46 protein-coding genes and 1 pseudogene (1 of these 47 only partly in view) are annotated in these 57671 nt (G+C 27.7%); 30 read left to right on the top strand and 17 right to left on the bottom strand.

Annotated features, from left to right (window positions below; all coding sequences use genetic code 11):
• From pstC to hisC, 7 genes and pseudogenes are all read left to right on the top strand, one after another.
• A protein-coding gene (pstC, locus tag KQ44_RS10585) for a phosphate ABC transporter permease subunit PstC (RefSeq protein WP_096737371.1) crosses the window boundary here: on the top strand, window positions 1–453 show its final stretch. It extends 459 nt beyond the left edge of the window; the window shows 453 of its 912 coding nt (coding positions 460–912); the start codon falls outside the window, past its left edge; the stop codon is at window positions 451–453.
• A complete protein-coding gene (locus KQ44_RS10580) occupies window positions 450–1289 on the top strand; it encodes an ABC transporter permease subunit (RefSeq protein WP_096737370.1) in 840 nt (279 codons plus the stop codon). The genes pstC and KQ44_RS10580 overlap by 4 nt, the downstream gene beginning before the upstream one ends.
• Window positions 1286–2035, top strand: coding sequence for a phosphate ABC transporter ATP-binding protein (locus tag KQ44_RS10575; RefSeq protein WP_096737369.1), 750 nt, complete (start codon window positions 1286–1288; stop codon window positions 2033–2035). Before KQ44_RS10580 ends, KQ44_RS10575 begins: the two co-directional genes overlap by 4 nt.
• 203 nt (window positions 2036–2238) lie before the next feature.
• On the top strand, window positions 2239–2790 hold the full coding sequence (locus KQ44_RS10570; RefSeq protein WP_096737368.1) for a hypothetical protein: 552 nt from the start codon (window positions 2239–2241) through the stop codon (window positions 2788–2790).
• A 260-nt stretch (window positions 2791–3050) separates the two neighbouring features.
• A complete protein-coding gene (gene flgK, locus KQ44_RS10565) occupies window positions 3051–4964 on the top strand; it encodes a flagellar hook-associated protein FlgK (RefSeq protein ID WP_096737367.1) in 1914 nt (637 codons plus the stop codon).
• Window positions 4965–5214: 250 nt separating this feature from the next.
• A complete protein-coding gene (locus KQ44_RS10560) occupies window positions 5215–8049 on the top strand; it encodes a methyl-accepting chemotaxis protein (protein ID WP_096737366.1) in 2835 nt (944 codons plus the stop codon).
• 161 nt (window positions 8050–8210) lie between these two features.
• Window positions 8211–9274, top strand: a pseudogene (hisC, locus tag KQ44_RS15610) (histidinol-phosphate transaminase).
• On the opposite strand, the gene KQ44_RS10550 reads toward hisC, so the two are convergent.
• On the bottom strand, window positions 9271–10536 hold the full coding sequence (locus tag KQ44_RS10550) for a pitrilysin family protein (protein ID WP_096737365.1): 1266 nt from the start codon (window positions 10534–10536) through the stop codon (window positions 9271–9273). The pseudogene hisC and the gene KQ44_RS10550 overlap by 4 nt on opposite strands.
• Window positions 10537–10639: 103 nt before the next feature.
• Complete coding sequence (locus KQ44_RS10545) at window positions 10640–13138, bottom strand: DUF5682 family protein (protein WP_096737364.1); 2499 nt, start codon at window positions 13136–13138, stop codon at window positions 10640–10642.
• A 459-nt stretch (window positions 13139–13597) separates the two neighbouring features.
• Here KQ44_RS10545 and KQ44_RS10540 point away from each other — a divergent pair, with 459 nt between their 5' ends.
• From KQ44_RS10540 to KQ44_RS10515, 6 genes are all read left to right on the top strand, one after another.
• Complete coding sequence (locus KQ44_RS10540; protein ID WP_096737363.1) at window positions 13598–14275, top strand: hypothetical protein; 678 nt, start codon at window positions 13598–13600, stop codon at window positions 14273–14275.
• Window positions 14276–14295: 20 nt separating this feature from the next.
• On the top strand, window positions 14296–14721 hold the full coding sequence (locus tag KQ44_RS10535) for a hypothetical protein (RefSeq protein ID WP_096737362.1): 426 nt from the start codon (window positions 14296–14298) through the stop codon (window positions 14719–14721).
• 393 nt (window positions 14722–15114) lie between these two features.
• Entirely contained in the window at window positions 15115–15738 is a 624-nt protein-coding gene (hisH, locus tag KQ44_RS10530) for an imidazole glycerol phosphate synthase subunit HisH (RefSeq protein WP_096737361.1), read from the top strand.
• Between the two features lie 618 nt (window positions 15739–16356).
• A complete protein-coding gene (locus tag KQ44_RS10525; RefSeq protein ID WP_096737360.1) occupies window positions 16357–17361 on the top strand; it encodes an ankyrin repeat domain-containing protein in 1005 nt (334 codons plus the stop codon).
• Window positions 17362–17891: 530 nt separating this feature from the next.
• Complete coding sequence (locus KQ44_RS10520; RefSeq protein ID WP_096737359.1) at window positions 17892–19133, top strand: ankyrin repeat domain-containing protein; 1242 nt, start codon at window positions 17892–17894, stop codon at window positions 19131–19133.
• A gap of 277 nt (window positions 19134–19410) precedes the next feature.
• Entirely contained in the window at window positions 19411–20376 is a 966-nt protein-coding gene (locus KQ44_RS10515) for a D-alanine--D-alanine ligase (protein WP_096737358.1), read from the top strand.
• A gap of 18 nt (window positions 20377–20394) precedes the next feature.
• On the opposite strand, the gene KQ44_RS10510 is transcribed toward KQ44_RS10515, so the two are convergent.
• Complete coding sequence (locus tag KQ44_RS10510) at window positions 20395–22005, bottom strand: hypothetical protein (RefSeq protein WP_096737357.1); 1611 nt, start codon at window positions 22003–22005, stop codon at window positions 20395–20397.
• Between the two features lie 746 nt (window positions 22006–22751).
• On the opposite strand from KQ44_RS10510, the gene KQ44_RS10505 reads away from it, so the two are divergent.
• From KQ44_RS10505 to KQ44_RS10495, 3 genes are all read left to right on the top strand, one after another.
• Complete coding sequence (locus KQ44_RS10505; protein ID WP_096737356.1) at window positions 22752–25028, top strand: heavy metal translocating P-type ATPase; 2277 nt, start codon at window positions 22752–22754, stop codon at window positions 25026–25028.
• A gap of 528 nt (window positions 25029–25556) precedes the next feature.
• Window positions 25557–26231 carry a DUF4405 domain-containing protein gene (locus KQ44_RS10500; protein WP_096737355.1) on the top strand — a complete coding sequence of 225 codons (675 nt, stop codon included), beginning with the start codon at window positions 25557–25559 and terminating at the stop codon, window positions 26229–26231.
• 293 nt (window positions 26232–26524) lie between these two features.
• Window positions 26525–27967, top strand: coding sequence for a nucleoside-diphosphate sugar epimerase/dehydratase (locus tag KQ44_RS10495; protein WP_096737354.1), 1443 nt, complete (start codon window positions 26525–26527; stop codon window positions 27965–27967).
• A gap of 203 nt (window positions 27968–28170) precedes the next feature.
• On the opposite strand, the gene KQ44_RS10490 is transcribed toward KQ44_RS10495, so the two are convergent.
• Together KQ44_RS10490 and KQ44_RS10485 are read right to left on the bottom strand one after the other, a co-directional pair.
• Window positions 28171–29343 carry a peptidase M30, hyicolysin gene (locus KQ44_RS10490; protein ID WP_096737353.1) on the bottom strand — a complete coding sequence of 391 codons (1173 nt, stop codon included), beginning with the start codon at window positions 29341–29343 and terminating at the stop codon, window positions 28171–28173.
• A 133-nt stretch (window positions 29344–29476) separates the two neighbouring features.
• Window positions 29477–29872: a DUF4234 domain-containing protein gene (locus KQ44_RS10485; protein WP_096737352.1), complete on the bottom strand. Its 396-nt coding sequence runs from the start codon at window positions 29870–29872 to the stop codon at window positions 29477–29479.
• Window positions 29873–30704: 832 nt separating this feature from the next.
• Between KQ44_RS10485 and KQ44_RS10480 the strand changes: the two genes are divergently transcribed.
• From KQ44_RS10480 to KQ44_RS10465, 4 genes are all read left to right on the top strand, one after another.
• Complete coding sequence (locus KQ44_RS10480; RefSeq protein ID WP_096737351.1) at window positions 30705–31376, top strand: hemolysin III family protein; 672 nt, start codon at window positions 30705–30707, stop codon at window positions 31374–31376.
• Between the two features lie 53 nt (window positions 31377–31429).
• Window positions 31430–33091, top strand: coding sequence for an AMP-binding protein (locus KQ44_RS10475; RefSeq protein WP_096737350.1), 1662 nt, complete (start codon window positions 31430–31432; stop codon window positions 33089–33091).
• Between the two features lie 468 nt (window positions 33092–33559).
• Complete coding sequence (locus KQ44_RS10470; protein WP_096737349.1) at window positions 33560–34945, top strand: MATE family efflux transporter; 1386 nt, start codon at window positions 33560–33562, stop codon at window positions 34943–34945.
• 343 nt (window positions 34946–35288) lie between these two features.
• Window positions 35289–36914, top strand: a complete 1626-nt coding sequence (locus KQ44_RS10465) for a carboxylesterase family protein (protein ID WP_096737348.1) — start codon at window positions 35289–35291, stop codon at window positions 36912–36914.
• A 407-nt stretch (window positions 36915–37321) separates the two neighbouring features.
• Here the strand turns inward: KQ44_RS10465 and KQ44_RS10460 are convergent, their stop codons facing one another.
• From KQ44_RS10460 to KQ44_RS10425, 9 genes are all read right to left on the bottom strand, one after another.
• A complete protein-coding gene (locus tag KQ44_RS10460) occupies window positions 37322–38131 on the bottom strand; it encodes a MetQ/NlpA family ABC transporter substrate-binding protein (protein ID WP_096737347.1) in 810 nt (269 codons plus the stop codon).
• 167 nt (window positions 38132–38298) lie between these two features.
• Window positions 38299–39099 (bottom strand): MetQ/NlpA family ABC transporter substrate-binding protein, encoded by an 801-nt coding sequence (locus KQ44_RS10455; protein WP_096737346.1) that lies wholly within the window; start codon window positions 39097–39099, stop codon window positions 38299–38301.
• 102 nt (window positions 39100–39201) lie between these two features.
• Window positions 39202–39486 carry a MetQ/NlpA family ABC transporter substrate-binding protein gene (locus KQ44_RS15450; RefSeq protein WP_276307058.1) on the bottom strand — a complete coding sequence of 95 codons (285 nt, stop codon included), beginning with the start codon at window positions 39484–39486 and terminating at the stop codon, window positions 39202–39204.
• Between the two features lie 14 nt (window positions 39487–39500).
• Window positions 39501–39998 (bottom strand): MetQ/NlpA family ABC transporter substrate-binding protein, encoded by a 498-nt coding sequence (locus KQ44_RS15445; RefSeq protein ID WP_276307041.1) that lies wholly within the window; start codon window positions 39996–39998, stop codon window positions 39501–39503.
• Window positions 39999–40053: 55 nt separating this feature from the next.
• Entirely contained in the window at window positions 40054–40827 is a 774-nt protein-coding gene (locus KQ44_RS10445; RefSeq protein WP_240516597.1) for a MetQ/NlpA family ABC transporter substrate-binding protein, read from the bottom strand.
• 8 nt (window positions 40828–40835) lie between these two features.
• On the bottom strand, window positions 40836–41633 hold the full coding sequence (locus tag KQ44_RS10440; RefSeq protein WP_096737345.1) for a MetQ/NlpA family ABC transporter substrate-binding protein: 798 nt from the start codon (window positions 41631–41633) through the stop codon (window positions 40836–40838).
• 58 nt (window positions 41634–41691) lie between these two features.
• Window positions 41692–42660 carry an L-lactate dehydrogenase gene (locus KQ44_RS10435; RefSeq protein WP_096737344.1) on the bottom strand — a complete coding sequence of 323 codons (969 nt, stop codon included), beginning with the start codon at window positions 42658–42660 and terminating at the stop codon, window positions 41692–41694.
• A gap of 55 nt (window positions 42661–42715) precedes the next feature.
• A complete protein-coding gene (locus KQ44_RS10430; protein ID WP_096737343.1) occupies window positions 42716–43396 on the bottom strand; it encodes a methionine ABC transporter permease in 681 nt (226 codons plus the stop codon).
• Entirely contained in the window at window positions 43377–44429 is a 1053-nt protein-coding gene (locus KQ44_RS10425; protein WP_096737342.1) for an ATP-binding cassette domain-containing protein, read from the bottom strand. The genes KQ44_RS10430 and KQ44_RS10425 overlap by 20 nt, the downstream gene beginning before the upstream one ends.
• Window positions 44430–44713: 284 nt before the next feature.
• On the opposite strand from KQ44_RS10425, the gene KQ44_RS10420 reads away from it, so the two are divergent.
• The 7 genes from KQ44_RS10420 (at window position 44714) to KQ44_RS10395 (ending at window position 50765) form a co-directional block, all read left to right on the top strand.
• The gene (locus KQ44_RS10420) at window positions 44714–46294 is read left to right on the top strand and encodes an aryl-sulfate sulfotransferase (RefSeq protein WP_096737341.1); all 1581 of its coding nucleotides are present in this window, start codon (window positions 44714–44716) and stop codon (window positions 46292–46294) included.
• A 391-nt stretch (window positions 46295–46685) separates the two neighbouring features.
• On the top strand, window positions 46686–47765 hold the full coding sequence (locus tag KQ44_RS10415; protein ID WP_096737340.1) for a hypothetical protein: 1080 nt from the start codon (window positions 46686–46688) through the stop codon (window positions 47763–47765).
• Window positions 47755–48018: an EscU/YscU/HrcU family type III secretion system export apparatus switch protein gene (locus tag KQ44_RS10410; protein ID WP_096737339.1), complete on the top strand. Its 264-nt coding sequence runs from the start codon at window positions 47755–47757 to the stop codon at window positions 48016–48018. Before KQ44_RS10415 ends, KQ44_RS10410 begins: the two co-directional genes overlap by 11 nt.
• A gap of 4 nt (window positions 48019–48022) precedes the next feature.
• Window positions 48023–49258, top strand: a complete 1236-nt coding sequence (locus tag KQ44_RS10405; protein WP_096737338.1) for an HD domain-containing phosphohydrolase — start codon at window positions 48023–48025, stop codon at window positions 49256–49258.
• An 11-nt stretch (window positions 49259–49269) separates the two neighbouring features.
• The gene (locus tag KQ44_RS10400; RefSeq protein ID WP_096737337.1) at window positions 49270–49635 is read left to right on the top strand and encodes a YraN family protein; all 366 of its coding nucleotides are present in this window, start codon (window positions 49270–49272) and stop codon (window positions 49633–49635) included.
• Between the two features lie 9 nt (window positions 49636–49644).
• Window positions 49645–49773, top strand: coding sequence for a hypothetical protein (locus KQ44_RS15440; protein ID WP_013113728.1), 129 nt, complete (start codon window positions 49645–49647; stop codon window positions 49771–49773).
• Between the two features lie 26 nt (window positions 49774–49799).
• Window positions 49800–50765: a KpsF/GutQ family sugar-phosphate isomerase gene (locus KQ44_RS10395; RefSeq protein ID WP_096737336.1), complete on the top strand. Its 966-nt coding sequence runs from the start codon at window positions 49800–49802 to the stop codon at window positions 50763–50765.
• Between the two features lie 575 nt (window positions 50766–51340).
• Here KQ44_RS10395 and KQ44_RS10390 read toward each other — a convergent pair.
• Window positions 51341–52117: a hypothetical protein gene (locus tag KQ44_RS10390; protein ID WP_240516595.1), complete on the bottom strand. Its 777-nt coding sequence runs from the start codon at window positions 52115–52117 to the stop codon at window positions 51341–51343.
• Window positions 52118–52385: 268 nt separating this feature from the next.
• On the opposite strand from KQ44_RS10390, the gene KQ44_RS10385 reads away from it, so the two are divergent.
• The 3 genes from KQ44_RS10385 to KQ44_RS10375 all read left to right on the top strand — a co-directional run bounded on the left by KQ44_RS10385 (window position 52386) and on the right by KQ44_RS10375 (window position 54723).
• Entirely contained in the window at window positions 52386–52955 is a 570-nt protein-coding gene (locus tag KQ44_RS10385; RefSeq protein WP_096737335.1) for a hypothetical protein, read from the top strand.
• A gap of 418 nt (window positions 52956–53373) precedes the next feature.
• Entirely contained in the window at window positions 53374–53862 is a 489-nt protein-coding gene (locus KQ44_RS10380; protein ID WP_096737334.1) for a hypothetical protein, read from the top strand.
• Window positions 53863–53964: 102 nt separating this feature from the next.
• Window positions 53965–54723: a hypothetical protein gene (locus tag KQ44_RS10375; protein ID WP_240516594.1), complete on the top strand. Its 759-nt coding sequence runs from the start codon at window positions 53965–53967 to the stop codon at window positions 54721–54723.
• Between the two features lie 241 nt (window positions 54724–54964).
• Here KQ44_RS10375 and KQ44_RS10370 read toward each other — a convergent pair whose 3' ends face one another.
• Window positions 54965–57136 (bottom strand): U32 family peptidase, encoded by a 2172-nt coding sequence (locus KQ44_RS10370; RefSeq protein WP_205676564.1) that lies wholly within the window; start codon window positions 57134–57136, stop codon window positions 54965–54967.
• A 56-nt stretch (window positions 57137–57192) separates the two neighbouring features.
• On the bottom strand, window positions 57193–57671 hold a 479-nt coding region (locus KQ44_RS10365), incomplete at its 5' end, for a DUF3226 domain-containing protein (RefSeq protein WP_096737333.1).

Here is a 57671-nt window from a genome sequence, read left to right as displayed (position 1 = left end):
GGAGAATCTGTTTTGGCTGCTAGTATACTGCTTTCTTTTATGATACTTCCTTTTATAATTTCAACTGTTACAGAAAGTATGATTGTATTAAAAAAATCATATAATAATGTTTCTATTTCACTTGGTGTAGATAAATGGTATATGGTATTAAAGCTCATTCTTCCAAATTCAAAAAATGCTATTTTAGTTGGATTTATACTTGCTGTGTCAAGAGCTTTAGGAGAAACTATGGCTGTTATGATGGTCATAGGTAATTCTTTGGTTTTTCCAAGACTATTAGGAAAGGCTGAAACTATAGCTTCCTTAATTGCATTAGAAATAGGAATGGCAGAAGTTAAAAGTATGCATTATAGTGCTTTATTTGCAAGCGGTGCTGTACTTATGATAACATTATCTATCATAAATATATTTGTACATTTTTTGAAAAAATATTTACTTAAATTGGAATTATGAAAACTTTAATAAAGATATGGGCTGTAATAAGTTTTGCTGTAATTATATTTGCGGCCATATTTATATTTATTTTTATATTATACAAAGGAAGAAATGCTCTAAGTTTGGACTTTTTGCTAGGTAAGCCTGAAGGAATTATCTTAGGTAAAGAGGGCGGTATATTTCCAGCTATAGTAGGAAGTTTATATACCTGCTTAATATCTTCTATTATATCATCAGTATTTGCAGTATCATCGGCTATATATTTAGTATTTTATAATAAAAACAAGTATATTAATTCATGTTTTGATATAGTTTTTCAATGTATAGCTGGAATACCATCTGTTGTTTTGGGATTATTCGGATATGCGATGCTGGTATTATATTTGGGGCTTGGGAAATCTATATTATCAATGTCGATAACTCAGTCTATTATGATTCTGCCATTTATAGCAATAAGAATGAAAAAGATATTAAAAGAATTAGACAAAGATATAATAAATAGCTCTTATGCTTTGGGAATAAGTAAATCGTACACTATTATACATATAGTATCAAAAGAGATAGGAGTAAAGGCTTTATCCGTAATAATGCTTGCAAATGCTTTTGCAATAGGGGCAGCTGCTCCTTTGATGTTTACTGGTGCTGTTATAAATGCCCCTACTGCTTCTTCAATATTCAAACCTTCTATGGTGCTGCCTTATCATTTGTATATACTTCTTACTCAGGGAATATCACAGCAAAATGCTTATGCAGCTGCTTTTGTACTTCTTTCTATAGTTTTATTATTAAACTTTTTTGCTGTATTTTTAAGATTTTTAAGAATTATGATATTAAAAAATAGGTATAAAATATGAATAATGCTATTTTAAAACTAGAAAATATATACGTATATTACGGAGAAAAAAATATACTCAATAATATAAATATAGATTTTGAAAAAAATAAAATCACTTCTATAATAGGTCCAAGCGGATGCGGTAAAAGTACTCTTTTAAAAACTATAAATAAAATAATACTGGAAGAAGATAATGCCATTATAAAAGGCAATATTTATTTTGACAATAAAAATACTAATGATATACCAATAGAAATATTAAGAAAAAATATAGGAATGGTATTTCAAACGCCTACTCCTTTTCCTATGACAATTTATAAAAATATTAGTTATGCTTTGAAATATTACGGATTTAATAAAAAAGATATATCAGAAAAAATAACTTCTATTTTAAAAATGACTAATCTTTATGATGAAGTAAAAGATAAATTAAATACTTCAGCTTTAAAATTAAGCGGCGGACAAAAACAAAGACTTTGTATAGCAAGAAGTTTGAGTATAGAACCTAATATACTTCTTCTTGATGAGCCTTGTTCTTCTTTGGATATTATAAACTCTAACAAAATAGAAGATACATTATTAAGTCTTAAAGATAAATATACAATTATAATAGTTACTCATAATATAGCACAGGCTAGAAGAATATCGGATAATTCAGTATTTATGTATGAAGGTAAGGTTTTGGAAAGCGGTAAAATTGATGATATTTTTAATAATAATGAAAACAATATAATAAAAAACTATATAAAACTTATGGAGAGTTAATATAGAATAGACTTATTTCAAAAGTACTTGAAAAAATTATACGTAAATTTAATAATTTATAAACTATAAAAATAACATTTTACATGATATATAAATTATTAAATTTAGACTGGAATACAGCCTTGTTTCAAAATCATTTGACAAGTTATATATTATATTGTATATTAAAAAAGTTTTTTATTAAAAAAAATTAGGAGGTAAAAATGAAAAAACTTTTAATTATTTTTTCTTTTATTTTTATAGCAGCATGCGGCAGAAATGAAGCAGGGCAAGTTTCAGTACCCGGAGTTGATAAAAATAGTAAAGAAGCTGCTGAGTTTTTGGAGGCAGTTAAAGGAAAAGCTATTGTACCTTTAAGATCTTCAAGAGGATTTCCTGTCGGGTATTTTAAAGATAATGGAGATATAGCAAGCCGTTATCATCATCCTACTCTACAAGGTGATTTAATTTTTATAGGTATGTCCAATAACTATGCTATATATTCAAGAAAAAGACAGGAGACTGAAAATGAATATGCAGATGCATATACAGCTATAACTTTATCTGAAGATAAAACGCTTATTAGAATCTATCTTGAATCATTTGATTATTCCTCTGAAATTTCTAAGTGGAGAAGAGAAGGTGCTAATTGGGACAATTATCCTAAAATGGAGATATCAGATTTAGGATTTGAAGATAGAGAATATACTAAAGATGATTATCTATATAAGATTACAGATGATGAATATGACAAGAATGATTTTGTAAATAAATAAAATTAATTTCTAAAGCGGGCGGAAACTATATGTTTTTGCCCGCATATTTTTTATATAATTCGAATATTATAAACTATCATAATTTAAATCATAAATCTTTATTATGTATTTATATATTCAGTTCTAAAGCCTTTATTTTTATTTGATTATGTTACCTTTTGCTACAAGAATAATAAAAAAAATGTAATAAATTTTTTTATAAATACGATAATTCTAGTAATTAGTGATAAGTAAATTATTTTTATTTAAGGAGCATAATAATGTCAACAAGCTCATTTTTCGGTATAGAATTAGGTAAAAGATCACTTCAAAACTTCAAAACAGCATTAGAAGTTACAGGTCATAATATAAATAATGTTGCTACAAAAGGATACAGCAGACAGAGAGTTGTAATGCGTACTTTTGACAAGCCTTTAGAAGCTCCTAGTCTTAATAGAGCAGAGCGTGCTGGTCAAATAGGTCAGGGTGCCGAAATTACTACAGTAGAGAGAATAAGAGATCAGTTTATAGATTCAAAAATAATGATGGAACTAGGTACAGACGGATACTGGAAAACAAAGTCTGATTATTTAAAGCAGTTAGAGGCTATATATAATGAACCTGGTAATGCCAATTTAAGAAGCGATTTAGATGCTTTCTGGGATTCTTGGCAGGAAATGGCTGCTAATCCTGCAGAAAGAGGCACGAGAATGGTTTTAGTAGAAAGGGCCGATAGGGTTAATAATTCTATTAATCAGATGTTCAATCAAATGAATAATATGCGTAACAATTTGAACAATCTTGTTGAAAGTAAAATTAATAGAATAAATGATATATCTAATTCCATTAAAGATTTGAACGTTGAGATAGTTAAACAGCAGGCACTAGGACAAAGCCCTAATGATTTACTTGACAGAAGAGATTTACTTATAGATGAACTTTCTTCTATTGCTAATGTTGATATAAAATCTATGGATCCTGATGAAACTATTGTTTATATAGGAGGCAGAGCTTTAATTCAGGGAAATGTTGTAAGCGAATTGAGTGCTGAAAAAAATGTTAATAATGAAGGAATGTATGATATATATTGGAAGAAAGATCATGTTCAGGTGCAGTTTGAAGGCGGAGAATTAAAGGCTCTATTAGAATTAAGAGATGTTGATACAGTAGATGCTATTAATGATATAGATACATTTGCTATGAATTTGGCTGACAGTGTAAACGAAGTTCACAGAAGCGGTTTCGGACTTAATCAGGAAACAGGTATTGATTTCTTTACTATGACAAAAGCTACTCCTTCAGTGATAGGTAATTTTGATACCAATAATGACGGACAGGAAGATTCTACTATAATGTTTAAAGTAAGCGGTATAAATTCTATAGACCCTACAGACAGTATAGGAAGCAGCGGAACTTTAATATTCGGCAATAAATCAAGAGAAGGTGCGGATGTTGCCATAGATTATACTGCACAAATGAAAGTAGGCGATTTAATAGATAAAATTAACTCAAGCGAGGCTAATGTATCTGCTTATTTAGATGATAATAACAGACTTGTACTTAAAGCCAGAGCTTTTGATGATTACATGAGGCCTTCATATTTCATTAAACATATAGAAGATTCAGGTGATTTCTTGGTTGGTATAACAGGAGTATTAAATCAGTCTGGAGCTAATGGGGCATATAATTGGCAGGCTACAGATCAGGTAAACCAATTAGCAGGTGATTTCAGAAACTTTACTACTACTCCTTACAGACATCCAGCTTCAGCTATTGCCGTTAATGATATTATAAGAAATGATGTAAACTACATTGCAGCTTCTAAAGGTATAGATACTACAGGAAATGGCTTTAATGATAAATGGAATGGTTTGGGAGACGGAGCTAATGCATTGGCTATTGCTAATTTGAAAAATAAAGAGATAATGGTTGAAAGTAAATCCACATTTAATGATTTTTATACTGGAAGTATTGCTAGAATTGCCTCAAGAACAGAGACAGCTAATGCCGAAACAGAAAAACAAACTGTTGTTATGGAATATCTTGAAAGATTAAGACAGTCAGTATCAGGTGTTAACTTAGATGAAGAGGTTGCTCAAATGGCTATGTATCAGCATGGTTATAATGCTTCAGCTAGAGTAGTTAGTATTATGGATCAGCTTCTTGATGTTGTTATAAATAGAATGGGTGTGTAAGTAATATATAAAATTATTAAAGGCGGTGTCTTGATAAGATAGCCGCCTTTTTTATTTGCCATAAAATAAAGTACAACGTACAAATTTTTAAATCTGTTTATAAGCAAAAATAATAAATATTATAGAAAAATTAATATACTTTTTTTATAATATTGCTTTACAGTTATTTGTTTTAAATATATATTATAGTAATAATTCTTTAAAAGATATAATGCTAATTCCGATATTAATTGCACAGGAGCATTTTGCAATGGGTATAAAGATTCGTATAATTTTGATAATAGTTGGAGTTATGGCCTTAGTAGCATTGAGCACCAACTTTTTAAGTAATACTTTAAATACAGAAACTTTTTCTGCTATTACAGAAAGAAGTCTAGAGAATAGATTTAGATTAATAGAAAAAGAATTTGAATATAATATAATGTCAGCAAGAGAAGAAGCGTCTAAAATTGCTGCTACTCTTTCTATAGGATATGATAATATAAAAGATTATGATTTAATAGAAAGAGATAGTTATTTTCAGAATTTTTTATCAGATTCAGTAAATGAATCTCAGCTTTATTTTAACAGGATAATTAGTATTTTGTTTCACCCTGCAGTTATAGGCAATGGAAATGATCCTTTTACTATTTATAGATATTCTACTGTTGATAACAGATTTTCAAAAATAGATATTACAAATGAAATTATGTGGAATAATCTTACCAATGTTTATAATTCTCAAGGCAAAGGATTATTATATAGACATGTATTAAACCCTTATATGATGAAAGAAAGTACAGGAGTTGGCATAACATTAAATATGGCTTCTACTATATCAGATTTAGAAAATGATAGAGTTATTGGTTTGGCAAATGTCGGAGTGTTATTTAATTATTCAACACAAAATATTAAGGATATATTAGATATAGAAGGTGCTGATTTGATTGTCATAGATAAGAAAAATTCCAGTATTGTTAATTCTAAAAATAATGATTTGATTAATGCTCGTGTAGATATACTATACCCTGCTTATTATGAAATATTTAATTCCAATTTGGCTTCAGGAGATGTTATAATAGATGATATAGAATTTGAGGGTAAACCTTATAAATCATATATTACTAGTATAGCTGGACTTTTGAATATAGTAATGTTAATACCTAATTCATATTATACCTTGCAGATTAAAGATATGAATAATTCTATATTCTATACTATTATTATAGCATTCTTAATGGCAATAGTAGCTATAATATTTTTTATTAAAGTATTGTTTAGCTCTATTACTAAAATATCAGATGCTATAGGTAATTCTGTAGATAATAAAGATTTAACAGTAAATATTCCTAAAATATCAGGCGGAGATGAAATAGGAGAGATGACAAAATGGGTTGTTCTTTTAAATAGCTCTCTTCAATCGGTGCTTTCTAGTGTAAAAAAGACTATTTTAACTTCTAAAAAGCAAAGTGATACCTTGTCTGAAAAAATTAGTGATAACTTATCAATAATATATGGTATTAATAATAACATAGAAACCATTAAAAATAATGTTAATGATGAATTAAATCAGGTAGAAATTGTAGAAACCAGTAACCAAAATATGCAGGAATATATATCTGCTAATACAAATAATATTGACTCAATAGAAAAAGATACTAGAGAACTTCAAAGTAAAATTATTGAAGAAGGCGAAAATATAGAACAAATAGCTGCTGCGGTAGAAGAGATGAGTAAAACTATAGAAAGTATAGACAATATTATTTCCAAAGCTACAAATAAAGCTAAAGATTTGTCTGCTGCTTCTATAAAAAGTAAAGAGAAGATGCAGGCTACATCTATGGCTACAGGGGATTTAAGAAATGCTTTAGGATTTATTTCTAATTTCGTAAGTTCTATTAGAAATATAGCCCATCAAACTAACCTTTTGGCTATGAATGCTGCAATTGAGGCAGCTCATGCAGGTAAATATAGTTCTGGTTTTGCTGTTGTAGCTGAAGAGATACGTAAGCTGTCAGAAGTTTCAAATGAACAGGCTGATAATGCTAATAAAGTACTTCAAAATATAGAAGATAAAATAATAATAACTACTAATGATTTAACAGAATCTACAGAGCAGTTTGATGTTCTTACTAGAGATGTACAGGAAGTTACTGAGATAATGGGTACAGTTCATACATCTTCTGTTGAACAGTTAAAAGCTATTAATGAAATAGTAACTTCTATTACTAAAATATCCGAATCCAGTGAACATATTAAAACACAGTATATTGATATGGCAGATAAATTAAGTACGATAAAAACTAATCTTGAAGCACTTAATAATATTTCTCTTGCTACTTCAAAAACTATGAATAAATTAAAAAATATATCTGATTCTATTCATGGCAGTGTTGAAAGTATTTCTGAAAGTTCTAATAATCTTTCTGCTTCTGCAAACACAATGAATAAATTTGCCTCTGATAATAACAGACTTCTATCAGAACTTGAAGGGGAAATATCTAAATATAAAATTAAAGATATTAAATCTAAAAAAGATACTACTACTCAAAGAGTTAGAGGTATTACTCTGATAATATTAAAAGAATTTGTTAAAACAAAATTCGGAGAAGAAGGATATCAAAAATGGGTAACTGCTATGGAGCCTTCATCTTCTCTAATATTTAAAAATGATATATCAAGCAAAGAATGGTATCCGTATATGACTTCTTTCCATAAGCCTTATAAATTGGTATGCGATCTCTTCTATTCTGGAGCTAATACTGGTATTAAAGATATTTCAGAATATCACTTTAATCAGATTATCCCTAAACATATAAGACCTTTATTATTTTTTATACCTAAACATATAGCTTTAACATATGCTGCTGAACGTATATTCCCTGACTTGTTTGACCCTGCACAGATAGAGATTATTAAAGCTAGAAGAAAACTTCTTGTAGTACATCTTACTAATTTTAATGATGACCCTGAAGTTATTGAACTTGCTGTACTTTCTTGGGCTACACTTTTACTTGAATCTATTACTCATATAAGATCTTCTATGGAGATAACTAAATCCATTAAAGATGGTGAGATTTATACTGAGTTTGTACTTAAATGGTAATTAAAAATTTTATCATATAAAAATATAATAAAAGGACAGAAAGAATTTCTGTCCTTTTTTATTAAAAAAATTTAATACTAAAAAAAATAATAATAAAATATTATTGTTATAAATAGAATATTGTATATAATAATACTGTAATGAATAAAAGGATTTAATTTATGAATAAATTTTTAAGCAGCAAAGCTAATTCGATAGAACCTTATACTCCGGGAGAGCAGCCTAGAGACAAAAAATATATAAAATTAAATACGAATGAATCTCCATACCCTCCTTCTCCTTTTGTTAAAGAAGCTATATCTGGAAGTAATTTTGATGATTTAAGACTTTATCCAGACCCTAAAGTCTATGAATTAAAAAAAGAGATAGCAAAGAGATATAATATAAAAGAAGATAATATATTTATAGGAAACGGCTCAGATGAAATACTTGCTTTTTCATTTATGGCTTTCTTTGATAGAGGAGATAAAATTTATTATCCTAATATCACATACAGTTTCTATTCTGTATATTCAAGTCTTTTTGATTTGAAAGAAAAAAAATACCGCTTAAAGATGATTTTACTATAGATATTAATGATTATAAAAATTTGGATTCTGGAATATTTATAGCCAATCCTAATGCTCCTACTGGAATATATTTAACACTTCCTCAAATAGAAGAGATTGTAAAAAGTAATAAAGATAATATCGTAATAATAGATGAGGCTTATATTGATTTTGCTTCTGATGAGAGTGCAGCATCATTAATAGATAAATACGATAATCTGCTTGTAGTGCAGACTTTTTCAAAATCAAGATGTTTGGCAGGCATGCGTTTGGGCTTTGCTTTCGGAAATGAAAATCTTATTCAGGGACTTAAAAATATAAAGTATTCTTTTAATTCGTATACCATCAACAGGCTTTCAATATTGGCAGGTATAGAAGCTATAAAAGATGAAAAGTATTTTAAAGATACCGTTTCAAAAATTATTAAAACAAGAGAAAATACAAAAAAAGAGCTTAAACTTTTGGGCTTTAATGTACTTGATTCAAAATCAAACTTTTTATTTGTATCGCATAAAAATGTATTTGCTGAGGATATTTATTTGAAATTAAAAGACAATGGAATATTAGTAAGATATTTTAAATCTGACATTATTAACAATTATATAAGAGTAACAATAGGTACTGATGAAGAGATGAGTACATTTATAGAAAATATAAAACAAATAGTATCAAATTAATTGAGTTTTAATTTTTTACTTAATGTATCGCTTATATCTTTAGTTCCTTTAGCTCCTACAGCAGTTAGAAAGAATTTTTTATTTGAAAGTTTTTCATCTATAACTTCATTAACTATTTTTAAGTTAACTTTATCTATCATACTGTAGAGTTCTTTAAATGAAACATATTTAGATAAATATATTTCATGTCTTGTATTTTTATTCATAATAAACTCGGCATTAAGTTTGCTAAACGCCATAGAGCTTTTATAACTTTCTTTAGCTTCCTCAAGCTCTTCTTCCGATATTCTTTCACTTATAAGTTTTTCTATTTCATAATATATGCTTTCTATAGTTTCCTCATATCTATCTAAACTGGTAGAGCCATGTATCTCAAAAGTTCCGCCGTTTATAAAACTTGAATTATAGCTGTATATATTGTAGCAAAGACCTTTATTTTCTCTTATAGCCTGAAATAGCCTAGAATAAGAACTTCCGCCGAATATATCATTAACTATATTCATGGCATATCTTTCTTTATTATCTACAGCACTATATGAAGGAGTTATAAGTGAAAAATATACCTGATGAAGTTCCTGCTTTTCTTTTGTAATAGTTTTATAGTAAAAAGGAAGCTCCTCATTTTCAGTTTTATTTCGTTTTTGAAGTTTTATTTTTGAAAGTCTATCTACAACGTAATCAATATCAAAATTACCAGCCACAGAAACAATCAAATTATTAGAATGAAAATGATTTTTAAAGTATGAATATATTTTATCTCTGTTTATTTTTTTTATATTATTGATACTTCCTCCTATAGGAAAACTCATAGAAGTACCTTTATAGGCGGCTGCAAAAAATTGATTAGCAGATATTTCCTCTGGAGTATCATTAGACATTTTTAATTCTTCTATCACTACTTTTTTTTCTCTGTTAATATCATCTTCTTTGAATGCAGAATTAAGTATAACATTTTCTAAAGTATCAACTGCTCTGCTGAAGTATTTAGATATTATATTGATGTAAAATGAAGTGAGATGTCTGGAAGTAAATGCATTAAATATACCGCCCACCCCTTCTATACCTCGTATAATATCTTTAGAAGTCATAGTGTCAGTACCTTTAAAAAGCATATGTTCTATAAAGTGAGTATATCCGTTTTCATCTTTTTTTTCATTGGCACTGCCTGTTAAAAAGGTGAAGCCTATTGACACAGTATCTAGTATAGGCATTTTTTCAAGTACAACTCTAATTCCATTTTCAAGTGTTAATCTTTTTACCATATTTTTTCCATAAATATTTTTTATACGTTGTTATTATAACTAATTTTATAATTTTCGGTAGTTCGTTTATAAAATAAAATATTGTTTATTATTTTATTTTTTATTATAAAGTCTCTTTTAATAAATTATAAACTTTATTATCTATATCAATGGCTTTTTGTATCTCTGATATATCTATATTAATATCAATTAACACTTCTTCTTTTTTTACTCCATACATGACAGCAATAATATCTGAAAGCCGTTCTATTTCTGTTGGGCTTAAATTGGTAAATGCATACCTAAAATTAGGCAGTATTTCAATGAACTTTTCTTCATCTATATTTTTTATAGTGTTGTCTATACTCTTTATAATACTATCATTGATAAATAAAATATCTCTTGCAGCAAGTAATATACCATTTAAAAAATAGGCAGATGTTTCGCTTTCGCAATATTCTAAAAAATTAGATACTATATTTGAAAACTCATATGCTTCAAGTCTTCCAGATTTATATTTTACAGCCAAACATACTGCATATATATGTGAGCTTCCGAATGTATTATCAAGCATAGAATCTATTTTATCATTAAATAAATCTATATCACACCAATTAGTATTTTCTAAAATAAATGAATATAGATTCTTTATATAAAGAGAGCATTTTAAAGCCTCTTCTTCATTTAGTTTTTTTATTTCGTCCATATTAGAAACAGCAAGTACAAATACCTGTTTTGCCAAATCTTCTATTATTGGTATTATATCATAGTTATCAAATAATAATTCTCTCTCCTTTGATATATTATCATTAATGGCTTCTATGTTTGCTAAGTATGACAAATTATTTAAACATTCGCATAGATTTATGAAATTATTATCTCTTAGTATAGCCCCTTCTATTTTCTGATAATTGTCTGTAAAGAAATTGTATATTCCCATAACATCGGCTTCTATTAAAAGTTTTGACACTTCTTTAGCATCTATATTAGAATCAAGTCTTTCGGTTATTAAATTTGAAGCTAATTCTTCTATTGTAACACCATATACTGATTTGTCTATTAAAGAAGATTCAACTATAGTTTTATATTCATATTTCCAAATTTCTCGTGCTAAGTTCTTATTAACTTTATTAACATAGTCTGGACCTCTTATCAATTTGCAGAAACCTACATCTAAAAACTGCATCTTATGAAAGAATTTACTTTTTTCAAAATGTTTTTTATCTTTTACAATATCAAGAGTTGATTCTATCTCTTCAGTTTTATCTATTTTTATTTTATATTCTCTGCATTTATTTCTAAAATCTATTATAACAGGAGGAACTATACTTTTTGAAGATACCTGTCCATTAGATATTCCAGAAAGAAGTTTCATCATTAAATCAAGATTGCTTGTATTTTCTAAAGATATATCTCCTTTTACAAATGCACTTTTAGCAGCGTCTATAAGTTCGTATACCCCTGCTGATACTTTGCCTCTTAATTTGGCTAGATTAACCGCCATATAATAAGCATTGATACAGTCTGGTATAGTTACATTATGATTGTATCTGTCTATATTGGCTGCTTTTATTATGAATGATATTACAACATTTAAATATATATCGCCTATATTATTATTACTGCTATAATTTTCAAGTTCTTTATATACAAAATTATAAAATGCAGGAAACTCTATACCTGCTCTGTAGCCTCTTCTGGAATCGGCATCTTCAAATGAATATGGTATTAAATAGCTTGCTGTGTTTGAAACTATATATTTATTTAAGTGTTTATATTCTTTATCCAGATTTTTATTATTTTTTTCATCTTCTTTTAATTTATCAATTATACCTTTTGTGTGAAAACTTCCAGTAACTACCAAAACTTTTTTATATTTACCCAATGCCTCTTTAACATTTTTAGCCATTACATATTCTCTGTTTCTAGTTTCAAAGTCTTCATCTTCTATAAGACGCATATAATATCCCAAAGCATAAACACTTCTTATAAAGGCTCTGCTTTCTTTGTATATACCATTTATTTCGAAGTCTCTCTCCCAAAGCTCTGCAAAACTTCTAAGCCCTGCCTTTTTTGTAAGTTCTACTGTATATGCATTAACATTAAATCTATTATCATCATTATCATAAACGGATATTAATTTCTTTCTTTTTATATCAGTATCAATTTCTCCATCATCTAAATCTTTTGAATCTTCATTTTCTAAATTAGGATTTTCTTCTGAATTTTCAATCATAAAAGCGTAAGGCATATCTATAAAGCTGCAGTGTATATTATTTTTTAAAGCCTCTCTTATAGCGGTAAACTCTGGAGAATAGTCCAAAAAAGGATAATAACATCTGTACTTTTGATTGTCTTTATCAATATAGCTTGAATAAATACAAAATGGTGCTTTAGTATCTTCTTCAATCATATACTTCATCAGATCATTACAATCACTTGGTCCCTCTATAAGTACCGCATCTGGTTTAAAACTTTCAAAAATCCTTTTTAAATGATATGAGCATGCTGGAGAATGGTGTCTTATAGGAAAGAATATTATATTATCTTTTATACTTTCTTCAAAATATTCATCAAAATTGTTATTATCTATTTCACTATTTTTTGTATTTGTTTTTTTCATTATTGATAATCCTCAAACAATGAAAAATATTTTACTATAAAAACAGTATAATGCAATAATTAATATTAGCCTTTTTTTAAAACTATTTTAATATAATTGTTAATATTGATTTAAATTATAGCTTGGCTCATTGCATGATATTTTACAGATGTAGGAAGTCTTGTTAATTAGTTAACCTCTTCAGAATTAAAAAGGTTTTATTGGTTACTTTACTATTTTTAACTATATTTTAACATATAAATTTTTAGTAATTATATTTAAAAAAAATTAATAAAATCAAATAATTCAAGTATAATTTAAAAAATTGATTATGTAAAATGTATTTTACTATAATATATAATATTTAGCACTGTAAAAATATAGTTTGCGGTCATATTATTTGATTATTAATCAAATAATGTTGACAAAAATATATTTAATGATAAATTATAATCTAGTAAAATAAAAAAGGAGCTTAAAATGAAAAAAATATTTATTATTTGTCTGTCTGTAATAAGTATTATCACTGTCAGCTGTAATAATGGATCATCAACAACTAATCCTGTAATTTCTGATCTTGCTCAATTTGCAGGAAATTACATAAGTCAAAATATAGAAGGGAACTATAATACTGTAACAATTAATAGTGATAGTTCTCTAACTATAGTATATGATAATGGAGATGGATTGGGAGTTAGAACTCTTAATATATCGCCTGTAGATATAACAGAGAATTCTGCCGATATTTATAATTTTCATTATATTAATCCCGATACACTTGAAAATAGATTAATAACTATGATATTTGATGGAAATTTTCTTCATTTGAATGCATGGTCAACTGCAACCAAAGCAATTTTATGCAAGGAAGGATATATTAATACAGACAGCGGAATATCTGCCTATGTTGGTAAGTATGTAAACGGAAATAATAGTATAGAAGTTACCGCTGAAGGAGGTCTTATATATACATTTGATAATGCTGTTAGTACAATACAGCCTGCATTTGTAACACTTAATACTCAGAAATCAAATACTGAAATTGACACGTATGATATTTTAGGTGATTATAATTTTATATCTTTTGATAAAGTAGGAAAAACTCAATTATACTTTGTAAGCCAAACAGGACTTGGCACAATATTTAATAAACAATAAATTAATTTATGGAGAGTAAAATGAACAAATATAAGAAAATTATGATTTTAATTACTGCTTCTTTTCTTTTATTAAGCTGCAGTAACAATTCAACTAATCCAAGCGGAGGTAATAAACTAACAATTTCTCAAAGAATTGGAAAATATGAAGCTATTGCTACAATGAATAATAGTTATGATATTAGAGTAGAATTTGAATTGGATAATCAAGGAAATCTTATTAGTTTAATATTTTCTAATGGTCTTCAATACATTCCTGAAGGCAGTAAAATTAATATTTCTTCTCCTAATTTTACAGGACTTGAATTTTCTTTTATTGCTAGTAGAGGTTCTACATTTATGATACATTTTAATAGTTATACAGATGTATTGGCAGGAGGTATATTATATTTATCTTCAGGAACAAGCGAAGAGATGTTAGAGCTGCCTTTCAAAAAGATATCATAATGCAAATGTATAAATAGCTATAATAAATAAACGGTGCAAATCATAAAAAGTTTGTACCGTTTTTATTATAATAATTATTTTCTTATATGTGTTATCTATATATTGAAACAATTTTTCATTATTATTCAGTTTTAAATTCTTCACTTTTTATAATAAATCTTCGGTTTATAAAGTACCTCATATTCATATCTGCGAAAATTATATGTACTTCATGACTTCTTTGAAATACTATATATTATAGTAAATTCGATAACTTATTTATATAATTTAGTCTATTTCTTACCAACAATTTTTTGATTATTTTGTAATCTGAAAAAGAATAAAAAATTGACAAACTTAAAAATTTTCAGTATAATAAAAAATATTTTTAAAAATTAGGATAATATTTATATTATGGTAGCTATAATAGATTATGGAGTAGGTAATTTATTTTCACTTATGTCATCTCTTAATTATACAGATATAGATAATAAACTTACAGATGATGAAAATATAATAAAAAATGCGGATGCAATTATACTTCCAGGAGTAGGAGCTTTTAGAGATGCAATAGATAAACTTGAGAAAAAGAATGGCGGAATATTAAAGCATACCATAATGGAAGAGGCTAAAAAAGGAAAATTAATTTTAGGCATATGTTTAGGTATGCAGATGTTTTTTGATAAAAGTTATGAATATGGCGAATATAATGGTCTTAGTCTTATTAATGGAAGTATTTGTCCTATAGATAAAGATTTGAAAAATAAAGATTTGAAAGTACCTCATATGGGCTGGAATAATCTTAATATAAAAAAAGATGATAAAATATTTAAATATATTAATAATATGGAGTATGTATATTTTGTGCATTCATATTACGGCAAATACTGTGATGATAGTATAATAGCTGACAGCGAATATGATGTGAGAATACCCGCTGTTGTAAAAAATGACAATGTTTACGGCATACAGTTTCACCCAGAGAAAAGCGGAAATACTGGTCTTAATATATTGAGAGGTTTTAAAGATTTGATATAATATATTTGTATAATTGAATCTCTGATAAGAAATTATATAATTAAAAAATAAATATCTGAATTAAAAGTTTTTCTTATAATTTTTCTATCATTTATAAAAAACTTATTCGTTAATAATTTCCTGCCATTCTAACGAATGTCAGGAACTCACAAGTTTTTTATTTCTTCTATACTCAAACCTGTTACTTTGTTTATAATATTAATATCTATGTTTTATTTTTTATATTTTGCCAATGAATTTTTTTCTTGTCCCATACCTTTTTTAATTCCTTTTTCTATTTCTATCTTTAAAATATAAAATTCTAGCTATTGTGTTTTTTACTAGATATGTCCCTGCTACCGAAAGAAGTAGCGTTAGGTATTGTGCAGGAAGCGAAAAAGCTGCATTTTATACTAAATTTAATAATCTATTCTAAATATAAAACATAATTAGTACGATTTAATAATAATTTCAACACTTGCAATTTAGCGAAGCGTATCCGAGCTTGTCGAGGATATAAGGTTATTTTGGCGAATCCCGCAGAGCGAATGCAGGAAAAAGAACAACAAAAAATTGACAAACTTAAAAATTTTCAGTATTATATATTAATAAAAAATATGCTATTAGGATATATTCTTTATGAAATATTTATTAATTTTTTTACTTTCTATAATTATATTTTCTTGCAATACCAAAGAATCAAACAATAATAACACAGATAAAGCAACTATAAATTTAGATGATAGTACAGATAATAATATAAATAAAACAAGAGAATTAAAAACTACAGATAATGAAGAAAATAATTCATCAATAAATACAAATGAAACAGAAGAATCAGCATATTATTCATACACAGATAAAGAAATTATATCTTTTATAGAATCAGGAGATTTAGAAACAATCAAAAAATTAATTGAATCAAAAAGTTTAGATGTTGATTATAATTTAGAAATAGATGAATATTCCAAGTCAACACCTTTAATAGAGGCTATAAAATATAAACAAACTAATATTATAAATTATTTATTAGAAAATAATGCAGATGTTAATTTAACTTTAGGGTATTCTAGTCCATTAACAGAAGCTATGTATGATGAAGAACTTGTTTATAAACTTATAGATTTAGGAGCAGATGTAAATTTAGCTGCAGAACTTTCAGGATTTACTCCTCTTATGGCTAGTCTTCATAATATTACTATAGCAGAGCTTTTAATTGAAAAAGGTGCTGACATTGAAGCAAAAGATAATGACGGCATTAATGCTTTAGTTTATGCCTCAACTTATAATAATGAAGAGATGGTAAAATTTTTACTTGAGAAAGGAGCTGACGCCAATACAGTATGCGAAATAGAAAATGAACATACTGACATATCGTCTACTCCTTTAATGAATGCAGCTTATAGAGGGAATACTAATATAATAAATATGTTATTAGAAAATGGTGCTGATATTAATTATACCACTGATTATGGAATGACTGCTTTGATGATGGCTGCTAGTTTTAATCAATTTGAAGCTGCAAAAATACTTTTAGAAAATAATGCAGATACTTCTATAACTAATGGATATGGGGAGACTGCACTTGATCTAGCAAAAGAAGAAGATTATAAGGATATAGTTGAGCTTCTAGAACAATATTAAAAATATAATTAATATTTTATAAATAAAACATTAAATATTAGACTTGTTTCAAAACTAATTTTATTTATTAATTGTGCATCACCCGTACTTTTTTGCTGTACTCAGCGGCGTTGAAAGACTTTTGAAACAAGTATATTGTTTTACATACTAGATTAGTTTGTATTAAGGCATACAATTTTTTAAATTTAAAATATTTGCGGGGCTTTACCACCATACTGTGTGCCAGTTCTTTTGTAACGCTATCCGCCTCGCTATGCGTGCCACTCCTGCGAAGAGAAGCAGGCACAGCAGGCTATATTTCAGACCAAATTAATAATCTATTCTATAATATAAAACATAATTAGTACGATTTAATAATAATTTCAACACTTGCAATTTAGCGAAGCGTATCCGAGCTTGTCGAGGATATAAGGTTATTTTGCTTAAGCCCGCAGAGCGAAGGCAGGAAAAAGAACAACAAAAAATTGACAAACTTAAAAATTTTCAGTATTATATATTCATAAAAAATATGCTATTAGGATATATTCTTTATGAAATATTTATTAATTTTTTTACTTTCTATAATTATATTTTCTTGCAATACCAAAGAATCAAACAATAATAACACAGATAAAGCAACTATAAATTTAGATGATAGTACAGATAATAATATAAATAAAACAAAAGAATTAAAAACTACAGATAATGAAGAAAATAATTCATCAATAAATACAAATGAAACAGAAGAATCAGCATATTATTCATACACAGATAAAGAAATTATATCTTTTATAGAATCAGGAGATTTAGAAACAATCAAAAAATTAATCGAATCAAAAAGTTTAGATGTTAATTATAACTTAGGGGATAAATATTCTAAGTCAACCCCTTTAATACAAGCTATAAAATATAAGCAAACTGATATCATAAATTATTTATTAGAAAATAATGCGGATATTAATTTAAAAGAAGAACTTACAGGCTTTACTCCTCTTATGGCTAGCTTTCATAATATTGCTATAGCAGAGCTTTTAATTGAAAAAGGTGCTGACATTGAAGCAAGGAATGTTGACGGAATTAATGCTTTAGTTTATGCGGTTTCTTTAAATGATGAAGAGATGGTAAAATTTTTACTTGAAAATGGAGCTGACGCCAATACAGTATGCGAAATAGAAAATGAACATATTGATGATATATCGCCTACTCCTTTAATGAATGCTGTTTATAACGGAAACACTAATATAATAAATATGTTATTGGAAAATGGTGCTGATATTAATTATACCACTGATGAAATGACTCCTTTAATTTATGCTGCTTATAAAGGAAACACTAATATAATAAATACGTTATTAGAAAATGGTGTTGATATTAATTATACCAATTATTATGGAATGACTGCTTTAATGTATGCAGCAAGGTTTAATCAATTTGAAGCAGCAAAAATACTTTTAGAAAATAATGCTGATATTTCTATAACTGATGAAGATGGTGATACTGCTTTAATGCATGCTGCTAATAACGGAAACACTAATATAATAAATGTGTTATTAGAAAATGGTGCTGATATTAATTATACCAATGATTATGGAATGACTGCTTTAATGTATGCAGCAAATTCAATGTATGCAGCACATTCTAATCAATTTGAAGCAGTAAAAATACTTTTAGAAAATAATGCTGATACTTCTATAACTGATGAAGATGGTAGGACTGCACTTGATATGGCAAAATCAAAAGATAATAAGAAATATAATAATGATATAGTTAAGCTTCTTGAAGAATATAATTAATACTTTTTAATATATACCTAAACAAATATATTTTGTCAATTCTAGTTTTTTAAATTTTATTATTTGTGATGGCACACAGACGTGCCGCTCTGCGTACTTCGTAACACCCCAGTTCTTTTGCGACCGAAGGAAGTACTGCGAGAAAAAGAACAACATAAAAATTGACAAAATTAAAAATTTTCAGTATAGACTAAAATTTATTTATTTTTATCTAAAAAATTGAATTATAAAATTACAGAATTATACGATAAATCTATAAAACTAATGGATAAATAATATGATAAATGAAAAATTAAGAAAAGATATATTAAACAGATTTAAAAGTAAAAAGATAGCAATACTTCATGGCGGACAAAATGAAGAGAGAGAAGTTTCTTTAAGAAGCGGTAAGAATGTTTATAAAGCTTTAACGAGTTTTGAAGAGCTTAAAGATAATTGCATACTTATAGATGTTCAGGACACTTATGATTTAGTAAAAACTCTTAAAGAAAATAATATAGAATACTGCTATAATATACTACATGGTACTTCTGGAGAGGACGGAACTATACAGGGACTTTTGGAAAGCCTTAATATAAAATATACAGGCGAAAATATTTTGGTTAGTGCCGTTTGTATGAATAAAGTCTATACAAAAAGAATATGGAAATCTTCAAATGTATCTACTGCTGATTTTGTACTTCTTAAAGATGTAAAAGATGTCAATAACACTTCTGCTGGAGGATTAAACTTTCCTATTATAATAAAGCCTATATCAAGTGGTTCTAGTGTAGGAGTATCTTTAATAAAAACTAAAGAAGAGTTTGATAATACTTTAAAAAAAATAGAGGATATTAATAATTATTTTTTAGAACCTTATATAAAAGGTAAAGAAATAACTGTAGGTTTGGTAAAAGAAGAAGATGATATTTATGTGTTTCCTATACTTGGTATTAATTCAAAAAATGAAATATACGATTATGATGCTAAATACACACCTGGTAAAACAGAATTAGAAGTTCCTGCGAAAATTTCAAAAGAGATTGAAAATAAAGTTATAGAAACATGCAAGAGAGCATATACAGTTTTAGGCTGCGGCGGTCTTTCAAGAATAGATGCTATTATTGTTAATGATGAAGTTTATTTGATGGAGGTTAATACTCAAAGCGGTATGACTGATACTTCTGATATACCTGCTATGGCAAAAAGCTGCGGTATTGAATTTGAGGATATTGCTTTATATATTTTAGGACTTCTTAAATAAAGATAAATTATGGGACGGTTAGCTTATAAAATTATTTATCTCTTTTAAGATATTTTTCTTTAGGGCTTCTCTTTTACTTTTTATATTTTTCAAAATGTCTGAAGCTAATTTTGCATCTTTGAGAGATTTTCTTATCTGCCAGAATCCGCTGTCCCATAAACTTATTTTAAACTTATCAGTGTTTATTTTATTTATATTAGAATAAAAATACTCATAAAGTTCTTTAGAAGCATTGATAAGTTCAAATGCCTCGTCTGAAACGTATCTTTTATTTTCTTTAAGATAAAGAAAAGCAAACCTTTTTTCATTATTGTATTCGAAAATGCTGCAATTAGAACATACTTCTTTATAATCAAAAGGATAAAAATGATTAATTATTCGATAATATTTATCTTTATAAATAATATTATCCATAGCTGAGCTTTGATTTGAAGTAGAAAATAAAGTCCATACCACACAGTCTAGTATAAAAGTTTTTTGAAGTTCTTTTTTAGGTATAGAGAACTGATCGCTTCCATTAAGCCAATCTACTTTTGCACATCTTCTTACAGCATGTATAATCATAGCCTTTTCAAAATTTTCTTTTGTAATGGAGAGAGAGCCTGCCGAAGCCTGAGGAGCAGAAAATACCGCAGTAAGATTTTGTTTTTGCAAATCACTTCCGCAGCTCATAAGGGATCCTATAAATCCATCGCATACTTTATCTCTTATATCTTTTCCATCATTTTTTACTTTTATAGCCGATGATAAAGGCACAAAGGTTTTTGAAGTTCTTACCCTATTTATCCATTTATTAAGAAGTTGACTGCTGTCTACCACACTGTAATTTTTTTTATACAAGAAATTGCTGTCATCATCTAATACATCTAATATTATATTTTGTGTTTTTATATTTTCTTTTTTATCTATTTTCCATATTATAAAACTTACTGGAAAAGGAGTTGTTTTTGATGTGTTATCAAAATTTGAAGATGAAAATATAAATCCTTTTTTAAACTTATAACTGCATACTTTATCTCTAAACTTTTCATTGTTATCATACTTTATATAGTTAGTCTTTGAAAATAAAGCAAGATAAACATTATTTTTTAACTCTTTATGTATTCTAAACAAAAACTGTGCATAAAGTTCTCTTGAAGCAGTACCCAATTTTTCTCTATGCATAATATTTCTTATTTTGCTTATACTTACACTTTTTTTGCTTTTAGAATTAGCTCCTGCAACTTGACTTGTAGCATAAGGCGGATTTATAAGTATAAGCCATTTTATATTTTTATTATTTAAATCATTCTGAAGTTTTTGAGGAAGTTTTTTATAATTAAAAGAATTATCTTCTATATCATCATTTAAATAATCATACTGAAATAAACATGAACATTCAAAATGAGTTCGGCAGTAATCTATATCATCATTATCTATTGTAGACATATACAAATACTTATAGCATTCTTTATCAAGATAATATTCTAAATTACCTCTTCCGCATGCCATATCCCATATTCTGTATTTACCGCTTTTAAGTTCTTTTTCATCTATTACATCATAAATATAATGCATAGCCTTATTAGCAAAATTAAGCGGTGTATAAAATTCGCCAAGATATCTTTGTTTAGAGTTATGTTCATTCATAGTCTTAATTTATTTATATAATTTTTATTTATTTTACAGCTAATAATTTTTTATTGCAATTTCAAGTATTGTAACTATTAAAAATAATAGAAATACATAAATAAAAAGTGGGTTAAAATATTTCTTACAAATTTTTATAATATTCTTAAACGCACGTTAAATCGATTTTTATATATAAAATGAATTAGATTTGTTAATCAATCTGTATTAAAAAATCTACTCTGCGTGCGTTTATGAAAGCCTTAAATTTAAATCATGTTTTTGGGTGGGGTCACTTTTTGATGTATAGATTTTTATATTTAATTAAGCCAATATAAAAAATAAAGCTTTTAAATCTAAAAGGGCGGGGTTAAAGTAAAATTTTAAAATATATTCTAATCCCCACCCTCTAAATTTTTGAATATTATTTTTTATTTACAAATGATTTTTTATTCTTTGGCTTTAACTCTTATTCTGTATGCCCACCCAAGAAGTGTTTAAATTTACGTATTTATTTAATATGCCTCTGATTGCTTGCTAGTGTGTTTAAAAAAGCTCTAAAAATAATATTATGATATAATTATTAATTTTATCATATTAGACATGTAATTAACTTTTTACCAATTTTTACTAATATTTTTTAATATACCCATACACCCTACTTGAAAAATATATAATATATGATATAATACTATTGTTAGATTGCTTTAACATTTAAATGATGTATAATTGAATGATTGATTTTTTATAATAAAGGATTTAATTTTATGAAAATGACTTTAAGAATAGGCGGAATGCATTGTGCTGCTTGTTCTAGGGCAGTAGAGAGAGCATTGAAAAAAACAGAAGGCATAGAAGAAGCTAATGTTAATATAGCTACAGAAAAAGCTGTTCTTAATTTTGACGATAAAAAGTTAAAATATAATGATATAGTAAACGTAGTGGTAAAGGCTGGGTATCAGGTAGTAGGTAAAGAGGAAGATCCTTCAGAAAGAAAGGCTAAAGAGATAAAAGAGCAGAAAATAAGACTCATAGTATCAGCAATATTTTCTATACCGCTTTTTTATATATCTATGGCACCAATGGTGAGTATAGTGAAGTTTCCTATACCTAGTTTTTTGGTTCATCATATAAACCCGCAGGTTTTTTCTATAGTAGCTATACTTTTATGTATACCTGTTATGATATCAGGCTATAAGTTTTACACATTAGGCTATCCTGCACTTTTCAGAGGCTCACCTAATATGGACTCTCTTATAGCAATAGGTACAACTGCGGCATTTGTTTATAGTATATATTCTACAGTTTTGGCATTTATGGGGCTTAATCCGCATGGTGAAAATTTATATTATGAATCAGCTGCTGTTATAATTACTTTGGTACAGTTTGGTAAATATTTAGAGGCAAGAAGCAAGGGAAAAACTGGAGAGGCTATAAAAAAACTTATGGGGCTTCAGCCAAAAACAGCTGTTATAATAAAAGACGGCGAAGAGAAAGAGATAAAAATTTCAGAAGTAAAAGTTGATGATATAGTTTTGGTACGCCCTGGGGAGAAGATACCTGTTGATGGAGAGATTATAGAAGGATACAGCAGTGTGGATGAATCAATGCTTACTGGAGAGAGCATACCAGTTGAAAAAACTGTTGGTGATAAGGTGGTTGGTGCTTCAATTAATAAGACTGGAAGTTTTAAGTTTAAGGCTCAGAAAGTAGGTGCTGATACTGCATTAGCTCAGATTATAAAACTTGTAGAAGATGCACAAGGTTCAAAAGCTCCTATAGCACATATTGCTGATGTTGTATCTTCATACTTTGTACCTGCTGTTATTACTATAGCTTTGATATCTGGTATAATTTGGTTTATAGCTTTGCATAATTTTGTATTTGCTTTAACAGTATTTGTGTCAGTACTGGTTATAGCTTGTCCTTGTGCTTTGGGGCTTGCTACACCTACTGCTATAATGGTTGGTACTGGAAAAGGTGCTGAGCTTGGAATACTTTTTAAAAATGCTGAGGCGTTGGAAGTATCCCAAAAAATAAATGCTGTAATGTTTGATAAAACAGGTACTCTTACAGAGGGTAATCCTTATGTTACAGATATTATTTCTGATGATAAAGGTAAACTTCTTTTAATAGCGGCAAGTGCTGAGAACGGAAGCGAACACCCATTAGGAGAGGCTATAGTAAGAGAGGCTAAAGAAAAAAATATTAAACTCCTTGATATAGAAAATTTTAAAGCTATAGCTGGTTTTGGTATAGAGGTATTCATTGACAATAAAAAAGTTTTAATGGGCAATGATAAACTTATGAATAAAGAAAATATAAATACAGAAAATTATCATTCATATATGGAAAGCCTTTCAAAAGAGGGAAAAACCCCTATGTATGTTGCCTATGATAATAAACTTTTAGGTGTTATAGCTTGTGCGGATAAATTAAAAAAAGAAAGTATTGATGCTATAAGAAGACTCCATAAATTGGGTATAAAAACTGCTATGATAACAGGAGACAATAAAAATACTGCCAATTCGGTTGCCAAAGAAGCAGGTATTGATATAGTATTTGCTGAAGTTCTCCCAGAAGAGAAATCCAAAGAAGTTAAAAAACTTCAGGACGAAGGTAATATTGTTGCTATGGTTGGAGATGGTATAAATGATGCTCCTGCTTTAACTCAGGCTAATGTTGGTATTGCTATAGGAAGCGGTACTGATGTTGCTATAGAGAGTGCTGATATAGTATTAGTAAAGTCAAACACCAATGATGTGGTAACTGCAATAGAATTAAGTAAAGCCACTATGAGAGATATTAAACAGAATCTTTTTTGGGCTTTTTGCTACAATGTTATAGGTATACCAATAGCGGCAGGAGTTTTGCATGTATTTAGAGAGCCATTAATAGCCTCTTCTATAGGAGATTTTTTAGTTGCTATTATGGGTAAAGAATTATTATTAAACCCTATATTTGCAGCTCTTGCTATGAGTTTGAGTTCTGTTTCTGTAGTTACTAATGCTTTAAGGCTTAACTTTTTTAAACCAAGTAGATAGAAATACAATTTAGTTATAAAAGCTCATACTTACTCCAAGATCCATAGAAACTTAATTTTATATTTTGCTTTCTATGGATCTGTTTTTAAAATAAATTTTATAATTATTATTACAGCATAAGATATATACCTAAACAAATATAATTTGTCAAAAATTAATTTTTTAAATTTAAAATATTTGCGTGGCTTTGCCCCACAGCCCACACTTCTTTTGTGACTGTAGGAAGTGCCTGTGGTATTGCCACATACGAAGTACGCCTTCGGCAGCGAAAGGCTAGATTTTATACTAAATTTAGTAATTTATCCTACATATAAAATATAATTAGTACGATTTAATAATAATTTCAACACTTGCACTTTCGTGAAGCGTATCCAAGCTTGTCGAGGATATAAGTTCTTTTACAAAATAATTATTAAAAAATAAATTATAAGGAACTTTTAATAATAAAAATCGTCTAATATAGTAAATAGCATGCTATATTATAACAACTTAAAATTATATAATTTTATAATAGGAGTTCAATTATATATGAAAAATAAAATTAAAATACTTATAGATATAATAATGACTATTCTTTTTTTTGTTTTAATCGGATATCGTTTTACAGGTCGTACTATACATGAATATTTGGGGTATTCAATTTTTATATTTTTTATACTTCATCATATATTTAACTTTCATTGGTATAAAAATCTTAATAAAGGAAAATATAGTTTAAATAGAATATTGAACACATTTATAAATTCTATGCTTCTTATATGTATGCTTGGATTAATTATAAGCGGGATACTATTTAATAGAAATGTAGTTGAATTTTTTAATCTTGAAGGTATTAAAGTATTTAATAAAAGACTGCATATAATATGCTGTTATTGGGGACTTATATTGATGTCTGTACATTTAGGAATGCATTGGGGTATGTTTATAAATATGAGTAAGAAATTTATAAATATAAAAAAACAAATATATATGATAACAGGTTTATTAGTGGCCGTATATGGAGTAGTTTCATTTATAAAAAGGGATATATATATTAGACTATTTTCAGTTACAAAAGTTCCATCTTATGAAGAAGCCTTTATATTTTTCATTATTGATCATTTAGCTATAATGGGACTTTTTATATTTATTACCTACTATTTACATAGATTAAGTAGTAAATTAAATAAGGTTAATATGATAAACAAACAACTTAAAAATTAGGTATTAGACTTGTTTCAAAACTAATTTTATTTATTAATTGTCGTAAATACCCCCAGATTATTTATGCAATATAGCTGGACGGCTAAAGTCTGCATATTTAAAATAAAAAATTATACAATATATAAAACATCATTATATGATCTTATCAAGTACTTTTGAAACAAGTCTGATGTTAATAAATTATTATTATACAGATTATAATATTGATATATAAAAAATAAAATCCTTGTATAATAAATAAAAAAAATATATACTATAAACCTTATTATATATTTATTTTTGGACTTTGATAAATGAAAAATATATTAATAATTGGGGCTGGAAATGCAGGAGAAACTCTTGCATCTGAAATACTAACTTCCGATGATAATAATGAATATAATATACTATGCTTTTTAGATGATGATATAAATAAAAGAGAAGTAAATATTAATCATCATTCTATAAAAGTTAAGGGAAAAGTAAAAGACATAGAACATATAATAAAACACTACAAGGATAATAATACCGATATAGAAGAAATTATTATCGCAATACCTACTCTTAAACAAAAAGAACTGCTTGAAATACTTGATATAATATATCCTACAGGAATAAGATATAAAATACTCCCTGGATTCTTTGAAATAATAAAAGGTAATGCCTCTATAAAAGATATAAGAAATCTTGAACCTTCAGACTTGCTTGGCAGAGAGGAGATAGGTTTTGATGAAAAAGAAATATCAGAATACTATAAAGATAAAACTATACTAGTTACAGGAGGCGGCGGCTCTATAGGAAGTGAACTTGTAAGGCAGTTAATTACACTTCCTGTAAAAAAAGTTATGGCTTTAGATAATTCTGAAAGTGCTGTTCATAATCTAATAATGTCTTTAAATGATAGAAACAATGAAAAACATAAACACAAATTTATGTATATAATATCAAATGTACGCGACTATGTTAAAGTTGATAAAATCTTAAAAGAAGAAAAACCAGATATAATTTTTCATGCAGCAGCTCATAAACATCTTCCTTTTATGGAAAGCTACCCTGAAGAAGCTATTAAAAATAATATACTAGCCACAGAAAATATAGCCACCCTTGCTATTAAAAATAATATAAAAAACTTTGTGTTTATATCAACAGATAAAGCAGTACGCCCCACTTCATTAATGGGAGCAAGCAAAAGAATATGTGAAAGAATGATAATGTCATTGTCTCATGAACAAAATAATACAGCATTTAAAATAACAAGATTTGGAAATGTTTTAGGAAGCAGCGGAAGCGTTATACCAGTATTTGAAAAGCAAATAAGAGAGGGCAAAGCATTAACTGTTACGCATCCTGAAATGGTGAGATTTTTTATGTCTATAAGAGAAGCTGCAAGACTTGTAATTAAAGCCTGCACTTTAAATGACGGTATAATATTTACTTTAGATATGGGAAAGCCAGTAAAGATTTTGGACTTGGCTAAAAATATGCTTAAAATGTATGGACTTACTGAAAAAGATATACCTATAATTTTTACTGGGATTAGAGAAGGAGAAAAACTTTATGAAGAGATTTTAATGGACGATGAAACATTAATACCTTCTCAGTATAAAAAATTATTTATAGCAAAAGACTCAGTTAAATGCCTAACACCTGAAGAGAGAAAAGTGATGATTGATGCATTTGATATAGCTTCTCTTGATGCAGATAAAGAAACTATAAAAATGCTTATGCGTAAATATATAGAAGAATATACAGGATAAAAATAATATATACCTAAACAAATACAGTTTGTCAATTTTTTATTCAACTTTATAAATAAACTGCTTGATATTCTAAAGAATAAATTATTAAAATTATACTTATAAAAAATCTCATGCATATCAAGTAGAAGACATGCATGAGAAATCCCCATATACTCATTTTTAGGAGTTATTAAAATAGCTGAAAAGTTCTTTCTAAATTATTAGTATCCATAAAAATATGAGTTTACTATCAAGTATCTGTCTTTTCCTTTGGTATTTACATCTGGGTTATAAACTACATATGTATCATCTCCAAGCTCGGCATATCTTAAAAGTTTATCATCAGACATAAAATCACCCTTAACATAAATAGCAGAACCAGGTGCCATAGGACAATTATACTGGGTAGTTATAATTTTTGGTTTTGTAGTAATAAGTCCTTTGTATCCGTAAATACCTTTTGAATCATTTTTGTAATTAGACTTTAGCCAAGTAGCATAAAGCTCGCTCCAATCCTGAAACTCTTTAATATTTTTATTTGCTGCATAAAGTATAGCCTTATAAGTTCCTTTATATTCTTCTGGGGCATTAGCTATATCTTTATATATCTCAAAACCATTTTTTGAATGAATCCCAAGCCAATACATAAAAAGAGAAACAGTAGCATATTTATGAACCGTATATCCCTGATTCCAGTTTACAAAATAATCACCTTTGGTTATTAAATACATTGAATCTGTATTATAATAGTCAAGTCTGTTTTTAGGTACTTTACCTCTGTATGCTATAACGGCAGCCTCTGATAATGCCTCATCTACCCATACATCAAATGAAGAAGTACTTTTATTTTCTAAAGAACTGTAATGTATAACATGATGAAGTTCATGGGCTATAGTATTTACAACAGATTCTATATTTTCCCATCCATTTATATAATCCAAAAATATAATATTATCTGTATCATTTTTTATCTCATCAAGACCATCAAGTATTGAATACCCTTGCATATATGGTTTATCACCCGTAAAACCTCCATTAATATCCATTATTAAAAGTATTAATTTACCTTTTAATTTGCCGTATAAATATTCTTCCATATCATATATTTTTGAAGTTTCTAATATAATACTATGCAAATCTCTATCGTTTACTTGAAGTTCGTTCTCCAAATATATATCTATCCTAGATGTAGAGTATATATTTTTTGCTTTTAGGCTTTCTTTAGAATAATTATTATTTATATATCTTACAGCATTAAAAACTTTTTCTGTATTTTCTCCTTTATGTATATTATAATTTACTGGGGTTTTGAGAACTTCATTTAGGCTTTCATATGCATTCAAAATAAATGCATGGCTTATGATAAATAATATTAATAATAAATATTTTCTCATAGTTACTTGCTCCTTATAAATTATAATATGTTTTATAAATATCGGAAAAAAAGATAAAAAAGAAATAAAAGAAAATATAAAAAAAGACCTGCATATTAGCAAGTCTTTTAATCATAATTTTTTATATTAATAATTATTCATCATCATTATGAGATTCTATTAATCCTGAATCAGGTATGCTGTTCCAAATAGCATTTAATTTATCTTGAAATATAGCACATGATATTACATACATAAGGAAATTTAATACTATTAATAATACAGTGTTATCTTCTGTAGTGTCCATTCCAGCTTTTTTAGTCATCTCTAAATAAAGTATCTTACCATATTTATAATACCAATAAAAAGTATAAAGTCCGCATGTTACAATAGATAATACTAATTCTAGTGTAGGGTTTATATCATCTCTTTCCATAAAATTCTTAATCTCATCTGTAGTCTTATAAAGCCAGTAGGCATAATAAATACCGCATGTTACAATATTTAAGATTACAAGCATTGGTATGCTTCTAACAGTACCTTTTACCATTATTTAAACCTCCTAAAATTTTTTAAATAATTATACTTTAACTTTACAAAATAATCAATAAAATAATATTTAATTTTTTAATACATATATTATATAAATAATAATAAATGTTATTTATATAATATTTATTAACGCACGTAGAATGAAATTCTTATAGATAATAAAAATTACAGTTATCAAATTAATCTTATATGTAAAAATCCGTTCTGCGTGCGCTGAGTAAAGTCTTAAATTTAAATAACACTTTGGGAGGGCGTACTTGTAAAAATATAGACTTATATATTTAATTAAAATCTATTAAAAAATAAAGCCTTAAAATCTAAAAGGGTGGGAATTAGAATAAATTTTAAAATCTATTTTCACTCCCACCCGTTAAATTTTTAAACATTTTATTGGTATTTTAACTATTTTTCTATATTTTTACTTTAACTGTTTTATTCTGGCTACCCACCCAAGCATTATTTAAATCTATAATATTCTTCGTCACACGTTTAATAGATTTTATATATATAGCTAAACAACTGTAATTTGTTAAAATGAATTTTTTAAATTAAAATTTGTACGATTTGCCATCCTTTATAATGTCTGTCAGCCTGCGTCCGAAGGAAGTACTATTAAGTATGGCATATGGTACACCTTGCTCTGCGTTTAACATAAAATACAAACTCATAAAATCGTTTGTAAAGTAGTTTTGAAACAAGCATATTACTTAAAATGAATATTTAATAATCTTATTATATGAAGAACTTTAATATATTTTTAATTATTTTCATTATATAGTTACAAATCACCATTTACTTTATTATAAATAAGAGTTAATATATATTCCATTATGGATAGTATAAAAAAAAATAACAAGATAAGAACATCTGTGTCTGCCATATGTGCCATTATATGTATAATATGTGCAAGTTCTGCAGTAGCAGTTTTGGTTCTTTTGATTATTAATTCCAATACAGCAAGAGAAATAACATCTTTTTCTCTTTATTCAAGTTTTCTTATCATATTTTATATAATTAACGCTATATATCATTTTTTCCCATTTAATAATAAGCCCAAAAAAGTTTTTTATATACTTTCGCATGCGTTTTTTATTATGATGATATGGGGAGTTTATATACCGCCTTGTCTTATATTATTAAAAAATGGCTGGGGATGGAGTTTCTTTGGTATTATTACAGGGCTTTGTGTGCTTGGTATAACTTTAAGAAGTGTATTTGGATATAGATGGCGAGATGCTACTGAGACTATATACTATCTTATATTAAATTGGGTATGGCTTATAGCAATATCAAAGATTTCATCTGCGGCAGGAGAGTATGGGGCTATACTTTATCTTACTGGATTTCTTCTTCTTACTGTAGCGATGGTTTTTTACAGACTCGCTATGTATGAATCTAATAAAAGATATACTTTATTTCTGCCTTTATTTTATTCGCTTCTTATAATATCGAATATATGCCATGCAGTTTTTATGTTCAGATATGTTGCTAATATATTCTAAAATTACTATAATATATATTATGATGAATATATCATAAATACTAGGAGAAAAACATGATTAAAGAAAGATTAAGCGATTATATTCTAAATACTATTAAAGAAAATTGGGATATAAATGCATTAGCTGATTATGGTACAGATAATATATTAAAATACTCTGATGTTGCTAAAAACATATTAAAAATACATACAGCATTTAAAAAGCTAGACATTCATAAAGGGGAGAAAATAGCTTTATGCGGAGCTAATTCTGTTAATTGGGCTTTAACATATATTTCAATAGTAAGTTATGGGGCAGTTGTTGTACCTATATTAGTTGACTTCTCAAAAGAGGATATTTCTTCAATTATAAAAGATTCAGGCTCTAAATTTCTTTTTGCAGATAAACGTATAATAGAAGCTATTGACAGTAATACATTATCTTTACTAAACAAGGCTTTTTATTTAGAAAACTTTGATACTTTTATTCAAACAAATACAGATAATCAAAAAAATGAAGATAGTAAAAATGATAAAAAAGAAAATATTTTTAATGATATAGAGATAAATGATTTAAGTAAAGATACTTTTAATCTTACAATATTTGAAAATGATACTTTAGCTACTATAATTTACACTTCAGGCACTACTGGATTTAGTAAGGGTGTTATGCTCAATCATAATTCACTTGCTGCAAATATAAGATTTGCTATAGCCAATATGCCAGTAAAAGCAAATGATCATATACTTTCTTTTCTTCCTCTTGCCCATGTATTTGGCTGTTTATTTGACTTTTTATTTCCTTTTTCTAAGGGAGCTTGCATATATATGCTTAATGCTATACCTAGCCCTAATATTTTATTAAAAGCATTCAGCGAAGTAAAACCTAATCTTATACTTATGGTTCCTCTCATTATAGAAAAAATCTATATAAAAAAAATACTTCCTACTATAGAAAAACCTTTAATATCAAAACTTTTAAAACTTCCTATAGTATCATCTTTATTAAAATCAAAAATAAGAAATAATTTAACTGAGGCTTTTGGAGGAAATTTTTATGAGCTTATTATAGGCGGAAGTGCTTTGAATGCTGATGTTGAAAAGTTTCTTATGGATATAGGTTTTAAATTCACAGTAGGCTATGGAATGACTGAATGCGGACCTTTAATAAGTTACGGACCTTGGAATAAGCATGTTGCAAGAAGCTGCGGCTGCATAATTGACACACTTGAAGTAAAAATTGATGCCGAAAAAGAAGGTGAAGTAGGAGAGATAATGGTAAGAGGTGAAAACGTTATGCTTGGTTATTATAAAAATTATAAGGCTACTGCTGATGTACTTTCTAAAGATGGATGGCTTAGAACTGGAGATTTGGGGGTACTTGGGGAAAATAACAGAATATTTATAAGAGGAAGAAGTAAGAACATGCTTCTTGGGGCAAGCGGACAGAATATTTATCCTGAAGAAATTGAAAGCAAGTTAAATACTATGCCTTATATAGCGGAATCTTTAGTAGTACAAAGAGATAATAAACTTCATGCTCTTATATATTTGGATAATGAAAGAGTGAAAGCCGAGAATTTAACTGCAGAAGATATTAATAATCTAATAGAAAAAAATAGAATAGAAGTTAATAAAATGCTTCCAGAGTTTGGAAGAATATCAGGTCTTACTATCCAAGAAGAGGAGTTTATTAAAAATCCTACTAAGAAAATAAAGAGATTTTTATATAAATAAAGATTATTTTAACTATAAAGGGTGCGGATTAAAGTTTAAAAATTTATTCTAATTCCCACCCTTTAAATTTTTGAATGCTGCCTGTTATTTATAGATGCTTTTTAATTTTTTAGCTTTAAGTGTTACTATGGCTACCCACCCAAGCGTTATTTAAATTTTGTAATGCTCTGCAACGCACGTTTAATCGATTATTAAATATAAAGTTATTATTAATTCTAATTCTTATTATATATAAATGTTCCATGCTCCGTGCGTAGAGTAAACTGCAAATTTAAATCACACTTTGGGCGGGTGTGCTTTTTAAAGTATATACTTATGAATTTAATTAAAGTGCATATAAAAAATAAAACTTTTAAATCTAAAAGGGTGGGAGTTAAAATAAAATTTATTGTTTGAAATGTATAACTTGAAAAAATAATAAAATAAAATTATACTTAAAAGATTAATATTGTATATAGGGATAATTTTATGGATAATAATTCAGTAAGTTCCAATCCTCTTTATTATGAGAAACCGTATAAACTTTTATTTAAATACGCAACACCTAGTATTATTTCTATGCTTGTAGGCTCTCTCTATAATATAGTAGACCAGATATTTATAGGAAGAGGAGTAGGTATTAATGGTAATGCTGCTACAAATATAGCATTTCCTCTTACTATTATTTGTATGTCCATAGCATTGTTTCATGGATTTGGATGTGCTTCATTTTATAGTATATTATTAGGTCAGGGAAATAATAAAAAGGCTGCCAAGATTATAGGAAATACTATTGTATTAGCTTTAATATTCGGATTTATATTCACAGTAATAGTAAAAATATTTAATAAGAAATTAATGATGATGTTTGGCTCTACTCCCGAAGTATTGCCTTATGCAGTAGAATATACAAATATAACAGCATTAGGATTTATACCATTTATATTTTCTACAATGATGAGCCATATAATAAGGGCAGATGGAAGTCCTCAATATTCTATGACGTCAGTACTTGCAGGTGCTATTATAAATACAATATTAGACCCAATTTTTATCTTTACATTTGATATGGGTATGTCTGGAGCAGCCCTTGCTACTATAATAGGACAATTTGTTTCATTTATTATGGTTATAAGATATTTATTCATGTTCAAACATGTAAAATTTGAAAAAGATAATTTTTTAATTGACCCTAAAAATATTTTAAAAATATATTCATTAGGCTCATCTCCCGGATTTAATCAATTAGCTATGATGATAGTACAAATTACAATGAATAATGTACTTAGTTACTATGGAGCTAATTCTATATACGGAGGCAATATACCTTTGGCAGTGGCAGGTATTATTGCAAAGGTTAATACTCTTGTAATGGCTTTTATAATAGGTTCATCTCAAGGAAGCCAGCCTATAATAGGTTTTAATTACGGAGCAAGAAATTATGACAGAGTTATAAAAACATATAAACTTACTATAACAATTACTACAATTATGGCTTTTACAGCATTTTTATTATTTCAATTATTTCCAAGACAGATTGTAGCAATATTTGGAGACGGAAGCGATTTATATTTTCATTTTGCAGAAGAGTATATGCGTATATATATGGCATTAATGATTATAAATGGTATTCAGCCAGTAACTGGAACATTCTTTACTTCTTTGGGCAAAGCGTTTAAAGGAGCTTTTATATCTATGACAAGGCAGATAATATTTTTACTTCCGCTTATAATTATACTTCCTAGAATATTAGGAATAGATGGTGTAATGTATGCAGGACCTGTAGCTGATGGGGCTGCTTTGATAGTAACTGTAATATTGGTAAGCAGAGAGATAAAGAAATTAAAGAAGATGCAGGAAGAAAAGAGCATATAATATATACTTGTTTCAAAACTATTATTCATTTATAGTAAATCTAGTTTTTATTTTATAAAGCGGCTTTGTTATTAGTACGTTCAAAATAACTGCATTACTTAGCAAAAATATAGAAATAATAAGATATAAATTATTCATATATATAATCCCATTTATTAAGTTTTAATATATAATATTTTACATGTATTGATTTATATGTATAATATGTTAGAATATATAACCATTTTATATACTTAAATATAAATTTTATATAAATTACATATTATTCACTAACAAAATAAAAAACAAAAGTATTATAATATATATCATTCAAAGGAATAATTTTATTTTAAGGAGAACAAAAATGAAAAAGAATATCTTACTCTTTTTTTCGCTTTTTATTATTTTAAGCTGCAGCAATAATAGCGAAACAGTAAGAGAAACACAATTTGGAAAAGTAAAAGGTATAAAAGAAAATGGTGCTTTAGTATGGTACAGTGTTCCTTATGGTAAGGCTTCACGCTGGCAGGCTCCTCAAAATCCAGACAGCTGGAGTAATGAATATGATGCTTCAAAGTGGAAAGGACTAGCTTTGCAGTTAAGCGGAAATGAAGTAGTTGGAAGTGAGGATTGTTTGAATTTGGATATTTATAGTAAAGAAAATGCTAAAGATTTACCAGTATTAGTATTTTTGCATGGAGGAAATAATCAGACTGGAAATACAAAAGAACTTATAGGTACAGATATGGTTGTAAAAGATGATATAGTATTTGTTTCTGTTAATTACCGTTTAGGATTATTAGGTTTTAATAACTTACCTGCTCTCATTAATGAAACTAATACAACAGGAAATTACACTCTTTTGGATATAGCATTAGCTTTAGACTGGGTAAAAAATAATATAGCATCTTTTGGAGGAGACCCAGAAAATATTACCATATCAGGATTTAGTGCAGGCGGAAGAGATGTAATGGCATTATTGGTAAGTCCTATATTCAAAGGTAAATTCCAAAAAGCTATAGCATTCAGCGGCGGTATGACCATAGCTGATGAAACATTAAGCAGAAGACAAATAGCAAAAGCAATAGCACCTCTTGCAGTAGAAGACGGCAAAGCAGCAAGCGAAGAAGAAGCTGTAAATTGGCTTTTAACTTCAGGAGCTGATGTTTCTGCCTATTTATACAGCATATCTTCAGAAAGATTAATACCTCTTATGGGAAATGCTGGAATAAGAATGAGTGTATTTCCTCATCTTTACGGAGATGATGAAGTATTGCCTAAATCAGGTTTTGATACAGAGGATTATAATGCAGTACCTATTATAATGCTTACTGGAAATACAGAGTTCAGCATGTTTGCAAATGGAGATTCATATTTCTCTTCAGAAGAGATGACTAATTATAGTGCAGAATATATAGAAAAAGCAAAAACTTTCGCTATAAAATACGGAAGTAAAATGTATGCATATTTTAATGCAGAAGCCTCAGCAGAAAAAATGAGCGAATATAATTATAATGCTCCTATATACCTATGTACTATAAACTACGGAGATTATACTTCCGATTATAAAATACCAACATTCGGTGCTTTTCATGGTATATTCATACCTATGCTTGCTAAAGAACATAATTATAAAAATATAGATGATAACTTATTTGCATCTGCCTCATATAAAGATGTTTCTGATATATTTAATCAATATTTAAAAAACTTTCTATATACAGGGGACCCTAACTCTGATAACTTAAACACTTGGGAGAGATGGAATAATGAAACTCATCTTTCTATGGTATTAGATGCCAAAGATGATAAAGCAGTGTGTGAATCAAAAAGTGTCAGCACAACATACGAAGATATTATAAATGAAATGAATAATGATACTGAACTATCTGAAGAATTAAAAGATAAAATGATAAAAAATGTAATGAACGGCAGATGGTTCAGCGATAGTTTGGATAAATATTATAATAATAGAAATTTATGGGAGTAATTATTAGACTTGTTTCAAAACTACTTGACAAATAATTTTATGAGTTTGTTATTTTATGCTATATTATATAATATTAATTATTAAATAAATCATATGTTTTACATGTTGTATGATTTATCATTTTAATATATAAATATGCAGTCTTCGTGACTGCGGGCTGTGCCTGCTTCTTTGTGCCACGCCAAAGGCGGACAGCGTCCAAAAGAAGTGGGGTTGCCGAAGGCACGCAGAGCGGGGACAAATCCCCAACTATAATCAAAAAAATATTAAATTAAAAAACTATAAATATTAATAAATTGAGTTTTGAAACAAGTTTATTAATTAGTTAAAAAAATTAATTGAATAAATTATATAAGAGTAAAAAAAAGCCCTATATAAAAAATATATAGGGCTTAATTTATTTATTATTATTTCCAAGTAGGAAGATAAGAACCTAAGAAGTTTTCATTATAAACTTTCTCTACTATATCAGATTGATAAGTTTCTACAACTTTTTTGTATAGTTCATTGTCTTTATCTTTAGTTCTAGCAGCAATTAAGTTTACAAAAGATTTACCACTGTAAATAGAAGGATCATCTTTAAATATATAGTCTTTTCCCGGATTAAGCCCAAAGTCAATAGCATAGTTTCCATTTATAACAGCACAAGCAACATCTGGAAGTACTCCGTAAATAGCACCAGCATCCATTTCTATTATTTGAAGATTAAGAGGATTTTCTATTATATCGCTTACAGATGGAGTATCTCCTGCTTCTGGTTTTACTTTAATAAGTCCTGCGGCCTGAAGAACTTTTAAAGCTCTTCCTCCATTAGAAGGATCATTAGGTATAGCTATTTTATCGCCGTTTTTTACTTGACTTACATCTGTAATATTGGTAGAATAAATATTCATAGCAGATATATAAGTATCAGCTATAGCTGTGATATTGTATTTTTTATTTGACACTTCATCATTAAAGTATGCATAATGCTGAAAAGCGTTCAAGTCTATTTCGCCATCATTTAAAGCCTGATTAGGTATAGTATAGTCAGAAAATGATACTAATTCTACAGTGATACCCTCTTCTGCCAATTTTTCTACTATTGGATTCCAAATTTGATAATCAGATTCTCCTGCAAATCCAACCTTTACAGTTTTGTTTGCATCTGTTTTTGAGCCTTGGCATGATAATATTATAAATGTCATAGACAATATTAATAATAAAATCTTTTTCATATTTATTTTCTCCTTTTATTATGTATTAATTTCACATTAGATTATATTATTTTTATAATAATTTCAATAATAAATAAATAGACTTGCTGCAAAACTATAAATATTTATCAATTTATAGTTATTTTTGCAGTAAGTCTAATACATAATAAATTATTATTAAAATAAAATTATTTCCAAGTAGGCAAGTATGCCCCTTTAAAATCTTCTGCATATACTTTCTCTACTTCAGGAGACTGATATGCTTCTACTATTTTTTTATATATTTCATTATCTTTATCTTTAGTTCTAGCTGCTATCAAATTATAAAAAGAGTTCCCAGTATATATAGAAGGGTCATCTTTAAATATATAATCACTTCCTGGATTAAGTCCGAAGTCAATAGCATAGTTTCCGTTTATAACAGCACAAGCAACATCTGGAAGAAGACTGTATAAACTTCCTGCATCCACTTCTACTAATTCTATATTAAGAGGATTTTCTGTTATATCATCAATGCTTGGAGAATCTCCTGCTTCTGGGTTTACTTTAATTACACCAGCTGCTTCCAAAACTTTTAAAGCCCTTCCGCCGTTTGCAGGATCATTAGGTATTGCTATTTTATCATTATTTTTAAGCTCGCTTACATTTGTAATATTTTTTGAATATATATTCATAGATGATATAAATGTAGTTCCTATTGCCGTAAGATCATAATTTCTTGATGCTAGTTCATTATTAAAATAAGCAAAGTGCTGAAAAGCATTTAAATCTATTTCGCCGTCATTTAAAGCCTGATTTGGCAAAGTATAGTCAGAAAATGATACTAATTCTACAGTTATACCCTCTTTGGACAACTTTTCAATAACAGGCTTCCAAGTGATTCTGTCAGATTCTCCTACATGTCCTATTTTTACTACAGTACCTTTTTGATTATTAGTGCCGCATGATAGTATTATGAATGTTATAAACAATAATAAAATCTTTTTCATTTTTTCTCCTTAAAATAAATTTATAGTTTATAATTGAAATAATTAATATATTTAAATTAATTATTTCTAAGAAATATCTTCAGTATATACTTTTAATGCATATTAATCAATCATCGTAATGCTTTCTATTTTACCTGAATTTATAAGCTCTAATACTTTTTCCTTATAAAGATTTGCTATAGTTTTATAAGTTATATTATTTTCATCTTCAAGCCTTGCTGCCACCACATTAACATACATGTCAGACTGATATTTACTTGGATCATCTTTGTATATAATATTGCTGTTTCTAAAATCAAAATTGAAATGATAATTTACAATAGCTGCATCAACTTTTGACATAATAGAATGCATATCGCTTGATTTTATAGGTACAAACTCAAGCAGTAAATAGTTTTCTCTTACATCATCAAATGTGTAATTATAATTTTTATTATTGTTTTTTTTAGTCGTATAAAACCTATAGAATCCAATATTTTAAGTGCTCTTGAGAGATTTATATCATCTTCAGGCACTGCTATTTTAGATTTTAATCCTATTTGTCCTATATTGGTAAGATTATCCGAATACATATTCATATCAGCTATAAATGTTTTTGCTATAATAGATAAGTAGTAGTCGTTTTTATTTGTTTCATTTGCAAAATAAGCATAATGCTGAAAATGATTTAAGTCTATTGCCTTGCTTACTAAAGCCTTATTTAATACACTGTAATCTGAAAAAGTTATCAAATCTAAAATTATATTTTCTTTTTCTAATTTTCCTTTTAATGATTCTAATACATAAGTATCAAGCTCTCCTATGCATCCTAGCTTTACAGTAATATATTTTTTATTTTCTTTAGTGCATGAAATAATCAGAAATAGTAATATTATTATTTTTAATATTTTATTATTCATTTTTTGCTCCTCAATTATTAATCAATAACGATAAGCCCTTTTAATTTATTTTCTTCTATTTTAGATTTAATTTTTGTTTATAGCTTACGGCTATAAAATTATAAATATTATACGATTTATCTTTTTCACGGCATACAATTAAATTAACATATGCCTTTTGTCCCTGAGGTGAATATTTTGTTACATCATCATAATATATAATATTATAATTATGATAATCGGTGATAAATCTATAATTAACTATTGCTGCATCTATTTTATCCAGATTATAATATATTATACTTGCTTCCATAGGTATAATTTCCAAGTTTAAATTATTTTCAGATATATTGCTTAAAGAATAAAAGTTATTATTGTGTCTTTCTAATTTAATTAAACCTGCCTCTTCTAATATCTGCAAAGACCTAGATAAATTTACTCTATCAATAGGAATAGCTATTTTAGAATTTGAATGTATTTGATTTATATTTGTAAAATTCTTTGAATATATATGCATAGGTGCTACAAAAGTTCTCTCCAAAATAGAAAGTTTATAATTATGCTCATTCGTTTCATTTACAAAATAAATATAATTCTGAAAAGCATTCAAATCAATATCACCATCATTTAAAGCCTTGTTTAGAAGTTCATAATCATTAAAATAAACAATATCTAATTTACAATTATCCTGTTCGATCTCTTTATTTATCTGACCCCATATATCTGAATCAAACTCACCTATATGCCCTATCTTTATAATTTCTGCCTTATTGCTTGAGCTGCATGAATATGATATGATTATTAATAAAAAAATATAAAAAATTTCTTCATCATAAAAAACTATATTCATTAAAAACATTACCAAACAGCTATATAAGCTCCCTTAAAGTCATTACTGTAAATTTCTTTAACCTCATCTGACTGATAAGCATTCACTATTTTTTTATATATTTCATTATCTTTATCTTCTTCTCTTACAGCTATAAGGTTTATATAGTTTTTATCAGCGTAGTTTGTAGGATTATCTTTATATATAGAATCTTTGTCTGGATTAAGTCCGAAGTTTAGAGCAAAATTACAGTTAATAACAGCACATGCAACATCTGGAAGAAGACTGTATATACTTCCTGCATCAACTTCTATTATATCCAAATTAAGTTTATTTTCTGATATATCATTTAATACTGGATTTGCTATATTCTTATCTCTTAATTTTATAAGACCAGCAGCCTCTAAAACTTTTAAAGCTCTTCCTCCGTTTGAAGGGTCATTAGGTATTGCTATTTTATCATTTTCTTTTACTTCATTAACATTTGTTATATTGTCAGAATATATATTCATAGCAGCAAGACAAGTATCGGCTATAGCAGTTAATTTATATCCTTTAGTTTCTACTTCATTGTTAAAGAAAGCATAATGCTGAAAATTATTCATATCTATATCACCGTCATTTAAAGCCTGATTAGGAAGCAGATAATCACCGAATGATACAAGCTCTATTTTTATATTATCATTAGAAACCTGTCTCATAACCTCTTCCCAAATAACTCTGTCAGACTCTCCTATATACCCAACCTTAACAACATTTTCATTCTTATTACCAGATGAGCATGAAACGAAAAATATCATGCTCAAAAATATAATTATATTTTTCATATATTTGATTCTCCATAAATAAATTCATTAACTGTTTTCTTATTAAAATATTATTTTATTACATTTTTAAAGCTAATTCATAATTTTTTTTCATAACTTCGCATGAAGCATTAAATAATTTTTTCTCTTCATCGTTCATGTTAAGCTCTATTATCTCTTCAACTCCATCTCTTCCAAGTACAGCAGGTACAGAAGCATAAACGTCTGTTTGTCCATATTCTCCATTTAAATAAACTGATACTGGAAGAACTCTATGTTCATCAGAAAGTACAGCACGTGCAACCTCGGCTAAGGAAGTACCTATTCCAAACTCAGTAGATCCTTTGCCTCCCAAAACTTCCCAACCGCCTCTTCTGCCTTTATTAGCTAATTCATTTAAATCTAATTTTGAATATTTTTCTTTTTCTTTCATTAGTTCAAATAAAGGTTTTCCAGCTATAGTTACAGCAGACCAAGCTACCATTTGACTTTCTCCATGCTCACCCAAAGCATACGCATATATTGATTTTTGATCTATATTAATAGCTTCAGATATTGCTCTTCTCAATCTTGCTGAGTCTAATGTTGTGCTTGTAGATATTATTCTTTTTGGGTTATAATTTAATTTGTTTTGAAGATAATGAGTGATTACATCAGCAGGGTTTGATATATTTATTATTATGCCGTTAAAATTAGTCTTTTTTATTTTTTCTATTATATCTTTCATAACTTCTATAGTAGCACCTAATGTATCCATTCTAGTTTGATTCATATTAGGCAATGGTCCTGCACATACTACCATTATGTCAGCATCATCAATATCACTATAATTTCCTGCTTTAACTTCTACTCTATGAGGAAGATATACTGTAGAATCAAATATATCTAAAGCCTGAGAAAATGCTTTTTTTTCGTCTATATCAATAAAAACTATCTCTTCTGCAAGTCCCTGTGCTGCTAATGCATATCCTGCATGCGAGCCTACATGACCTGCACCTATTAAAACAAATTTTCTTCTTTTGATAGAATTGTTTATAGTATTATTCATAAATAAATTTCCTTTTATAAATTAAATTATTTTATTAATAAAATTTAAATAATTTTTAATGTGTTGCTTTTTTTACCACAAAGTTTCCTATAGCTTGTATAATACCTACTAATATAACTAATAGTATTACAGATACATATATAATATCAAGTTTATTTCTATAATATCCAGACTGTATAGCATAAGTACCAAGTCCTCCAGCACCTACAGCACCAGCCATAGCAGTAAGCCCTATTAAACTTATAGCAGTTATAGTAGTTCCCCTCGCTATAGGAGCAATACTTTCTTTTAAATATACTCTAAATATTATAGCTACAGGCGATGACCCCATAGACTGTGCTGCCTCTACAAGACCAGGATTAACTTCTGATAATGCACTCTCTATTTGTCTTGCAAAAAAAGGAACCGTTCCAAATATTAAAGGTATTATAGCTCCCTTTACTCCAATGGCAGTACCCATTATAAATCTTGTAAGAGGTACAAGCATGGCAAGAAGTATAATAAAAGGAATAGCTCTGAAAAAATTTATAACCTTACTTAATACTTCATACACCAATATATTTTCCATAATGCCGAATTTTTTGGTAACTATTAATAATACGCCCAAAAAACCGCCTATAAAAAATGATATTACACCCGAATAAATAAGCATAACAAATGTTTGTATTATGCTTTGATAAAGTCTTGGCAAATCAGCCATAACATTGGGCATCAAATTATTCATCATATCTAGCATCGCTAATTACCTCTACATCTATTTTTTGTTCTTTAAGAAAGTTTATAGTATTGGTTATGCCGCCTTTTTCTTTTTCATGCATTATAACAACAAGTCCTCCCAAAAGACTGTCGTCTATAAGCTCAACATTACCGAATATTATATTAAGGTCTACATTAAACTTTCTTGATACATGAGAAACTAAAGCCTCACCTACACTTTCTTTTTTATATTTTAATCTTACTATACATTCGCCTGATTTAATTTTTGTAATATTATCTTTTTCTTCTACAAGTGTATATATTTTTGAAAGATTTGAAGTAGTATCTATAAAGTCCTGAGTAATTTTATTTTTAGGGTGAGAAAATACTTCAAATATATCGCCTTCTTCTATTAAATTACCCTTATTCATAACTGCTACTCTATGGCATAATTCTTTAACTACATTCATTTCATGAGTTATTACTACTATAGTAATACCCAAATTCTCATTTAATTTTTTTAATAATTTTAATATAGAAGAAGTTGTCTGCGGGTCTAATGCACTGGTCGCTTCATCGCATAAAAGTATATTCGGGTCATTGGCTAAAGCTCTTGCAATAGCTACTCTTTGTTTTTGTCCACCGCTTAACTGAGAAGGATAAACATATGCTTTTTCTTTTATATCTACAAGTTCAAGTAAAGACATTACTTTTTTTTCTATCTCTTCTTTTGAAAGCCCTCTGTATCTTAAAGGATAGGCTACATTTTTGAATACTGTTCTTGAAGCAAAGAGATTAAATTGCTGAAATATCATTCCAATTTTTTTTCTTTTCTGTCTTAATTCTCTAGGGTTTAATGCTGTTATATCTTCGCCGTCAATATATACTTTTCCAGATGTAGGTCTTTCAAGTAAGTTTATGCATCTAACTAGTGTAGATTTTCCTGCACCTGAGAAACCTATTATTCCGTATATTTCGCCTTTTTCTATTTTAAGAGAAACATTATTTACTGCATTAAGCTGCTTATTTTTTTCAGTTTTAAATATTTTACTGACATTTTCTAAAACTATCATATATGTCCTAAATTAAGTTATAATGATTAAGTTTGCATACAATTAAAAAAATTATTATATATAAAAACTTTGAACTATTATATAATTTTAAAATATATCTGTCAATAGTAATTATTTTATATCAAATTATATTTTATTTATTAGTATCTTTTTTATTGTATACTGGGGTGGGCGGGCGGGTTAATGAAAGCAATTATAATACTATGTATTTTAATTTTTTTGTTGCATAAAAAGAGATTATTATTTAGAATAACTAATAATATAATTAATTTGGTATTTTATTTATGAGAAAGTTTTTATTTAATGTTTTTATATTGATTTTAATATTTTCATGTTCAAAAAAAGAAACTCCTCTTCCAGATGACAATATAGGTGAGCTTGTACTAAATCCTAGCGGGCAAACCCCTTTATCATTAGTATACAAAACAGAAACTAATAATAATTATCCTGTTACAGTGATAACAAAGGGAATGCTTGGAGATAATGATATAATATTTACTTACCCTAAAAATTACGGGTCTAATTTTGCTATTCATGGCATGTATTCTGAAAATACAAATACTATTTATATTATTAATGGCACTAATAGAATATCTACCAATATAATAATAGATAAACTTTATATTGACGGAATATATATACCAGCGACTAACAGAGTTATAAAAAATTTAGTGCCTGAAGAGAATATATATTTTACTAGTATTAATGATGAAAGTTCAATAAGCAATTTAACTGATAATAATGAAGAGATATATTTTGCAAGCCCAGTTATAAACAAAAGTTGGAAAGGTCTTTTCTTAATGGGAGTAAGCAGAAACGGAAATCTGCGATATGTTAATTATTCTAACTTTTATCTTACCAATGAAATAGCAAAGGTTATTGATGAAGATAATGATATAGTTATTTATGATACTATGGGGGTTAGCGATTTGCTTGGAAATGCCAAATTGGACATAACAAAACTTGATATAGGCGTTCATCATGACACTATAAGAAAAAAAACTGACAGTAATTATATAATGCTTGCCAACTCTGCTTGGGGTGTTGAAGACAGGATTTGCGAAGTAGACAGTAATGGAAATATGATTAGGGATTTGTATGTCGGCGATTTGATAAAAAAGATAGTTAATAAAAACGGTGATGAGTCAGAGAAAGAGTATTTAAAAAAGCTCATATTTGATGAAGATAATAAATACTATAGTATAGGGAGAAAAAGAGATTTTCCTATGGACTGGGCACATTGTAATTCTTTGGTTTATGATGATAATAATGATATACTTTATTTATCTGTAAGAAGTTTGGCAGTTATGGCGGTTGATTACAGTGAATGGGAGCTTATTTGGTATATGGCAGATGATACATTAGATACTATGGAATCATACAACCCATATGGAAGATACTTAAAAGATTTAAAATCATTTGACCCTTATAAAGTTTTAGGCGATGGAAATACAGACGGACCTAAAAGCCAGCATGCTTTGTTTTTAATATCAACTAATGTAATAGCCATGTTTGATAATCAAGGCGATGAAGATATTAATCCTAACGGCTCAAGATACGTTGAATATAAAATTACTGGCTCTCATGGAAACTGGAAGGCTGAAAAAATTTATGAATATAAAACAGAAAATAAACTATATTCTCACTATATATCCGATATAGATTTTTTAAGCAATGGAAATATGCTTCTTGATTTCGGAAATAATTCTCAGATAATGGAAGTAAATAAAGATACAAAGGAAGTTTATTATCATTTGAAATTCGGTATAAAAACTTGGGGTATATACAGAGTAGATAAAATGCCTTTCTATTATTTTGACGGGTATAAATTTAATGAGGACTGCTCTTTTTTGCAAGAAAGATAGTATTTAATTTTTTAAAATATATTATTTTTATAGCTTTCAAAGCTAAATAATTTTGCAAACATTTTATATATACAAATTTTATTTTGTCAACTGATGCAATTTATATAGAATTATCAATTTTTTTGATGCAGCTTTGCCAAAGTTTTTATCATTCGAGTACGCTTCACTATGTGTAGTTCGTCAGCATGCAGAGTTGGGCAAAGCCTTTTACAAATATCCAAATTTAAAGAACTAATTTTATGACAAACTTTATTTGTTTAGTTATATATACAAATCTTATTAAATAAAGCATAAAACCATATTTACATTAAATTCAATTTTTTATGATATAATATTTTGAAGCATTAAAATTACCTATTAACAAATTTATAAAACAGCATATAATAATTACATGCTTAATGTAGGTAAATATTTTAATAATATAACAAATAAAAATAATTCTGGTAATATAAAAGATGGGGATATAGTAAGATATTCTGTAATGCGTAAACTTGATTCTAACAGAGCTTTAATAAATATAATGGGTAATAAAGTTACAGCATTATTCAAAAATGGCATGACAGAAAAAGGCTTTGCTTTAGTAGGAAAAAAGAATGGAGAGATAACACTCACATTATTAAAAGATGCTTCAAGCTTAAAAGAGGCTAGAGAAAATTTAAAAAATATCAGCACAAAAAAAGATATTTTAGTTAACATAATTAGAGATAATTCCGAAATTTCTAACACATTACTAGAAAAAGGAATAAAACCAAGCCATGAAAATATCAGATATTTGGAGACTATATTAAAATACCTTCCAGACTTGGATTCTAATAAAAAGAAGTTTATATTAAATGCAATGTCTAACGGGGTATATTTAACGGTAGAAGAAATAAATTCTTTAGGAAATATTTTTAGACATTTCAATGACATTCTTAGCATCATAAAAAACTCTAACAAAAATACCGAAACAACCGAAATATTACTAATGCTTTTAAATACTGCTGCATTAAACAGCAATAATAATCTAGCAGAAAACTTAGATAAATATATACATGCAAATGCTAATTTTAGTGCATGGTTTATGCTCTTTGATATGCTTCAGGGTGAATTATCTTCTGATAGTTCTAATATGCTTATGCTTGTTCTTAAAATACTTTCTTCTAATAGGAAGAATAGGAATTTTAAAGAAACTGTTTTTATGCTTCCAATACCATTTATAATAAATGAGGAGGTAAAAGAACTTCTCTTATATATAAACAAAGAAGAAAGCGAAAAGAAAAATAAATTAAGTTTTGTTTTTTATGATGATAAAGAATTATGCGAGATAAAAATATCCAAATATGATGATAATAAATATTTATTTGATATTCAATTATTCGATAAAAAGCTATATAATAAGGTTAAAGCAGAAGGACTTATGAATCTTATAAAAGATTTTGATAATATAAAGATAGAAATAAATTTGGCAGGAAAAAGAAATGAAAAATAAAGATATTGAAGAGGCAGCAGCCCTATTATATAATAGAGATGTACATAATGCCCCAGTTGTTATATCCAAAGGAAGGCATTATTTGGCAAAAAAGATGGTAGAGACAGCTCATAGAAACAAAGTGCCTGTTATTTCTGATGAAGAAACAGCCAAGCATTTGATGCAGTTAGAAATAGGCGAGGAGATACCATATTCACTATATGAAGCAGTAAGTATAATATTAAAATATATATATAAATTAAAGGCAGAATAAAGCAATGGGAAAATTTAATAAAATAAACGTTCAGGATATTAAAACTAAAGCAGAGAAAAAAGACATATACTTGTATAATGACTTCATAGCGTCTACTGGGTATATAGAACTTAAAGAAGATGATATAATGAGGCTTAAAAAATGGGATATAGAAGAAGTATTTGTTGAGGATGCAGCTTCTATAGAGATGCAGCAGGTTAGTGCCGATTTTGATAAGTTTATAAGAGAGTATAAAGTATTTAAAAAAATATATTTTAATATTATAAAGAAAGTAAAAACAAATTTAGGTAATTATAAAAATAATAATATAGTAAATATTAATGAACTTAATGAGATTATAGATGAAATTTTGGATATAGTAGGAAGGAATTTAAACAGCGTACTTCAGCTTTTTAACCTTTCAAATCTTCCAAAAGCTGATGAATATTATATAAGATCATTGAATGTATCAATGATATCAATGATAATAGGTAGAGCTATGAAATTCTCTGAGAACAGAGTAAAAAAATTAGGTGTCGGTGCTATGCTTTATGATATAGGACTAACCAAAGTACCTGATAAAATATTAAATAAATTAGGACGCTTTACTACTGAAGAGTACAATGAAATGAAAAAGCATACAGTTTATGGGTATAAAATAATGAAAAATAGCTTTCGTTTTGAGGAAGAAGTAGCACTTATATCATTAGCCCATCATGAACTTTATAACGGTAAAGGCTATCCTAGAGGATTAACAGGCAGTCAAATACATCTCTACACTAAAATAGTTTCTATAGCACATTCAGTAGAAAAAATACTTAAGCATAAAAGAATATCTGTGTCAAAATCTAAAACTCATGAACATAAATCTACATTTAACCTTATGCTAGAAAAAAATATGGAAAGCAGTAAAAAAGATATTTTTCTTTCAGATGCAGTTAGGGAAATTATACATGGGGCAAATACCAAATATGATCCTAATATATCCAAAACATTTGTAAGTATATTTACAGTATATCCTATAGGCTGTATAGTTCTTCTTAATGATAAGAGAAAAGGATTTGTTTTTGCAACTAATCCAAATTTCCCAATAAGACCGATTATAAAAATAGTATCTAATGATAACGGCGAGTTTATTGAAGATGGAGAAACTATTAATTTATTAGAAACTAATCAACTATTTATAGCTGGTGTTGATAAAGATAATAATTTTTTGGAGGAGGTAAAAGCAAAGATATTAGATAAAGAAGAAGAAAAGTAATATTATAAGAAATGGCTAACAAAAAAGCGATAGGCAATCTAGGAGAGGATATTGCCTTAAAATATCTCGAAGAACTTGGTTTTTCTCTTTTAGAGCGGAACTTTAGAGGGAAGAAAACAAGAGGAGAGATAGACTTAGTAATGACAAAAGGAGTTGTTATTGTGTTTATAGAAGTAAAATATCGAAGACAAGGAAGTTTTGGATATGCAGCTTACTCAATATCTGAACGTAAGAAAAGAAAACTATATGAAACAGCTGAAGAATACTTAATTGAAAAAGGATTAAGTTTTAATCAAAAATGTTCCTTTGGGGCAGTTTTAATAGACGATACCCATTATAAACGTGAAATATCTTTTATTGAAGATATATTTATTTAGGGGTATTGTATGAAAACAGCTGTAAAAATTAATCCAGAAAAAATAGATCTATATAAGAAAAAGCTAAAAGATAAGAAGTATATTGATAAAGCTATAGAAGGTTTGGCAGGAAACTTGATAAGTTATGTAATAGATTAATAATATAAAGGCAGTAATAGATTAGTATGAATATAATAGAACGAGGAAAGACTACTCTTTTATTAGAGAGCGAGAATCTGAGAGATTTATCTGATAAACTTGATAGTAATTTTGAAAATGCTGTGAAAGAGCTTTTTCAAATCAGGGGAAGAGTCATAACATCAGGGGTAGGTAAAAGCGGTCATATAGCAAGAAAGGCTGCCGCCACTTTTGCCTCTACTGGAACTCCTAGTTTCTTTGTAGACCCTAATGAATGTATGCATGGTGATTTTGGTATGATTACAAAAGATGATTACTGCATACTCTATTCTAAAGGCGGAGAATCGCGTGAGATTATAGAGCTAGTTAATTGGCTTTTAAGACAGAATATTTCATACATTGCAATCACAAATGATATCAATTCTACTCTTGCCAAAAATGCTGCAATTGTTCTTCTTACATATGTTAAAGAAGAGGCTTGTCCTTTAAAATTAGCCCCTACTGTAAGTACTACTGCTTCTTTAGCATTATCTGATGCTCTTGCTACTGCTTTAATGGAGCTTAGAGGATTTAGAGCAGAAGATTTTGCTGTTTTTCATCCAGGAGGAAGTTTAGGAAGACAGTTAGCTAAAGTAAAATCTATTATGCATACTGAAAATTTGCCTATTGTAGCTCTTAATGCTACTTTACAAGAGGCTCTATTTAAAATAATAGAATGTAAACTTGGTATAGCTATTGTCGTTGATGATAATAATATATTGAGAGGTATAATAGTAGACGGTGATTTGAAGAGACTTATTGTAAAAAATGATGATATACAAAATATTCTCTCTAAAGAAGTAAAAGATATTATGAACACTTCTCCTAAAGTTATTTATGAAGATACTTTAATAGGAGAGGCTTTGCATATGATGGAAGGTAAAATTACAAATCTTGTTGTAGTGGATAAAGAAAATAATAAACCTATTGGTATAGTTCATATACATGACATATTAAAAATAAAGGCTTTCTAAATAGCTTTCTATAAAATATAATTTTAAATAATTCTGTATTCCCACCTTTAAGATTTAAATGTTTTTATTTTTTTATAGAATTTTTATTAAATTGACAAGACTGAACTTCGAAAGGTACAACACCCAAAGTCTGATTTTAATTTATATTTTACTCTACGCACGCAGAACGAATTTAAAAAATATGGTTTAATTTATAATTACAATTTTTGTAGCTTATAATAATCGATTAAACGTGCGTTAAAGAGTATTGTAAATTTAAAAAAATCTTGGGTGGGTAGCCAGAATAACAGTTAAAGTAAAAATAGAAAAATAAGCTATAAATAACAAATAGAATTAAAAAATTTAAAGGGTGGGAATTAGAATAAATTTTAAAACTTTATTTTAATGCCCGCCCTTTTAGATTTTTAAAGACTTTGTTTTTTAATAGGTTTTAATTAAATCTTTTAAGTATTCACTACAAAAGCAGCACCCACCCAAAGCATAATTTAAATTTTCAATGCCTGCTGCTAATTTTAATAAACAAAAAAGTGCTGCTTGTAATAAACAATATCTTTTTTATATCTTTTATAAGAACTTTATTGTATGTCTTTATAAGGTGAAGCTCCAGTATATTGAGGTTTATAATTATTATTTCCCTGAGCATCAATATAGAACTGTTCTAAAGTAACAGATCCATCATCATTAACTTGCCCTATAGGATCATACTGCCAAAATTTATGAGGTGTAAAAGTTATGTCAGCACCGCCATTTGGATTTCCTGTTTTACCTAATTCTGCAGATATCCACCCATCAGGAGACCCCAAAGCTGACCATTTTTCAGGTACCGCATAAGGGAATACTAATCCTGTTTTTGTATCAACAGCTATTAAGAAATTATCTAATTGCATAAATCCAAAAACCTTTCCAGTATATCTATAGAAATAAAACTGGCTTTCTATATTATTGTCATTTTGGGTTTTAAAAGGATTAACACCTCTATATACATATATTTTTATTTCACTCATAGGTAATGGTTCACTAGCCTGATCTCCTGGCATTTGGTTACCGCTTTCATTATCTGGGGCATTATAAATATAGCAGGTATTAGTACCATCATTGTTCTGTACCCATTGTCTAGCACCAGTAGATGCTTGTCCATCATCTTTAAAAAATGTAAAATGAGGGACTGTTTTATTATCAGTTTCAAATTTTAGGAACATTTCATCAAAATTAATGGATGTTGTTGGTATACTTGGTTCACTTGGTACATTTGGCTCATTTCCGCCTGTTTGATTATTTGAATTATTTGGGTTATTTGTACATGATATAGCCAATACCATAGACAAAATCAAAATCAATATCTTTTTAATCATAATTACTACTCCGACATTTTTAGAAAATTGTAGATTATTATAAAAATAATTACAATAACTAATTTATCAAAAATAACATTTTTTATGGATTGTCTTTTTATTAAAATATAAGCTGTTATACATTTAATACATATTTTTTATTTATACATATTTTACATGCAAATTAAATACATTTTTTTATTGTATATTTTTTTATATTGAATTTTTATTAATATTATTTTAATATATTTAAAAATTTGAATATAAATAATGAGAAGAGGTAAAATGTATGAGAAAAATTAGTATTTTATTAATATTATTTGTTTTTGCACTGTCATGCTCAAACGCAACAACCAATCCGAATAATAATGTACAAAACGACGAAGATACTACACAAAATAGCACAGACAATGATCAAAACAGCGGAAATAATGAAGAAAACCTAGGAGACAGCGAACAAAATAATGGAAATGATACTCAAAACGGAATTCCTCTATCACAAAGAGCAGGTACTTACACAGGAACTTATGTAATTGAAGAAACGGCTCCGACATTTGTAATAGTATTAAATGATAAGGCACAAATAACTTCAATATTAATTGGCGGTATTGAAAGTCTCAAGAATGGTCAACCTATTGAAATAACAGATGGTGCTGATTATAGAGGAACAACTACTTCACCATTTGATGTAACTTTAATATTTGGTATTATGCCAGTTGGTTCAACAATAAGCATAGAATTCAAAAGCGAAACTGATAAAACTGCAGGTGCAACAGCACAAGTAATACAAAAAGACCTTGCTGGTATACCGCAAAACCCTAAAATTAAAACTGTTGAACTAACTTATACTGCTAATTAATATATACCTAAACAACCTATAGTTTGTCAAAAAATTAATTTTGTAATTTTTGATATTGGGGGGCACACCACAGTTCTTTTATGACGCCTGTCCGTCTGTGGCATGTGCGGCAAAAAAGTTGATAATTATGTATAAAGTGCATCAATTGACAAAATAAAAGTGTTCCAGTATATACTAATTTATACATATAAATTTAATAAAAATAGTTTTTTGATAATAATCTTTTATCCGACATTTTTTATAAAACGTCTTTTTATCTATAATTTTTTAATACATTTGAAACATGTTTTTGATTTTGTACATATTTTACATACAAATATTAGACATTTTTTGTTAATTGTATATTTTTTATATTGAGTTTTTATAAATGTTATTTTAATATATTAAAATAATAAATAAAAAAAGAGGAGTAAAAGAAATGAAAAAAATTAGTATTTTGTTAATATCTGTATTATTTGCTTTAGTATTATCCTGCTCAAACAAGTCTACATCTCCAGGTAATAATGATGGAAATAGTACTCAAAACGGAATACCTTTATCACAAAGAGCAGGTACATATTCAGGTGATATGAATGGTATGAAATTGGTAATAGTATTAAATGATCAGGCACAAGTAACTTCTATAACAGTTAATGGCAGTGAAAGTATAGATTCTAATAATCCTATTATAATAGAAGAAGGTGCTACTTATACTGGAACAACTATTAAGCCATTTGTAGCTTATGTAAAGATGGGTAATAATAGTTTCCCTGCAGTTGTTAAAATATACTTTAAAAGTGCAGATGATGCTTCACAAGGTGCAACAGCTAAAGTACAGATTGGAGCAACTGATCCATCACAATTTGATGAAAATAATGCTGCAACACCTACTGTTGAGTTAACTTATGCTGCTCCTGCCGCTAATTAATATTAAACATATATGAAGAACATATTCTTTAGTTTAATCTTTACCGTAATATTATGCTCTTGTAATAGTCCTTTTAATTCTTCAAAACAAAGGTATTACAATATGAATAAACTAGATAAATATTATTCTGATGTTGATATGCCTCCATATAGCCCTTATGACACAACAGACCCTTTCAATAGTAAAGAAGAATGGAACGATATTAATTATAAATTCAATGGTAATGAACTGTATGAATATCTTATGAAAATAAGTTTTGATGTTCATACAGTTCCTATTTATAGCTTTTTCAAACCAGATGATGGCAGGGTATGGGAAAAAACACCTAAAAGTTACTATGAAGAATATACTTTTGATGCAAGCGATGACGGAAACACCACTGAAAGCCCTATCATATCAACCCCCATAAAAATATCGCCTATGACTGTATATAGATACGGCAGAAATCCTTTGGTACAATATAATGGAGATTATAATTTATCAAAAAGAATAGAGAGATTTTTTTTCATTAGAGCAGCGGGAAATGCAATAGTTCAGCTTGATAATTATTTAATAGCAATAGATACTTACAGTAAGTTTATATTTGCTTATGCCAAAATCACAAGATATTCAGATATATACGGGCAGCTTCTTCCTACAGACTTTGAGGCTATAGAGCGTTATCATTTAGGATATAAATTTTATGAGTACGACCCTATAGGCTTTATTGATGAAAACAAAAATATAATACTATATCAAGTATATGCTGATGATATGACAGCCAATTCTTCAGAATATGTTCCAAGATATAGTGGACTTGATTCTCAAATAGCAAAGCCTATTGATAAAACTACTACTGGAAGATCTCCGTACGCTAGGTAAATAGTGAATATACTTGTTTCAAAACAAACTTTAGATAAAATAAATATGAAAAATAAATAAGAATAAATTAAGAATTATACTTTGATATTTATAAAGTATTTCAGTATAATAATCTCATGAGAGATATTAATGTTTTAAATGACTATTTTGTAAGGTATATTTATTGGCATACTCTGATAGTGCTTTTTTTATAAATGATATAAGAAATAGTAAAACTATAATAAAGAGATTGAAACTTTCTCTAATAACAATAAATATTTCCATTTTTATTTTTTATCTGCTCTAGTATAAAGCTAGTTTTATTATACATCTTCACGCAGTCAAATATTACAGTATTTCCTCTATTGTCAATAATATCCTCTTCTTTGCATTTAGAGCAGCCCACCGACATGCTTTTAGGACAGAATGCAAAGTTCATAGCAGGTATAAAACCTTCTTTTATGCTTATAGTGTTTTTTAATTTTTTACCTGCTTCAATAGCCGATATTACAGTATTGACTCCTAACTTATATAAAAAGTTCACGCTGTAATTATTAATAGCATTAAGTCCTATTCCAGACCATAATACAGCCTTTCCTTTTAATGCCCAAATATGTCCTAAATTATTGCATATTACTATCATTCCATCTGTTTTTTCTAATATGCTTTTTATTACTTCAATATCTTTATCGAATGTTACATGAGGAAGTATTATACCGTCTATTTTTTTATTTTCAAAAAGTGTTATTATATTTTCATCATAAACACTTGGAAATAATATTCTTTTATCATAATAAATATCAGAATATAATTTTAATTTCTCTTCACTGTTTACAATCAAAACTTTTATATCAGTATTAGGATAATTGATATTATTAAAAATATTTTTGTTATATTCTATTTTTTTAGTATTCATTAAAATATTTTCCAATTTTTCTATTAAAGCTCTTCTAGCTTCATTTAACACTTTTACTGGTATAAAAGGATTATTAAAATTCTCTTCTATAATAATATTTTCAAATTCAAATACAGTTGCCCCAGTCTTTGAAAGAGAGTAAAAAATATCTTCTTTAGTGGTTGATTTTGTTTTAGCCTCTTGAAGAGTATAATCGCTTATGTATTCTATATTGTTTAATCTCTCATCATATTTGCTATGAACTTCCAATTTTATTTTGTCATTATCAAATCCAATGATGCATTGCAAATCAAGAAGATGTTTAAAACTATCATTTTCAATTATTTTGTTCGCCTCATCAATCTGAAGTTTATCAGTTGTTCTATATACTTTATCACCTACATTCACATTTTTTATAACAGCAGAAAAACTCAAATTTCCTTTATCTCTTTTTACCCTCTCATTATCTTTATACAAATCAGAAATCTGCATTCCAACAGTTCCGCTCTCTCCAAATGAAAGCCCATCATAAACATTTAATTCTTTCTCCGCATGTATATATATTTTATTTTTCTTATATGCTGTAACCTCTCCTATATATTCTCCGTCATGGCTAGGTTTATAATTTTCAAAAATATCCTTTGAATTATAATAATAACCTTGAGAAAATCCGCCCCTATTAAAAATCTTCATTAAACTTTCTCTGTACTTCTCAATTGGTATATCCTTATTTTCTAAAGCTAAATCAATAGCATGTCTGTATATAGAAGTTGTAATTGCTGCATATTCGCTTCTTTTAGCACGCCCTTCTATTTTAAAAGATGTTATACCGCTTTCAAGAAGATTAGGAATTATATCAATAGTCATCAAATCTTTTGTACTTAAAGGATAATTAGTTTTACCTCCTCTATATTCCATTCTGCAAGGCTGTGCACATGCCCCTCTGTTGGCACTTCTTCCGCCATGCAAATATGAATAAGCACATTGCCCAGAAAAACTCACGCATAAAGCTCCATGCACAAAAGTTTCAAGTTCTATATCAGTATTATCTCTAATAATTTTTATATTATCCAAGCTCATTTCACGTGCTAAAACCACTCTGTCAAGCCCAATATTTTTTAGAAGTTTCACACTGTCTAAATTATTGCAAGACATCTGAGTACTAGCATGCATAGCAATATTTAAATTATTTCTTACTATATCAATAATACCCAAGTCTTGCACTATAATAGCATCAGCTCCCATATCATAAACACTTTTTATAAGAGGAAGCACCTTATCAATTTCATCATTATAAACTAAAGTATTAACGGTTATATAAACATTAACATCTCTTAATTTAGCAAATCTTATATTCTCTTCAAGTTTCTTTTCATCAAAGTTTTCAGCAGCACCAACTCTAGCGTTAAAACTTTTAGTGCCAAAATACACAGCATCAGCCCCAGCATTAACAGCGGCCTTCAAAGCTCTTTCATCTCCAACAGGTGCGAGTAATTCTATTTTTTTGTTTTGAGTTTTTATATTCAAGTTGTTTTCCATTATTTTTTATTTTATTATTTTATGATTTAAATAAATTTGAAAATTTTAATTATTATTCATTTAAAAGTATTTAGTAAAAATTCTTTTAAATCATTCAAATAAATATTATCAAAATCAACATAAGGACTTAAATCAAACTCTTCTGCTTTAATATTGTTTTTTAAACCAAATCCGCTCATATAGGCAAATACCTTTGATTTTTTAGCCTGATGTTTTAAATCTGGTATTTTATTAATTAAAGAATCTATACAGATTGTATAATTATCATAACAATGAAGCACTTCTTTATGTATTGCTATTTCTTCAATTAATGTCTCCAAATTACCATTATCTTTGTTGTTTGGAAATAGGAATATTTTATCATTTTTTATACCTAATTTATTAATCTGATTTTCTATATTGATTTTTGATTTATTATAATTATCATCAGCATCGAATATTATTATAAAATCTCCTTTTTTTAATTCAGTATGATTTATAATATTATCCTTTCCTCCTATTGGTACTATTTTAGTATAGTTTGTAATATTTAAAT

Origin of the sequence: Brachyspira sp. G79, from assembly GCF_002379365.1 — a bacterium.
Lineage (GTDB): Bacteria > Spirochaetota > Brachyspiria > Brachyspirales > Brachyspiraceae > Brachyspira.
Note: the sequence above shows the minus strand (reverse complement) of the source record. Positions and strands in the feature narration are given on the sequence as shown.

Excerpts from the sequence above, each read along its gene's own strand:
- KQ44_RS10430 (WP_096737343.1), bottom strand. The coding sequence starts at position 43,396 with ATGCTAGATATGATGAATAATTTGATGCCCAATGTTATGGCTGATTTG.
- KQ44_RS10460 (WP_096737347.1), bottom strand. The coding sequence starts at position 38,131 with ATGAAAAAGATTTTATTATTAATATTGTCTATGACATTTATAATATTA.
- KQ44_RS10500 (WP_096737355.1), top strand. The coding sequence starts at position 25,557 with ATGAAAAATAAAATTAAAATACTTATAGATATAATAATGACTATTCTT.
- KQ44_RS10385 (WP_096737335.1), top strand. The coding sequence starts at position 52,386 with ATGAGAAAAATTAGTATTTTATTAATATTATTTGTTTTTGCACTGTCA.
- flgK (WP_096737367.1), top strand. The coding sequence starts at position 3,051 with ATGTCAACAAGCTCATTTTTCGGTATAGAATTAGGTAAAAGATCACTT.
- hisH (WP_096737361.1), top strand. The coding sequence starts at position 15,115 with ATGGTAGCTATAATAGATTATGGAGTAGGTAATTTATTTTCACTTATG.
- KQ44_RS10550 (WP_096737365.1), bottom strand. The coding sequence starts at position 10,536 with ATGGTAAAAAGATTAACACTTGAAAATGGAATTAGAGTTGTACTTGAA.
- KQ44_RS10440 (WP_096737345.1), bottom strand. The coding sequence starts at position 41,633 with ATGAAAAATATAATTATATTTTTGAGCATGATATTTTTCGTTTCATGC.
- KQ44_RS10470 (WP_096737349.1), top strand. The coding sequence starts at position 33,560 with ATGGATAATAATTCAGTAAGTTCCAATCCTCTTTATTATGAGAAACCG.
- KQ44_RS10575 (WP_096737369.1), top strand. The coding sequence starts at position 1,286 with ATGAATAATGCTATTTTAAAACTAGAAAATATATACGTATATTACGGA.
- KQ44_RS10425 (WP_096737342.1), bottom strand. The coding sequence starts at position 44,429 with ATGATAGTTTTAGAAAATGTCAGTAAAATATTTAAAACTGAAAAAAAT.
- KQ44_RS10375 (WP_240516594.1), top strand. The coding sequence starts at position 53,965 with ATGAATAAACTAGATAAATATTATTCTGATGTTGATATGCCTCCATAT.
- KQ44_RS10465 (WP_096737348.1), top strand. The coding sequence starts at position 35,289 with ATGAAAAAGAATATCTTACTCTTTTTTTCGCTTTTTATTATTTTAAGC.
- KQ44_RS10395 (WP_096737336.1), top strand. The coding sequence starts at position 49,800 with ATGAATATAATAGAACGAGGAAAGACTACTCTTTTATTAGAGAGCGAG.
- KQ44_RS10435 (WP_096737344.1), bottom strand. The coding sequence starts at position 42,660 with ATGAATAATACTATAAACAATTCTATCAAAAGAAGAAAATTTGTTTTA.
- KQ44_RS10570 (WP_096737368.1), top strand. The coding sequence starts at position 2,239 with ATGAAAAAACTTTTAATTATTTTTTCTTTTATTTTTATAGCAGCATGC.
- KQ44_RS10525 (WP_096737360.1), top strand. The coding sequence starts at position 16,357 with ATGAAATATTTATTAATTTTTTTACTTTCTATAATTATATTTTCTTGC.
- KQ44_RS10445 (WP_240516597.1), bottom strand. The coding sequence starts at position 40,827 with ATGAATATAGTTTTTTATGATGAAGAAATTTTTTATATTTTTTTATTA.
- KQ44_RS15445 (WP_276307041.1), bottom strand. The coding sequence starts at position 39,998 with ATGAATAATAAAATATTAAAAATAATAATATTACTATTTCTGATTATT.
- KQ44_RS10560 (WP_096737366.1), top strand. The coding sequence starts at position 5,215 with ATGGGTATAAAGATTCGTATAATTTTGATAATAGTTGGAGTTATGGCC.
- KQ44_RS10505 (WP_096737356.1), top strand. The coding sequence starts at position 22,752 with ATGAAAATGACTTTAAGAATAGGCGGAATGCATTGTGCTGCTTGTTCT.
- KQ44_RS10475 (WP_096737350.1), top strand. The coding sequence starts at position 31,430 with ATGATTAAAGAAAGATTAAGCGATTATATTCTAAATACTATTAAAGAA.
- KQ44_RS10580 (WP_096737370.1), top strand. The coding sequence starts at position 450 with ATGAAAACTTTAATAAAGATATGGGCTGTAATAAGTTTTGCTGTAATT.
- KQ44_RS10515 (WP_096737358.1), top strand. The coding sequence starts at position 19,411 with ATGATAAATGAAAAATTAAGAAAAGATATATTAAACAGATTTAAAAGT.
- KQ44_RS10480 (WP_096737351.1), top strand. The coding sequence starts at position 30,705 with ATGGATAGTATAAAAAAAAATAACAAGATAAGAACATCTGTGTCTGCC.
- KQ44_RS10545 (WP_096737364.1), bottom strand. The coding sequence starts at position 13,138 with ATGAAAAAAACAAATACAAAAAATAGTGAAATAGATAATAACAATTTT.
- KQ44_RS10510 (WP_096737357.1), bottom strand. The coding sequence starts at position 22,005 with ATGAATGAACATAACTCTAAACAAAGATATCTTGGCGAATTTTATACA.
- KQ44_RS10535 (WP_096737362.1), top strand. The coding sequence starts at position 14,296 with ATGAACAAATATAAGAAAATTATGATTTTAATTACTGCTTCTTTTCTT.
- KQ44_RS10380 (WP_096737334.1), top strand. The coding sequence starts at position 53,374 with ATGAAAAAAATTAGTATTTTGTTAATATCTGTATTATTTGCTTTAGTA.
- KQ44_RS10485 (WP_096737352.1), bottom strand. The coding sequence starts at position 29,872 with ATGGTAAAAGGTACTGTTAGAAGCATACCAATGCTTGTAATCTTAAAT.
- KQ44_RS10455 (WP_096737346.1), bottom strand. The coding sequence starts at position 39,099 with ATGAAAAAGATTTTATTATTGTTTATAACATTCATAATACTATCATGC.
- KQ44_RS15440 (WP_013113728.1), top strand. The coding sequence starts at position 49,645 with ATGAAAACAGCTGTAAAAATTAATCCAGAAAAAATAGATCTATATAAG.
- KQ44_RS10410 (WP_096737339.1), top strand. The coding sequence starts at position 47,755 with ATGAAAAATAAAGATATTGAAGAGGCAGCAGCCCTATTATATAATAGA.
- KQ44_RS10520 (WP_096737359.1), top strand. The coding sequence starts at position 17,892 with ATGAAATATTTATTAATTTTTTTACTTTCTATAATTATATTTTCTTGC.
- KQ44_RS10495 (WP_096737354.1), top strand. The coding sequence starts at position 26,525 with ATGAAAAATATATTAATAATTGGGGCTGGAAATGCAGGAGAAACTCTT.
- KQ44_RS10390 (WP_240516595.1), bottom strand. The coding sequence starts at position 52,117 with ATGATTAAAAAGATATTGATTTTGATTTTGTCTATGGTATTGGCTATA.
- KQ44_RS10370 (WP_205676564.1), bottom strand. The coding sequence starts at position 57,136 with ATGGAAAACAACTTGAATATAAAAACTCAAAACAAAAAAATAGAATTA.
- KQ44_RS10415 (WP_096737340.1), top strand. The coding sequence starts at position 46,686 with ATGCTTAATGTAGGTAAATATTTTAATAATATAACAAATAAAAATAAT.
- KQ44_RS10540 (WP_096737363.1), top strand. The coding sequence starts at position 13,598 with ATGAAAAAAATATTTATTATTTGTCTGTCTGTAATAAGTATTATCACT.
- KQ44_RS10400 (WP_096737337.1), top strand. The coding sequence starts at position 49,270 with ATGGCTAACAAAAAAGCGATAGGCAATCTAGGAGAGGATATTGCCTTA.
- KQ44_RS10420 (WP_096737341.1), top strand. The coding sequence starts at position 44,714 with ATGAGAAAGTTTTTATTTAATGTTTTTATATTGATTTTAATATTTTCA.
- KQ44_RS10490 (WP_096737353.1), bottom strand. The coding sequence starts at position 29,343 with ATGAGAAAATATTTATTATTAATATTATTTATCATAAGCCATGCATTT.
- KQ44_RS10405 (WP_096737338.1), top strand. The coding sequence starts at position 48,023 with ATGGGAAAATTTAATAAAATAAACGTTCAGGATATTAAAACTAAAGCA.